At 62.1% G+C, this 57,671-nt stretch carries 50 protein-coding genes, 3 tRNA genes and 10 pseudogenes (2 of these 63 only partly in view); 28 read left to right on the top strand and 35 right to left on the bottom strand.

Annotated elements, in window-relative coordinates; all coding sequences use genetic code 11:
- The 9 genes from IPM60_02350 to IPM60_02310 form a co-directional block, all read left to right on the top strand.
- Positions 1–1,758: the 3' portion of a DNA primase gene (locus IPM60_02350; GenBank protein ID MBK8906763.1), read on the top strand. 111 nt of this gene lie to the left of the window's left edge; the window shows 1,758 of its 1,869 coding nt (coding positions 112–1,869); its start codon lies beyond the left edge, outside the window; the stop codon is at positions 1,756–1,758.
- Positions 1,759–1,852: 94 nt separating this feature from the next.
- Positions 1,853–3,880: an RNA polymerase sigma factor RpoD gene (rpoD, locus tag IPM60_02345; protein ID MBK8906762.1), complete on the top strand. Its 2,028-nt coding sequence runs from the start codon at positions 1,853–1,855 to the stop codon at positions 3,878–3,880.
- Between the two features lie 88 nt (positions 3,881–3,968).
- A tRNA-Ile gene (locus tag IPM60_02340) sits at positions 3,969–4,045 on the top strand.
- 253 nt (positions 4,046–4,298) lie between these two features.
- Positions 4,299–4,856, top strand: coding sequence for a polysaccharide biosynthesis/export family protein (locus IPM60_02335; GenBank protein MBK8906761.1), 558 nt, complete (start codon positions 4,299–4,301; stop codon positions 4,854–4,856).
- 29 nt (positions 4,857–4,885) lie between these two features.
- On the top strand, positions 4,886–6,082 hold the full coding sequence (locus IPM60_02330; protein ID MBK8906760.1) for an outer membrane beta-barrel protein: 1,197 nt from the start codon (positions 4,886–4,888) through the stop codon (positions 6,080–6,082).
- A 48-nt stretch (positions 6,083–6,130) separates the two neighbouring features.
- On the top strand, positions 6,131–7,882 hold the full coding sequence (locus IPM60_02325; protein ID MBK8906759.1) for a lipopolysaccharide biosynthesis protein: 1,752 nt from the start codon (positions 6,131–6,133) through the stop codon (positions 7,880–7,882).
- A gap of 41 nt (positions 7,883–7,923) precedes the next feature.
- Positions 7,924–8,748 (top strand): AAA family ATPase, encoded by an 825-nt coding sequence (locus IPM60_02320; GenBank protein ID MBK8906758.1) that lies wholly within the window; start codon positions 7,924–7,926, stop codon positions 8,746–8,748.
- A gap of 92 nt (positions 8,749–8,840) precedes the next feature.
- Positions 8,841–9,764 (top strand): AAA family ATPase, encoded by a 924-nt coding sequence (locus IPM60_02315; protein MBK8906757.1) that lies wholly within the window; start codon positions 8,841–8,843, stop codon positions 9,762–9,764.
- A 175-nt stretch (positions 9,765–9,939) separates the two neighbouring features.
- Positions 9,940–10,539 carry a transposase gene (locus IPM60_02310; protein MBK8906756.1) on the top strand — a complete coding sequence of 200 codons (600 nt, stop codon included), beginning with the start codon at positions 9,940–9,942 and terminating at the stop codon, positions 10,537–10,539.
- Here IPM60_02310 and IPM60_02305 read toward each other — a convergent pair.
- The 5 genes and pseudogenes from IPM60_02305 to IPM60_02285 all read right to left on the bottom strand — a co-directional run bounded on the left by IPM60_02305 (position 10,436) and on the right by IPM60_02285 (position 14,841).
- Positions 10,436–11,596 (bottom strand): annotated as a pseudogene (locus IPM60_02305) (IS256 family transposase). The gene IPM60_02310 and the pseudogene IPM60_02305 overlap by 104 nt on opposite strands.
- Before the next feature lie 139 nt (positions 11,597–11,735).
- Positions 11,736–11,989, bottom strand: a pseudogene (locus IPM60_02300) (hypothetical protein).
- The gene (locus IPM60_02295) at positions 11,931–12,362 is read right to left on the bottom strand and encodes a hypothetical protein (GenBank protein ID MBK8906755.1); all 432 of its coding nucleotides are present in this window, start codon (positions 12,360–12,362) and stop codon (positions 11,931–11,933) included. Before IPM60_02295 ends, IPM60_02300 begins: the two are co-directional and overlap by 59 nt.
- Positions 12,332–12,829 (bottom strand): helix-turn-helix domain-containing protein, encoded by a 498-nt coding sequence (locus IPM60_02290; protein ID MBK8906754.1) that lies wholly within the window; start codon positions 12,827–12,829, stop codon positions 12,332–12,334. Before IPM60_02290 ends, IPM60_02295 begins: the two co-directional genes overlap by 31 nt.
- Before the next feature lie 512 nt (positions 12,830–13,341).
- A complete protein-coding gene (locus tag IPM60_02285) occupies positions 13,342–14,841 on the bottom strand; it encodes an FAD-dependent oxidoreductase (GenBank protein MBK8906753.1) in 1,500 nt (499 codons plus the stop codon).
- A 556-nt stretch (positions 14,842–15,397) separates the two neighbouring features.
- On the opposite strand from IPM60_02285, the gene IPM60_02280 reads away from it, so the two are divergent.
- The gene (locus tag IPM60_02280; protein MBK8906752.1) at positions 15,398–16,492 is read left to right on the top strand and encodes an IS21 family transposase; all 1,095 of its coding nucleotides are present in this window, start codon (positions 15,398–15,400) and stop codon (positions 16,490–16,492) included.
- Between the two features lie 23 nt (positions 16,493–16,515).
- Here IPM60_02280 and IPM60_02275 read toward each other — a convergent pair.
- From IPM60_02275 to IPM60_02240, 8 genes and pseudogenes are all read right to left on the bottom strand, one after another.
- Positions 16,516–18,115: pseudogene (locus tag IPM60_02275) on the bottom strand (IS66 family transposase).
- Between the two features lie 45 nt (positions 18,116–18,160).
- On the bottom strand, positions 18,161–18,319 hold the full coding sequence (locus IPM60_02270; GenBank protein MBK8906751.1) for an IS66 family insertion sequence element accessory protein TnpB: 159 nt from the start codon (positions 18,317–18,319) through the stop codon (positions 18,161–18,163).
- 68 nt (positions 18,320–18,387) lie between these two features.
- Positions 18,388–20,477 (bottom strand): annotated as a pseudogene (locus tag IPM60_02265) (recombinase family protein).
- Positions 20,455–20,649 (bottom strand): hypothetical protein, encoded by a 195-nt coding sequence (locus IPM60_02260; GenBank protein MBK8906750.1) that lies wholly within the window; start codon positions 20,647–20,649, stop codon positions 20,455–20,457. Before IPM60_02260 ends, IPM60_02265 begins: the two are co-directional and overlap by 23 nt.
- A gap of 191 nt (positions 20,650–20,840) precedes the next feature.
- Positions 20,841–21,122: an IS66 family insertion sequence element accessory protein TnpB gene (tnpB, locus tag IPM60_02255; GenBank protein MBK8906749.1), complete on the bottom strand. Its 282-nt coding sequence runs from the start codon at positions 21,120–21,122 to the stop codon at positions 20,841–20,843.
- A 4-nt stretch (positions 21,123–21,126) separates the two neighbouring features.
- The gene (locus tag IPM60_02250; GenBank protein MBK8906748.1) at positions 21,127–21,327 is read right to left on the bottom strand and encodes a hypothetical protein; all 201 of its coding nucleotides are present in this window, start codon (positions 21,325–21,327) and stop codon (positions 21,127–21,129) included.
- Positions 21,317–21,508: a transposase gene (locus IPM60_02245; protein MBK8906747.1), complete on the bottom strand. Its 192-nt coding sequence runs from the start codon at positions 21,506–21,508 to the stop codon at positions 21,317–21,319. The genes IPM60_02250 and IPM60_02245 overlap by 11 nt, the downstream gene beginning before the upstream one ends.
- Before the next feature lie 56 nt (positions 21,509–21,564).
- Positions 21,565–21,750: a hypothetical protein gene (locus IPM60_02240; GenBank protein MBK8906746.1), complete on the bottom strand. Its 186-nt coding sequence runs from the start codon at positions 21,748–21,750 to the stop codon at positions 21,565–21,567.
- Between IPM60_02240 and IPM60_02235 the strand changes: the two genes are divergently transcribed.
- Together IPM60_02235 and IPM60_02230 are read left to right on the top strand one after the other, a co-directional pair.
- Positions 21,751–22,098, top strand: coding sequence for a hypothetical protein (locus IPM60_02235; GenBank protein ID MBK8906745.1), 348 nt, complete (start codon positions 21,751–21,753; stop codon positions 22,096–22,098).
- Positions 22,095–22,851, top strand: a pseudogene (locus tag IPM60_02230) (ATP-binding protein). The gene IPM60_02235 and the pseudogene IPM60_02230 overlap by 4 nt, the downstream one beginning before the upstream one ends.
- A gap of 166 nt (positions 22,852–23,017) precedes the next feature.
- On the opposite strand, the gene IPM60_02225 reads toward IPM60_02230, so the two are convergent.
- The 3 genes from IPM60_02225 to IPM60_02215 form a co-directional block, all read right to left on the bottom strand.
- Positions 23,018–23,224, bottom strand: coding sequence for a hypothetical protein (locus IPM60_02225; protein ID MBK8906744.1), 207 nt, complete (start codon positions 23,222–23,224; stop codon positions 23,018–23,020).
- A gap of 159 nt (positions 23,225–23,383) precedes the next feature.
- Complete coding sequence (locus IPM60_02220) at positions 23,384–24,196, bottom strand: VPLPA-CTERM sorting domain-containing protein (GenBank protein ID MBK8906743.1); 813 nt, start codon at positions 24,194–24,196, stop codon at positions 23,384–23,386.
- Positions 24,197–24,268: 72 nt separating this feature from the next.
- Entirely contained in the window at positions 24,269–24,904 is a 636-nt protein-coding gene (locus IPM60_02215; protein ID MBK8906742.1) for a hypothetical protein, read from the bottom strand.
- 326 nt (positions 24,905–25,230) lie between these two features.
- Here IPM60_02215 and IPM60_02210 point away from each other — a divergent pair, with 326 nt between their 5' ends.
- From IPM60_02210 to radC, 7 genes and pseudogenes are all read left to right on the top strand, one after another.
- Positions 25,231–25,635: a hypothetical protein gene (locus tag IPM60_02210; protein MBK8906741.1), complete on the top strand. Its 405-nt coding sequence runs from the start codon at positions 25,231–25,233 to the stop codon at positions 25,633–25,635.
- A gap of 335 nt (positions 25,636–25,970) precedes the next feature.
- Positions 25,971–26,453 (top strand): ATP-binding protein, encoded by a 483-nt coding sequence (locus IPM60_02205; protein MBK8906740.1) that lies wholly within the window; start codon positions 25,971–25,973, stop codon positions 26,451–26,453.
- Between the two features lie 234 nt (positions 26,454–26,687).
- Positions 26,688–27,002 (top strand): HPF/RaiA family ribosome-associated protein, encoded by a 315-nt coding sequence (locus IPM60_02200; protein ID MBK8906739.1) that lies wholly within the window; start codon positions 26,688–26,690, stop codon positions 27,000–27,002.
- A 181-nt stretch (positions 27,003–27,183) separates the two neighbouring features.
- Positions 27,184–27,321 carry a hypothetical protein gene (locus IPM60_02195; GenBank protein MBK8906738.1) on the top strand — a complete coding sequence of 46 codons (138 nt, stop codon included), beginning with the start codon at positions 27,184–27,186 and terminating at the stop codon, positions 27,319–27,321.
- Positions 27,321–28,252 (top strand): annotated as a pseudogene (locus tag IPM60_02190) (oxidoreductase). The gene IPM60_02195 and the pseudogene IPM60_02190 overlap by 1 nt, the downstream one beginning before the upstream one ends.
- A pseudogene (locus IPM60_02185) lies at positions 28,249–29,407 on the top strand (DEAD/DEAH box helicase). Before IPM60_02190 ends, IPM60_02185 begins: the two co-directional pseudogenes overlap by 4 nt.
- A 174-nt stretch (positions 29,408–29,581) precedes the next feature.
- Complete coding sequence (gene radC, locus IPM60_02180; GenBank protein ID MBK8906737.1) at positions 29,582–30,535, top strand: DNA repair protein RadC; 954 nt, start codon at positions 29,582–29,584, stop codon at positions 30,533–30,535.
- A gap of 135 nt (positions 30,536–30,670) precedes the next feature.
- Here radC and IPM60_02175 read toward each other — a convergent pair whose 3' ends face one another.
- From IPM60_02175 to IPM60_02145, 7 genes and pseudogenes are all read right to left on the bottom strand, one after another.
- Entirely contained in the window at positions 30,671–31,156 is a 486-nt protein-coding gene (locus tag IPM60_02175; protein MBK8906736.1) for a hypothetical protein, read from the bottom strand.
- Positions 31,153–32,742, bottom strand: coding sequence for an AAA family ATPase (locus IPM60_02170; protein ID MBK8906735.1), 1,590 nt, complete (start codon positions 32,740–32,742; stop codon positions 31,153–31,155). Before IPM60_02170 ends, IPM60_02175 begins: the two co-directional genes overlap by 4 nt.
- Before the next feature lie 190 nt (positions 32,743–32,932).
- Positions 32,933–33,661, bottom strand: a complete 729-nt coding sequence (locus tag IPM60_02165; GenBank protein MBK8906734.1) for a LuxR family transcriptional regulator — start codon at positions 33,659–33,661, stop codon at positions 32,933–32,935.
- Between the two features lie 875 nt (positions 33,662–34,536).
- Positions 34,537–34,986, bottom strand: a pseudogene (locus tag IPM60_02160) (hypothetical protein).
- 9 nt (positions 34,987–34,995) lie between these two features.
- Complete coding sequence (locus IPM60_02155; protein ID MBK8906733.1) at positions 34,996–35,151, bottom strand: pyridoxamine 5'-phosphate oxidase family protein; 156 nt, start codon at positions 35,149–35,151, stop codon at positions 34,996–34,998.
- Between the two features lie 161 nt (positions 35,152–35,312).
- Positions 35,313–36,092 (bottom strand): annotated as a pseudogene (locus IPM60_02150) (ATP-binding protein).
- On the bottom strand, positions 36,089–37,582 hold the full coding sequence (locus IPM60_02145) for an IS21 family transposase (protein ID MBK8906732.1): 1,494 nt from the start codon (positions 37,580–37,582) through the stop codon (positions 36,089–36,091). The pseudogene IPM60_02150 and the gene IPM60_02145 overlap by 4 nt, the downstream one beginning before the upstream one ends.
- A 148-nt stretch (positions 37,583–37,730) precedes the next feature.
- On the opposite strand from IPM60_02145, the pseudogene IPM60_02140 reads away from it, so the two are divergent.
- Both IPM60_02140 and IPM60_02135 read left to right on the top strand, forming a co-directional pair.
- Positions 37,731–39,190, top strand: a pseudogene (locus IPM60_02140) (transposase).
- A 462-nt stretch (positions 39,191–39,652) separates the two neighbouring features.
- Positions 39,653–39,862, top strand: a complete 210-nt coding sequence (locus tag IPM60_02135) for a hypothetical protein (GenBank protein ID MBK8906731.1) — start codon at positions 39,653–39,655, stop codon at positions 39,860–39,862.
- Positions 39,863–39,865: 3 nt separating this feature from the next.
- Here the strand turns inward: IPM60_02135 and IPM60_02130 are convergent, their stop codons facing one another.
- The 3 genes from IPM60_02130 to IPM60_02120 all read right to left on the bottom strand — a co-directional run bounded on the left by IPM60_02130 (position 39,866) and on the right by IPM60_02120 (position 41,737).
- Entirely contained in the window at positions 39,866–40,477 is a 612-nt protein-coding gene (locus IPM60_02130) for a C39 family peptidase (GenBank protein ID MBK8906730.1), read from the bottom strand.
- A gap of 158 nt (positions 40,478–40,635) precedes the next feature.
- Positions 40,636–41,013 carry a hypothetical protein gene (locus tag IPM60_02125; GenBank protein MBK8906729.1) on the bottom strand — a complete coding sequence of 126 codons (378 nt, stop codon included), beginning with the start codon at positions 41,011–41,013 and terminating at the stop codon, positions 40,636–40,638.
- 238 nt (positions 41,014–41,251) lie between these two features.
- Positions 41,252–41,737 (bottom strand): hypothetical protein, encoded by a 486-nt coding sequence (locus tag IPM60_02120; protein MBK8906728.1) that lies wholly within the window; start codon positions 41,735–41,737, stop codon positions 41,252–41,254.
- A gap of 534 nt (positions 41,738–42,271) precedes the next feature.
- On the opposite strand from IPM60_02120, the gene IPM60_02115 reads away from it, so the two are divergent.
- Both IPM60_02115 and IPM60_02110 read left to right on the top strand, forming a co-directional pair.
- Complete coding sequence (locus tag IPM60_02115) at positions 42,272–42,625, top strand: hypothetical protein (protein MBK8906727.1); 354 nt, start codon at positions 42,272–42,274, stop codon at positions 42,623–42,625.
- A gap of 132 nt (positions 42,626–42,757) precedes the next feature.
- Entirely contained in the window at positions 42,758–43,999 is a 1,242-nt protein-coding gene (locus IPM60_02110; GenBank protein MBK8906726.1) for a hypothetical protein, read from the top strand.
- Between the two features lie 38 nt (positions 44,000–44,037).
- On the opposite strand, the gene IPM60_02105 is transcribed toward IPM60_02110, so the two are convergent.
- Positions 44,038–44,880: a response regulator transcription factor gene (locus tag IPM60_02105; GenBank protein MBK8906725.1), complete on the bottom strand. Its 843-nt coding sequence runs from the start codon at positions 44,878–44,880 to the stop codon at positions 44,038–44,040.
- Between the two features lie 590 nt (positions 44,881–45,470).
- On the opposite strand from IPM60_02105, the gene IPM60_02100 reads away from it, so the two are divergent.
- Positions 45,471–47,156, top strand: coding sequence for a glutamine--tRNA ligase/YqeY domain fusion protein (locus tag IPM60_02100; GenBank protein MBK8906724.1), 1,686 nt, complete (start codon positions 45,471–45,473; stop codon positions 47,154–47,156).
- 54 nt (positions 47,157–47,210) lie between these two features.
- Here IPM60_02100 and IPM60_02095 read toward each other — a convergent pair whose 3' ends face one another.
- The 5 genes from IPM60_02095 to IPM60_02075 all read right to left on the bottom strand — a co-directional run bounded on the left by IPM60_02095 (position 47,211) and on the right by IPM60_02075 (position 51,471).
- Positions 47,211–48,020, bottom strand: a complete 810-nt coding sequence (locus tag IPM60_02095) for an alpha/beta hydrolase (GenBank protein ID MBK8906723.1) — start codon at positions 48,018–48,020, stop codon at positions 47,211–47,213.
- 118 nt (positions 48,021–48,138) lie between these two features.
- Positions 48,139–49,245: a class III poly(R)-hydroxyalkanoic acid synthase subunit PhaC gene (gene phaC, locus IPM60_02090; protein ID MBK8906722.1), complete on the bottom strand. Its 1,107-nt coding sequence runs from the start codon at positions 49,243–49,245 to the stop codon at positions 48,139–48,141.
- An 80-nt stretch (positions 49,246–49,325) separates the two neighbouring features.
- Entirely contained in the window at positions 49,326–50,189 is an 864-nt protein-coding gene (locus IPM60_02085) for a hypothetical protein (protein ID MBK8906721.1), read from the bottom strand.
- Positions 50,190–50,602: 413 nt separating this feature from the next.
- On the bottom strand, positions 50,603–51,019 hold the full coding sequence (locus IPM60_02080) for a MaoC family dehydratase (protein MBK8906720.1): 417 nt from the start codon (positions 51,017–51,019) through the stop codon (positions 50,603–50,605).
- Between the two features lie 11 nt (positions 51,020–51,030).
- Positions 51,031–51,471, bottom strand: a complete 441-nt coding sequence (locus tag IPM60_02075) for a MaoC family dehydratase N-terminal domain-containing protein (protein MBK8906719.1) — start codon at positions 51,469–51,471, stop codon at positions 51,031–51,033.
- A 410-nt stretch (positions 51,472–51,881) separates the two neighbouring features.
- Here IPM60_02075 and IPM60_02070 point away from each other — a divergent pair.
- From IPM60_02070 to pip, 3 genes are all read left to right on the top strand, one after another.
- A tRNA-Val gene (locus IPM60_02070) sits at positions 51,882–51,956 on the top strand.
- A 152-nt stretch (positions 51,957–52,108) separates the two neighbouring features.
- Positions 52,109–52,182, top strand: a tRNA-Gln gene (locus IPM60_02065).
- 125 nt (positions 52,183–52,307) lie between these two features.
- Positions 52,308–53,267: a prolyl aminopeptidase gene (pip, locus tag IPM60_02060; GenBank protein ID MBK8906718.1), complete on the top strand. Its 960-nt coding sequence runs from the start codon at positions 52,308–52,310 to the stop codon at positions 53,265–53,267.
- Positions 53,268–53,300: 33 nt separating this feature from the next.
- Here pip and IPM60_02055 read toward each other — a convergent pair whose 3' ends face one another.
- The 3 genes from IPM60_02055 to purD all read right to left on the bottom strand — a co-directional run bounded on the left by IPM60_02055 (position 53,301) and on the right by purD (position 56,908).
- On the bottom strand, positions 53,301–54,746 hold the full coding sequence (locus tag IPM60_02055) for a TrkH family potassium uptake protein (GenBank protein ID MBK8906717.1): 1,446 nt from the start codon (positions 54,744–54,746) through the stop codon (positions 53,301–53,303).
- 154 nt (positions 54,747–54,900) lie between these two features.
- Positions 54,901–55,590 carry a GTP cyclohydrolase I FolE gene (gene folE, locus IPM60_02050; protein MBK8906716.1) on the bottom strand — a complete coding sequence of 230 codons (690 nt, stop codon included), beginning with the start codon at positions 55,588–55,590 and terminating at the stop codon, positions 54,901–54,903.
- Between the two features lie 46 nt (positions 55,591–55,636).
- Positions 55,637–56,908, bottom strand: a complete 1,272-nt coding sequence (purD, locus tag IPM60_02045; GenBank protein MBK8906715.1) for a phosphoribosylamine--glycine ligase — start codon at positions 56,906–56,908, stop codon at positions 55,637–55,639.
- A 60-nt stretch (positions 56,909–56,968) separates the two neighbouring features.
- Between purD and IPM60_02040 the strand changes: the two genes are divergently transcribed.
- Positions 56,969–57,671 carry the 5' portion of an exodeoxyribonuclease VII large subunit gene (locus IPM60_02040; GenBank protein ID MBK8906714.1) on the top strand. The gene runs 722 nt beyond the window's last position, so only the first 703 of its 1,425 coding nucleotides appear in the window; the start codon lies at positions 56,969–56,971; the stop codon falls past the right edge of the window.

Raw genomic sequence — 57,671 nt, 5'->3', positions numbered from 1 at the left:
TGCCCGTTCCACAAAGAAAAGTCTCCTTCTTTCACGGTGTTCGACGATCACTACCACTGCTTCGGCTGTGGCGCTCATGGCACCGCCATCGACTTCACGATGGAGGTGGACCACCTCGGCTTTCGTGAGGCGGTGGAACGTCTTGCGGCTGACGTCGGCCTTGCTGTTCCCGTAGATGCTGTCGATCGTGGGCAGGCACGACAGCGACACCACCTTCATGTCGTTCTCGAAGCAGCAACGAAGTACTACGAGAGAATGCTGCGGATGCCGGAGGGGGCGGAAGCGTTGTCGTACTTGCAAGCGCGGGGGGTCAGCGACGACCATATCCAGCACTTCCGGCTCGGATACGCGCCTCCGTCGGCCGAGGGGTTGCGTGCCGCCTTGTCGCGGGACGGCCTATCCGAGGAGGTGATGGTCGAAGCCGGTCTGCTGGTGACCCCTGAGGGCGGGGATCGAAGACCATACAACCGGTTCCGCCGACGGGTAATGTTTCCGATCCACGATCGGGAGGGACGCCCCGTCGCGTTCGGCGGGCGTATCCTCGGGGCGGGAGAACCGAAATACCTTAATTCTCCGGAGACCCCCGTGTTCCGCAAGGGCCATCTGCTCTATGGCCTGCACCATGCACTGCGGCCAGCGCGGGAGCAGGGAACGGTGGTTGTCGTTGAAGGCTACATGGATGTCGTCGCTCTGCATGCCGCAGGGTTCAGGAACGCCGTGGCGCCCCTGGGTACGGCGCTGTCCGTGGAACAGATCGGCGAGCTGTGGCGCCTGGTGCCTGAACCGATCCTGCTGTTCGACCCCGACGAAGCCGGCCAGAGCGCCGCGGAACGCGCCGCAGAGCGCTCGCTGCCGATCCTGAGGCCGGGCCTCGGTCTACGCTTCGCGTTCCTTCACACCGATACGTTGGACGACCCGCAGGGGGTTCATCAACGATACGCGCCGCAATTTCTTCGGGAGGCGTTAACGCGCGCTTTATCGTTGTCGGACATGATTTACCGGATGGAGGTGGGGGGCCGACCGTTGCGGTCGCCGGAGGATCGAGCGGCACTTGAAGAGCGGGTGCGGAGACGCACCGCGGCCATATCGGATGCAGCGTTACGAAGGCATTTCCTCTCCGACTTCCGGGAGCGCTTGTGGTCTGCCATGCGGAAAGCGCGCCCGGCGCGCGCGTCCATTGGCGAGAAGCTGTCGAGTGTTCGCCAGGAGCGGTTCGCCGCCAGAGGCTCTTCGCCTGCTAAGTTTGATCGGGCTACCGAAGTGGCGGCGGCGAACGACGCCGTGACCGAGCTCGAACGCCGACGCGAAGCGATTTTGCTCGCCGTGCTCATCGCGCACCCGGACAGCATCGACCAGATCGGCGAACGGCTCGGATCGCTACCATTCCAGGATCAAGACCTTGACAGGCTTCGTCAGGAAGCTTTACACGCGCTAGCGTCGGTTCCGAACCTTGACTCGGCACATTTGGAGGACCACCTCAGGAAACAGGGCTTGGGAACAGCACTGGATTCCCATATCGGTCCTGAATTATTTAATCATGCTTTTTTCGCCCGGACCGGCGTCGCGTTGGAAACTGCGATTGAAGGGTGGGAAGAGACCTATTCTCTCTACCTCCGCCAACATCTTCGGTCCGAGTTGGAGGACCTGGCGGCAGGAGTTGTGGATCGGATGTCCGAGAGGTCGTTTGAATACTTTCGGGAACTGAAACGCCAGGAACAATCCACTACGTACGGCGAAGCGGGGGCAAAGCCGCGATGATATGAGTGCGTTTGCTGGTAATGGAGATCGCCCCGTCGCACGACACCTCCAGGGATCGTCGGCAAGCGACTTTCGATCGGGAGCAACAAGCTACATGTCGAAACAGACGACGACCGCTGTCGAAGCGACGGATAGCCAGGAGGACACGGCAGACAGCCCACTGCTCGACAGCCTCGGCACGAACATCAAGAAAATGGTGGGTCGCGGCAAAGAGCGTGGCTTCGTCACATACGACGAGCTAAACGAGGCGCTGCCGCCCGATCAGGTTTCGAGTGAGCAGATCGAGGATACGATGTCGCTCCTGTCGGAGATGGGCATCAATGTCGTCGACTCTGAGGAGCCTGATGAGGCCGCCGCACCTACGGAGGTTGTCGAAGCGGAGGTGCGTTCCGGCAACGTCGACGAGTCGGAAATGGGCCGCACCGACGACCCGGTCCGCATGTATCTTCGTGAAATGGGAAGCGTCGAGCTTCTGTCGCGCGAAGGCGAGATCGCCATCGCCAAGCGTATCGAAGCCGGGCGCGAGATGATGATCGGCGGCATCTGCGAAAGCCCACTGACGATCCGTGCGATCGTGCAGTGGCACGACGCGCTGCTCGAGGGGCGCATGCTTCTTCGGGACATCATCGACCTGGACGCGACCTATGGCGGCGTCACGGCTGGCGAGCACGGGGAAAAAAGTGGTGACGGTGCCGCGCCGGCTGACCCAACGCAGGCGGTCGCAGCACCGGATCGGCTCGCGGAAGCTGGAGAAGGCCTTGGCGCGGACGTCGCGGAGGCCGAAAAGGACGAGCCCGCCGTGCAGGATCTTCTCGTGGAGGACGAAGAAGAAGACGACGACGCCGAGGGCGGAGGGGTCTCCCTTTCGGTGATGGAAGCGCGTTTGAAGCCAACTGTCATCGATACGTTCGAGCAGATCGCGATCACCTACAACAAGCTTCATCGGGTCCAACTGACGCGCATCAACGCCTTGCAACGCGGCGAAGAGGTCAAGCCGACGGTCGAAAAGCGATACGTCAAGCTCCGCCGGGAGTTGATCGAGTTGATGGAGGTTGTGCACCTTAACGGAATGCGCATCGAGCAGTTGGTGGAGCAGCTTTATGAGCTCAACCGGCGTCTCATCAGCCTGGAAGGGCGGCTCATGCGGCGCGCCATCGAATGCCGCATATCCCGCTCCGACTTCCTCGCCAGCTACTTCGGGAATGAACTGGCGCCTGACTGGCTTGATCGCATGGCCGAGGCGTCCGGCTCCGGGTGGCGCCGCTTGACCGAGCGTCATCGCGATGAGATGGAAGCGCTGCGCGAGAAGGTAGGCGAGATCTCCCACGAGGCGGGGCTGCCGGTTTCCGAATTCCGCCGGATCGTGTCGACAGTGCAGAAAGGCGAACGCGAGGCGGGCAAGGCCAAAAAGGAAATGATCGAGGCCAACCTCCGCCTCGTCATCTCCATCGCCAAGAAATACACAAACCGGGGCCTGCAGTTTCTCGACCTCATCCAGGAAGGCAACATCGGGTTGATGAAGGCGGTCGATAAATTCGAGTATCGCCGCGGTTACAAGTTCTCGACCTATGCGACATGGTGGATTCGCCAGGCCATCACCCGCTCCATCGCCGACCAGGCGCGCACCATCCGCATTCCCGTGCATATGATCGAGACCATCAACAAGCTGGTCAGGACATCGCGGCAAATGCTGCATGAGATCGGGCGCGAGCCGACGCCGGAGGAGCTTGCCGAGAAGTTGTCGATGCCGTTGGAGAAGGTTCGCAAGGTTCTGAAGATCGCCAAGGAACCGATCAGCCTGGAGACGCCCATCGGCGATGAGGAAGACAGTCATCTCGGCGATTTCATCGAGGACAAGAACGCCGTTCAACCGCTCGACGCAGCGATACAGGGCAACCTGCGGGAGACGACAACCCGGGTCCTGTCGACGCTGACGCCGCGCGAAGAACGCGTGCTGCGCATGCGCTTCGGCATCGGGATGAATACCGACCATACTCTTGAAGAGGTTGGGCAACAATTTTCAGTGACGCGCGAACGGATTCGTCAGATCGAAGCCAAGGCGCTCCGAAAGCTGAAACACCCCAGCCGCTCGCGAAAGCTCAGAAGCTTCCTGGACTACTAGCGGATGGCCTCCAGGAGCCGGCGACGCAGTTTGCCGGCCGAAAGAGTCACTTTGGCCGAATGCGTTTCAGAACGCGGAGGTTCCGGCCGGGCCCGTAGCTCAATTGGTTAGAGCCGGCCGCTCATAACGGTCTGGTTGCAGGTTCGAGTCCTGCCGGGCCCACCAAGCTTCACTCCAGTTCCCGTAAATTGACGATAATGCGCGTCTTACGGCGTCGTCGACCACAGGAGCGCGTCAAATATGCGCAGAGTTTTTCGGTCAGCATCGTGTCAAACCGCGCCGCTTTCGACGGAAATGTTGCATATTGGCAACATGGGTGCGAGATCGTTGCCTTTACACTTGAACGCAACCGGGAATCAGTGGAAGATCGGCTTTCTTGGTGTTCGTATCCAACAGTTCAGACTGTCGCGGTAGGTCCATGATCAAGTTCATTTTTGCACTCTTCGTCGCCTCCATCCCGCTGACTGCCATCGCCGACCAAGTCTATACGCTCAATCCTGGAGACGTCCTGGCGATCTCCGTCTGGAAGGAGGAAGGGCTTCAGGGCGAAGTGCTGGTTCTTCCGGATGGCACGATTTCCTTTCCACTCGCAGGACAAATGAATGTGGCCGGCCGCACAGTGCAGGAGGTCGAGCAAGAACTGGCTCAGAAGCTGGACCGCTACATTCCCGGCCCAGTCGTTGCCGTCTCTGTTTTGAATGCGGCCGGCAACAGCATCTATGTGACCGGCGCAGTGCGGCAGCCGGGGCAGTACCAGGTCGTGCAGCCGACGGACGTGATGCAGGCGATAAGCTTGGCGGGCGGTCTGACCGAGTTCGCCAGCGAAAATCGTATTCAGATTCTCCGCCGCGAGAACGGTAACCAAGTCACAATCCCGTTTCGTTACTCGGACGTTTCGCGCGGGCGGGATCTCAAGAGTAATGTCGAGCTACAAAGCGGTGACACCGTTGTGGTCCCGGTTGCGTCCCTGTTCTGACGGCCGCCGCAATCAAGGTGCTCTGCAGTATGATGACCAGACGGGCCATCTCGTCGGAGGGTTCATCCGCGCGGACGATTTCACTGCCCGCGATGGCGGTCCTCGCCGTTGCCGCGATGCCGGCGGCGCTCGCGGCGCAGGAATGGACGGTCGATGGCACCGTTTCGCAGCGCTTTGAATACAATGATAACATCGGTCTCAACGCTCTCGAGATTGCGGATGCGAATTCCAGCACCCTCGGTCGCGTGAACTTCGCGCTGCAATCTCCCACAGCGTTCCTAAACTTGGGCGCCGAAGTCGATATCGTTCGCTTTTTCGAAGAATCGGATCTGGATTCCACTGATTCGTTCTTCAACCTGAACTCTGGAAAACAGGTGGGCGCACATCGCTTCGGTCTTGGCGCGGAAGCGGTTTTCGATACGACCCGGACCAGCGGGATTGACGATCTGGGTGTCGGCATTCTTGCCAACAAACCACGCCAGACCTACAGCGTAACCCCCACTTGGCAATACCAATGGTCCACGGTGGACGTGGTAGGGGTGTTCCTGAACGCGCGCTTGGAGCGATTCCCGAACGAATCCGGAGGAATCAATAACGACTCCTATTCGAGCAGCTTGACGTACGGGCGGCAGTTAACCGCCGCGACCGCCTTCGATTCGGCGCTGACTTACGGATTCTATGACAGCGAGTTTACTAGGACGCGCGGGTTCAGCTTGGTGGGAGGCGTGTCGACGAACATCTCGCCGCGATGGCGCGGCAACATGGTCGTCGGGCCGCGTTTCTCCAAGACGGAGGACAAGATAAACGACGAAACCACCGACAACGTCGGGGTAACGGTGTCGGCGGATAGCACCTTCGACATCAGCCCGCTGTCCAGCGTGACGGGCTCGCTGGAGCATGGTCTGGTACCGAGCAGTTCTGGAGAGGCGCAAAACTTTACCGCCGTGCGCGGCATCTACCGGCATCAGTTGCTCCGGGACGTGTACTTCGATGCGGTCGCATCGTTCGACATGCGGAAACGGCTGGAAAACGATGACTCAGCGGAAACTCGCGAATACGCGGATGTATCGCCGCGGATCCGCTGGGAGTTCGTCGAGGACTGGGAATTGACCGGCTTGTATCGCTTTCGGTGGAACTCGCCAACGCAGAGCGACGAGACGTTTACCTCCAATACCTTCTTCGTCGGTGTGACGTATCGCACACCAAGATCGTTTGTGTGGCGCTAGAAAAGGTGGTATAAGACAACCATCGGTATTAACAAGCGTCAGCCTCAAATGGATCCTCAAGATACGACTCTGCACGGGGCGGTCATCGTCCTGAAGCGGCGGAAGTGGTTTTTCGTCCTCCCGGTGATCGCGATCACCGTGATCGGCGCCATAATCGCCATGGTGCTGCCGTCCGTATACCGGTCGCAGGGCACCATTATGATCGAAAAGCCAGACATCCCGCCCGATCTGGTGGCGTCCACCATCACCGGCTATGCGGACGAGCGAATTCAGACGATCGAACGTCGCGTGATGGCTACGAGTACGCTTGTGGACATCATTCAGAAGTACAACCTCTATCTGGATGAGCGCCAGACAACGCCGTCTCATGAGTTGGCCAGCGAAATGCGGGACAACGTGGTTCTGGAACTGGTCAGCGCAGAATTGCAACAGCCGCGTGGCAACTCGACGGAGGCGACGATCGCCTTCAACATCGGCTTCGATAACGAAGACCCCGTCGTAGCACAGCGAGTCGCTAACGAACTCGTCTCTCTCTACTTGAGCGAGAATGTGCGCCTGCGTCAAAAGTCGGCGAGCGAAACGACGGAGTTCCTGGCCAGCGAGGCGGCAATCTTGGAGCGGCGCATCTCGGAGTTGGAGAGGAAGCTCGCCGACCTCAAGCAGAAGCACACCGGGCGCCTGCCGGAGCAGATGGATTACAACATGCAGCTGATCGAGCGAACGGAAGCAGAGCTTCGCTCGCTCGACATGCGTGAACAGGCGCTGGAAAGCCGCAGGATCTATTTGGAAGGGGAACTCATGCAGACGAGCCCCTACGGATCCTACGTTGTGGATGGCCAGCGCGTGATGGGGCCGCGCGACCAGCTGAAAGCGCTGCGCACTCAGCTTGCTACGCTTTCAGGGCGGTACGGCTCGAACCACCCCGATGTACAGCGGTTGCGTCGGGAGGTCGCCGCCCTCGAGCAGCAACAACCGGGCGGCGGAGCGAGTGCAAGCAGCTTGCGCCGTGAGGCTGAACGGGTGGAAACGGAGCTGCGTAGACTGCGCGAACGTTATGCGAGCGATCACCCGGATGTGCTGCGGCTGGAGCGCCAGTTGGCCTCACTGCAGGGCGAACTCGCCGACGCCCGCTCCCAGCCGACGACGACGCCGAGCGAGAGCCCTGACAATCCCTCGTATATTGCACTTCGTTCACAAATTCAGGCGGTCCAGTCAGAGTTGGGTTCGATTGCCGAACAGCGGGCAAGGCTCAAGGAAAAGCTGGAAGATTACGACAAACGGATCATAGAGACACCGCTCGTCGAGCGCGAGTATTTGCAGTTGTTGCGTGATCGAGAATCTGCCGAGCTGAGCTACCGCGAGATCAAAAACAAGCAAATGCAGGCGCATCTCGGACAGAGCTTGGAAACGGAACGAAAGAGTGAGCGGTTCACGCTGTTGGATCCGCCGGTTCTTCCAGAAAAGCCACAACGTCCAAACCGTCCGTTGATTGTCGTCGTCGCCTTCTTCGTCGCGGCGGGAGCAGGCGCGGGTATCGCGTTCCTTGCCGAGAAGTTGGACAGCGCCGTGTACGGAGCGCGACAAGTGGCGGAACTTGTTGGTGCGGCGCCGTTGGTGACTATACCCTATATCCGCACCCGTGCAGAACTCTGGCGAGCGACACGGCGAAGGGTGGGTGTTGCTGTGGCGTTCGTGTGTCTGTTGGTGGGCGCCATCACCTATGTGCACTTCAGCGTGACGCCGCTCGACGTACTGTGGGCTGGGGTTGATAACGAAGCGACGGACGCGAAGCAAGAATAGCGTCAACCGCGTTACGTATTCTAACACAGGGGAATCCTCCGTTGGAGAAGATCCAAAAAGCACTCGAGAAAGCGCGCGAACTCCGTGACAGTGGGGCTCGCCCCGCCACGCCGTCACGCCACCGTTCAACGGAGCGACGCGGCAGCATGCCGATCGTGACGGACGGGATCACTTACGATCAGACGCGGGTCGTCGGGACCACCGAATCGGAACTCCATGAGCGCCGCATCATCGCCGGTCTGACCCATCATGAACTCTCGGACACGTTTCGGGTTTTGAGAACTCAGGTTCTTAAGCACTTGAGCGCGTCGGGGTTTACCACCATCGGCATTACCAGCCCGAACCGTGGCGAAGGCAAGACATTGACATCAGTGAATTTGGCGATCAGCCTCGCCATGCACATCACCCGCACTGTGCTCCTTGTCGACATGGATCTACGGCGGCCGAGCATCCATAGCTGCTTTGATATCAAGCCGGAGTCCGGGCTTGCAGATTACCTGCTCGGCGACGTCGCCCTTTCCGACTGCCTCGTCAATCCTGGGGTAGAGAGGCTGGTTGTTCTGCCGGCCGGCGGTCCGCTGCGCGCTTCCTCAGAGTTGATCGCGTCGCCGAAGATGATCGGCCTCGCGAGGGAGGTCAAGTCGCGGTATCCTGACCGCGTCGTCATTTATGATCTACCGCCGGTCCTGGCCTCCGACGACACTTTGGCCTTTCTCCAGCACGTCGAATGTTGTCTGCTGGTTCTTGAAGAGGGATCGACTCGTAAGGGCGACGTCCAGCGAGCGCTGTCATTGCTGGAAGGATTCAACGTTATTGGAACGGTCCTCAACAAATCCGCAGAGGTACAACAGCCTTATTACTGCTGATCGCCGTTCTCAAGGCCGCTGTCTCGAATGATGAACCCATAGTGATGATCGCTACGTGAGGCCAGATTTGAGACCCTGTGTGAGCTGCACACATGTATGAAGCGTTCTACGGATTCCGCGAAAAACCGTTTTCGCTTATTCCCGACCCGGAGTTCTTGTACCTGAGCAAGAACCATCAGCTTGCGCTGAACTTGCTTGAGTACGGACTTACGGAGCAAACGGGATTTGTTGTAATCACTGGCGAGGTCGGATCTGGCAAGACGACGTTGGTTCGCGAGCTATTGAATAGCGTCTCCGACGAAGTGGTTATTGGACTCATCACCAATACCCACCAGTCCTTCGGAGAATTGCTGCAATGGATCGCGTTAGCATTCGATCTGGAGTGTCGCGACAAGGACAAGATTCAGCTCTATCAGGACTTCGTGAATTTTCTCATTGAGCAATATGCGTCCAGCCGGCGCACGGTTGTCATCATCGATGAAGCGCAAAATCTGTCACTGAGTGCGCTCGAAGAGCTGCGCATGTTGTCGAATATTAATGCAGACAAGGACTACCTCCTCCAACTCATTTTGGTTGGGCAGCCGGAACTGCTGCGGAAGCTGAAGCGACCGCAACTGCGGCAATTCGTCCAAAGGGTAGGCGTAGATTACCACCTGGGTCCGCTAACCCTTGAGGATACGGTCGGTTATATCCGCCACCGGATCCACGTCGGCGGGGGCGATCCGAATTTGTTCGACGAGTTCGCTTGTGCGGCCGTCCACCATTACACCCAGGGAGTTCCTCGCCTGACCAATATCCTGTGCGATCTCTCCTTGGTTTACGGGTACGCCGAAGAGAAACGGCAGATTGACATGGAAATCGTGATTGAAGTTGCATCGTCGCGCCTCAAGACTGGCCTCGGGATGTTCGAGACGCCGTCGAGCAAGCTCAGTCGCGAGGAGGTCAGGAAGCTCATTCGGCGAACCGTGATCACCGACATTGATAGCGCAGATCTGAAGACCGACTCTCGCGTGTGACATTCTCTCTCGCCATCGCCGCGGTGCAGGAGCTGCACTCCAGCGGAACACAGACTCCTGGAGGTCGAGGTCGTTGGTGCGCATCCAGCGTAATCGTCCGCTGTCGGTCGCCTTTTCCTGGCCCCGCTGAGGCTGCATGGTGTCCACTATCTGAGTAGTGGACACCATGCAGCCTATGGCAGGTACGAAGGGTCGCCGCCCTTTGCGGCGGACGTGGAGCTGGGCGGAGAAGCGCCGGATGGTGGCGGAGATGGAGGCGCCGGGCGCTTCGGCGTCTGCGGTTTCCCGGCAATACGACGTGAACACCAACCTGCTGTTCAAGTGGCGGCGCGAGATCGTGGCGATGGGCGGCATGCCGGGATCGGATTTGGTGGCAATCGGCGTGGTCCGGCACGATCAGGATGGCGGCCTGCGCCTGGCGCCTGATGCGACGACTGCGGTGGCCGATATCGAGGCTATGGAGCGGTCGGCGGTAGTGTCCAGAGTCTTTCGCACTTTTCCGTGGGTGATGGCCGTCCGGGTCATGCGGTTTATGCGGTCAGTTTTTGCTCGTGCAGCGGCTGCATGTTCAGGTAGCGGCGGGTGGACCAGTGGGTGCCGGCGATGTGCCTCGGTAGTGTCCAGAGTCTTTCGCACTTTTCCGTGGGTGATGGCCGTCCGGGTCATGCGGTTTATGCGGTCAGTTTTTGCTCGTGCAGCGGCTGCATGTTCAGGTAGCGGCGGGTGGACCAGTGGGTGCCGGCGATGTGCCTCAACCTGGCCGCGGCCAGGTTGAGGGCGCTTTCGCCGTCGGGGAATGCTCCCACCACCCGGGTTCGCCGGCGGATCTCGCGAATGATCCGCTCGAGCGGGTTGTTGGTCCGGATCCGCCGCCAGTGCTCTTCCGGGAAGTGGTAGTAGGTCAGTGTCTCTTCGACAGACTGTGCGACCAGGTCGGCGGCCTTGCCGAGCTTCTGCGCGCGCAACTTGCTGACGACCTCACCGGCCTTGGCCTTCGCCGTCGCCAGGTCCTCGCTGGCATGGATGGCCTTCAGCATCCGTGCCGCCTCGCACCTTCGGCGCCGGCACGTGGCTGAAGACATTGCGGTAGAAATGCACGACGCAGCGCCGCCAGCGGGCCTCCGGGTAGAACTCGCCAACGCTCTCGACGAGGCCGAGACAGGCATCGCTGGTGATCAGTTCGACCCCGTCAGCCCGCGCGCCTTCAGGTGGGCGAGAAAGCCGCTCCAGCCGGCCTTATCCTCCTTGGCGCCCTCGCAGATGCCAAGGGATCTCGCGGAAACCCTCGGCGTTGACGCCGATGGCGATGAGCACCGACACATTGCGCACCTCGCCGGCCCACCTCCGCTTCAGCACCACGCCGTCGAGGAAAACGTAAGGATGGCAACCCTCGATCGGCCGGTTGCGCCAAGCTTCAATGTGCTTGTAGATGCGCTGATTGAGCTTGGAAACCGTGCTCGGGCTCACCCGCGTGCCCCACAGCGCCTGGGTGATGTCCTCCACCCGGCGCACCGACACCCCAGCCAGATACATCTCGATCAGCGCTTCCTCCACCGACGTCTCTCGCCGCCGGTAGCGCTCGATGATCGCCGTCTCGAACGTCTGGCGGCGCAGCTTCGGAACCTGAGGCGAACCTCCCCGGCCCGCGTGTGCAGACCGCGCTCGTACGAGCCGGCGCGGGTGTCGCAGCGCGCCTCCGTCCGCTCATAGCGCGCCGCTTTGCACAGCCGGTCCGCCTCCGCATCCAACAGCGCGTTCAGCGCCTCCTCCACGCTGCCGCGCACGATCTTGCCCAAGTGATCGCGGATCTGTTCCTCGTCGATCCGAACCACGTGTCGATAACAAACTGAGTTGGCCGCTTTAGGTACCACATGAATTGACCGCTTCTGTTGTGGCTGATGGCCCTGTGGGGTTGTGGGGAAGGCGTAGCCTTGTCCACAAATCCACGGGGCTGGCGGGCGTCGAAGCAGGTCACGCCGCCTGTTGATCGGCGTCGTCGATCGGATTTCCGTCGGGCGCATAGCGCGCCGGCGCCGCGGCCCGTGGAACACGGCCAGCGTATCGTCGGGGTACTCGTGAACCCGGACACGCGCCTTGACGTAGTGGTGGCGGTGACGATCCGCCGGGATCTGCAGGATCCGGTTGCGGTAGCGCACCGTGTTATCATTACCGACGACGCGCTTTTCCTGGATGCAGAGGACGTCCTCGAGAATGCCGGCGGGCAGGCGGTGAACGCCGAGCCCGGTTCGGCCGGCGGCCGCCCGGAAGAGGGCGTTGTGCTCGGGGATGTAGACCTCCCGCGCGGTCCCGGTTGGCCTCCTCCATGGTGGTGATCCCGGCTTCCCGCAACGCCTGCGGCAGGCGGCCCTGCAGGGTCCCAAACATGCGCTCCGAGCGGCCGCGGGCTTCCGGCGAGTACGCCGCGATCAGCTCGATGCGGAGCGCGGCGAGTGCCCGGCCGACCTGGGTCGGGTTGTCCTTGTCGACCTTGCCGCCGGCTTCCGGGGTATGCCAGTAGTGCGACCCGCGATCCGCATAGAGCGCGCAGAACACTCCCCGCTCCGAGATCACCTCGGCGAGCGCCCGGAAGCTCGACATCGTCCCTCCTCGGCGACGAAGAACGCCGAGTAGATCTCCGACGTGGCGTCGTCCATGGTGACGATCAGATCCCAGCGCTCGCCCGGCACCCACTCGTGGCGGGAGCCGTCCTGGTGCAGCATCATTCCCGCCATCGGCCGCCGCGGCCGCTTTCGCCGGTGGGCCCCGCGACGTGGCGCCGGCGTGATCCGCCCGCATCGCTGCAGGGTCAGTCGCACCCAGTTGTAGCTCCGTCGGCAGCCGTGCTCCGAGACCAGCTTCTCGTGGAAGTGCTTCGGCGTGAAATCGAAGTACCGCGTGTCGAACAGCTCCAGAACCCGCGCCACCTCGTCCACCGCCGCCCGCCGCGCCGAGGCCCGGCCCAGACGCCGGTCGTAGAGACCCTCCGCGCCAGACTCCTCGTACCGGCCCCGCCAGCGCCGAAACGTCCGCTCCGGCATCCCCAACACCTCAGCCGCCTCCGACACGCTCCAGCCGACCCCGGCAGACCTTGCCGTAAACCTCCTCGAACTTCATCAGACGTAGCCCTTGCAAACACTCTGTCCGTCGCATCCCGCTCCCTCCGTCTGGAGCAGTTCTAATCCCGGACAGATCATGTGTTCCCTACGCCGGACATACCTCGTGTTAGCGACAGTCGATCCGAACCACGTTGCTCAACGACTTCGTCCCTGTCCTCGCTCATGGTGGCTCTCTCCGTCCGGCGTTGGATGCCCGCAACAGCCAACATATCCAGACCCGGGCGCCACCACCCAATCTTGTGCGAAAGATTCAATACGTCATCGCCGAACCCGGTCACCCTCGCGGATGCTCTCCACCAGATACAGGTAGCGATGCCCCCGGGCTGCCTTCTCAGGCACGAACATGCCGGATGATGTTCTCGAAAAGTTCGGGGATAGCAGTGTCACGAAGGAATCATATGATCTAATGCCTGTTATCGCGCCAACCCGCGGCGTCGCCAGTTCGTCCTTGCCCTTGCCACCTACCCTGTGACCTTCGAACCGAGCGGCCTGGTCGCCGGACCGTGGATAACCTCACCGCCGAGTTCGAACCGCGACCCATGGCAAGGGCAGTCCCAGGTGCGGTCGGTTTCGTTCCAGCCAACGACGCAGCCCATGTGACTGCAGACTGAGGAGACGGCATGGATGCGACCCTGCTCGTCCTTGAACGCGGCCACATTCTCCCCATTGATCTTCATGATCGCCGCGTCGCCAGGGGCGAGCTCGTCGAACGATTTCGGCTTGCGTGACAGATAGCCGCTCACGAGGTGCGCAGCGACATCGAGGTTTGCCTTCACGAACTGAGCCCCGCCGGCGACGGGCTTTACGCGCCTTGCGTCAAACATTTCAATCCAGCGGTTTTCCTTGCCCACCGCAAGGTCGGCCAGAATCATCCCTGCGGCCGTGCCGTTGCTGATGCCCCAGGCCTTGAAGCCGGTCGCAACCAGATATCCGTCCGTGGCTGACGACCAACCAATGAACGGCGCACTGTCCATGGACGTGTAGTCTTCGTTGACCCATCGATACTCGATCGGGCCGGCCCGGAAATTCTCGGTGAGCCAGCTTTCGAGCTCCGCAAAATGGCGCCGCTCCTCGTCGGTGTGGCCGGGCTTAAAGCTTGTTCCGGCGGCGATTGCATAGGCAACGCCATCCGCGCCCGTGTGAGTCCGGATCGAATGGCTCGGTTCTTCGACATTGATGTACATGCCGTCGGGCACGCGGCCGATCCTGGCGGCGATAACCGGCTCGGCATGGGGCGACGCCTCGGCATAGTAGCCGCCGACCTGCCCCAGCGGCAGATGAGTAGCCATGACGACGTGGCGCGCCGCCGCGCTTCCCTGGTCCGTGACGACGCGGGTCGGCTCCCAATCGACCACTCGGCTGTTCTCAAAGACATGGCACCCGTCTCCAGGGATGGTCTGCGCCAAGCCGGCTACATATTTTGTAGGGTGAAACTGGGCTTGATTGTCGAAGCGGATCGCCACGAGCACGTTAAACGGAAGATCCGTTGCACGGACGAGGGTGGCCGGAAGCCCGAGCTGCCGCGCGACTTCCACCTCCTTTTCGATCTGGCCGACGTGCTTCTCGTCACGCGTGTAGGCGTAGGCGAGCTTCCGTTCGATGTTACAGTCAATGCCGTACTGCGAGGCAAAGCTCCAGATTTTTTGGATCGCCGCTTCTTGCGCCTCCGCATACAGGCGGGCCCGGTCCTCACCGAATTTCTGCTTCAGCGTCTGGTAGACGACGCCGTGTTGCGACGTCATCTTGGCCGTCGACTTGCCGGTGACCTGCCGGCCGACCTTGCGCGCTTCGATCACCGCCACGGTCAGGCCAAGATCCTTGAGCGCCCGCGCCGTGGTGATACCGACGATTCCGCCGCCGATGATCGCAATGTCGACGTTGAGGGCTCCGGCGAGCTGCGGGAAGTCGGGCGCCGTGGCGGTAGCATTCCAGTATGTGTGGTCCGGAGCAAGATCAGACATGGTTACCTCCAGTGCTGAGGTATGAACTGCCGATTGCATGCATGGTTCCCGCTGTAACACCGGCTGAGGCAAGACCCGGCGATCGGATGCGCGGTTCCGGCTCGACCAGAATGCAGTGACCTTGGAACAACCCAAGGCATCGCCCAACCGCCTCGCCGGGCTTCGGTCTTGCCGATGACCGTACTCCTCCGTCGCTGGAAGCGCGTTGTTGCGTAAGTGGAGTGGCAGAAGCGGGCGTCGAGCATGATTCGGTCGCTGCTAGTGCACCGAATCTGTGACGGGGCGCGTCGCCGTCTCCAACGACCGCCAGAAAATCAAGTAGTTGTGGTCGACGTGGGCGAAGGCATATCGGGACGGCCCCGACTGTTGAGCGACAACCATCTTGTCGGGCGCCGTCAGCCAAGTTGGCCGCTGGCTCCAGTCGGAGGCCGGGCGTAGCCCGGCTGGAGTCTGGAGCCAGCGGCGCGATTGTCTTCCCCGGGGGATGAAGGCGTAGGTGCTGGCCGCTGCGGGCCGATACGAGCGGGATCTCTGTCACCGAAACGGAGGTCCCCTCGTGCCGGGCAAACCCGTCACCGACCAGCAAGTGAGAATCTACATGCGCGACCGTCATCGTCATAGCCAACGCGCCGCCGCTGCCCGGGCTGGGTTCAGCGAGCGCACCGGACGCCGGATCGAGACCGATCCGCGCCTTCCCTCCCAGCGCCAGCCCGAGCGCGGCCGCACCGTCCCCGATCCGCTCGAGGCGGTCTGGGAGCCGGTGTTGCTGCCGATCCTCGAGAACGATCCCGCCGTGCAGGCGGTCACGCTCCTGAGGCACCTGCAAATGACCGATCCGGACGCTTTTCCGGACGACCGTATCCGGCGCACGTTGGAGCGCCGCGTGCGCGCTGGCGCACGTTTGAGCGCCGCGTGCGCGACTGGCGCGCGCTTTTACGGTGAGGCCAGGGACGTGATCTTCCGTCAGACACCGGAGCCGGACCGCATGGCGCTCTCGGACTTTACCGACGCCAAAGAGCTTGGCGTCACCATCGCCGGCGAGCCCTTCGCTCACCGGCTCTACCACTTCGTGCTGGCCTACAGCGGCTGGGAACACGTCGGTGTCGTCCTCGGCGGCGAGAGCTTCACCGCGCTGGCCGAGAACCTCCAGAACGCCCTCTGGACCCTCGGCGGCGTGCCGCGTGAGCATCGCACCGACAGCCTCTCCGCCGCCTATCGCAACCTCGACCGCGAGGCCGCCGAGGATGTCACCAGGCGCTATGAAGGCTTCTGCGCTCACTACGGAATGTCAGCCAGCCGCAACAATTCCGGCGAAGCGCATGAGAACGGCGCGGTGGAATCCCACAACCGTCACCTCAAGACCGCTCCCGACCAGGCGCTGATCCTGCGCGGCTCCCGCGACTTCGCCGATGTCGCAGACTTGCGCCGCTTCGTCGATCAGCTCGTCTCACGCCGCAATCGGCGCCGAGACGTTGCCGTGCAAACGGAGGCCGCAACGCTGCGGCCGCTGCCGGCGCGGCGCACCACCGACTTCACCGAGATCGTCACCCGCGTCACCCGCACCGGCGGCTTCCTCGTGCACGGCGTCTTCTACAGCGCGCCCTCCCGTCTGATGTACGCATCCGGCGAGAGCCGCGGACGAGGGGCTTGACCGACGGCGTTAGCGTTGAGTGGTTATGCGGCGGCGTTGATGGGTTGTGGGCTCTGCCAATTCCAGGGCAGGAGTTCGCCGACGCGCTTGGCGGGGTGGCCAGGGAGGCGCTCAAGGACGTCGGCGAGGAAAGCGCGGGGGTCGATGCCGTTGAGTTTTGTCGTTTCGATCAGGGTGTACATGGCGGCGGCGCGATGTCCGCCGGTGTCGGAGCCGGCGAAGGTCCAATTGCGTCTTCCGACGGCGATGCCTCTTACGGCTCGTTCGGCGGCGTTGTTGCTGAGGCAGATCCGGCCGTCGTCGAGAAACCGGGTGAAGGCAACCCAGCGCTTGAGCAAGTAGTCGATGGCGTTTGCCGTCTTCGATTTTGCTGAGAGCCGGGTGCGCTGCCCGCGGAGCCATGTCTCGAGATCGTCGACGAACGGCCGCGCGCGCTCGGCCCGCACGGTGAGGCGCTGGTCAGCCGGCAGTCCGGTGATCTCGCGCTCGATGTCGAACAGGACGTCGATCCGCTTGACCGCTTCAATGGCGATCGGCGCCTTCTGCAGATCGGCAAGCTCGAAGAAGTTCCTCCGCGCATAGGCCCAGCATGCCGCCTCACTGATCGTCCCCGCTGGGCGACCGGGCTTGTACAGGCGGCCAAACCCGGAGAAGGCATCGGCCTGCATGATCCCGGCAAAGCCGTCGAGGACCCGTTCAGCGTGCACGCCGCGGCGGTCAGGAGAATAGAAGTAGACCGCGGCCGGCGGATCGGGGCCGCCGAAGGGGCGGTCATCACGCACAATGGTCCACAGTCGGCCGGTCCTGGTCTTGCCCTTTGCCAGGACCGGCACCGGCGTGTCGTCGGCGTGGATGCGCGCACCCGCACGGACATGGGCCTCGATGGCCTCGGTCAGCGGCCGCAACGACGCGGCCACCGCGCCAACCCAGTCGGCCAGCGTCGAGACGTCGATCGGCACGCCTTCGCGGGCAAAACGGACGCTCTGCCGGTTCAGCGGCAAATGCAGCCCGTACTTGCCGTAGATCACCTCGGCCAACAGGTTGGCGCCGGCGCGACCGCGGGCGATCGGGTGAAACGGCGCCGGCGCCTCGCTGATCGCCTCGCAGCAGCGGCAGGAAACCTTCTCGCGCACGTGCTGAATGACGAACCAGCGCGCCGGCAACCGCTCCAGGGTCTCGGTGATCTCCTCGCCCAGTTTGCGCACGACGCCGCCGCAGCCGGGACAGGCGGCCGGTGCCGGGTAAACGACACGAGTCCGCGGCAGATGCTCCGGGAAGCGGTCGGCGCGCCGGCCTGCGCGGCGTCGCGCCGTTGGCCTCGCCCGGTCGCCGTTCAGCCGTCCGCAACGCTTCGCCCGCATCTGCCTCGGCGGCGGTCTCTTCCAGTTCAGAGAGTGCCAGTTCCAGTTGCTCGAGCCGGGCGCTACGTTCGGACGACGGGCCGAACCGATGCCGCTTGAGCTTGGCGATCTCCAGCTTGAGCCGCTCGATCTCCAGGTCGAGCGCCCGCTTCGTCGCCTGCGCCGTCGCCACCTCGGCCTCGGCGGCCAGCCGGGCCGCGCGCTCGGCGAGGATCATCGCATGGGCGGCGGCAAGGTCGGTCGGCAGCGGCGCGATCGTCATGCCGCCTATGGAATCAGAGCCGGCGCCCCATGCAAAGGGCGATGTTCACCCGGCCGCCGTCGGCCGCCAGGTTCGTTGCGGCATGCGCCAGTCAATACCTTCAAGCAGATAGCCGAGTTGCGCCGGCGTGATCGTCACCGCACCGTCGGCGGGCGACGGCCAGAGGAACCGGCCACGCTCCAAACGCTTGGAAAACAGACACATGCCCTGGCCGTCGTGCCACAAAACCTTGATCAGATGACCACAGTGCCTTTCATAATGCCTCCTCTGGCTCACAGTCCGGGCAGCCGGACGACCTTATCATATTGATACTCTTCGTAGATCTTTGGGCGCCGGGCGATCACCTGCTGCACCCCTGCGCGCACCGGCTCGGAGGTCAGGGTTTCCACCGGAACCAGCCAGGGCGAGCCGGGGACGAGCTGCGTGGCCGGCAGGATGCCTCGGCGGACGAGGCTCATCGCCGATCCGACGCAGATGCCGAGCCGCTCCGCCGCCTTCATCAAGCTGATCGTCGCGCCATCCTGCCGCGTCGGATCATGATCGGGCAGGCCGAGCCGCGCGCGCAGTTCCTTGACCCGGACGGTCGTCCAGGTCTCGCCGTCGCCGGTCCTGCAGCGCATCCGGTTGAGCGACACCGCGATCTCCCGATCCGGCCAGTGCCCGGCGAGCTTGCGCAGGGCGTCGACGGCCGTCGGCACCCGATCCGCAGGGTAGCGGCCGGTCCTGACGCGGGGAACGCGTACCTCCGTGTGGCATCCACCCGTCCAGTGGATCAGCAGCACCGCCTCGTTCCTGGCGTCGTCGAGGTCGCAGACGATCTCGCGGACCAGGACATGAATGAGGCGCTGCCTGGTCCGGGTGTCGGCGGAAGCGGCGTTCCAGGCCGCCGGCAGGTCGTGCGCAAGCTGAAGCAGGCGCCCGCGGTCGATCTTCGGACGCGTCGCCGATTGCGCCTTCAACTCATCGAGCCGGCGTTCGAGTTGGGCCACACGCTCCAGCGCAGCGTTCCAGCGCGCTTCCAGCTCGCGGGCAACGTGGCGCTTGGCGGGATCGACCAGTTCGTACCGGCGTGCGGCGAGGGACGCCTCGTAGCGCGCCGCCTCGAGCTCGCGCCCGACCGCGGCGACGACCTCCTGCTGCGACCGCTCGGCCTGCTCGGAAGCGAGGATGGCAGCCTCCACGGCGCGGCCCGAGACCGCGTCCAGGATCTGCAGGGCGACCGCCCGATCGATGCGAACGCCGCCGATGCCGATGCACAGCCTGGCGCCGACATGCGCGTCGTCGCCCCGACACTGGTAACGGTGCGCGTTGCCTTTCCCCATACCGTAGAACACGCGCATCATCCGTCCGCAGCGCCCGCAGCGCATCAGCCCGGTGAGCAGGGCGCGTCCGCCGCGCGCCGATTTGCGTTCGCAGGTCTTCTTCATGTGCGCGTTCTCGAGCAGCAGTTGCTGATTGTCCTCGTACTCCTGCCAGCTGATGTAGCCCCTGTGGGCGTCGCGCAGCAGCACGTTCCATTCCTCTCTGGGCTTGCGCAGGCCGTCGGCCTTGCGGGCGCGGCCGTCGACGATCTTCGTGCGCTGCCCTTTCCGGCCGAAGGCATAGGCGCCGGCGTACAGCGGATTGTGCAGGATCTGCATGACGCTGTGATAGGCGGGCGGCTTCCAGGCCAGCTTCTGGATGTCGACGTTGCGCATCACGACCGGCATCTTAAGGCCGGCTTGGCGCAGCCAGAGGAAGACCTGCCGCGCGCTGCCCAGCTCGCGGAACTTGGCGAAGACCAGACGGATCGTCTCGACGACATGCTCGTCGGGATCGATCTCGATCTTCCCGCCTCGCTCCAGCAGAAGCCGGGCGGCAGCATGAACCGGAACTCGCCGCGTCCCGCCTTCCGGTCGCGCGCCGCAAGCCCGCGTTGCCGCATCAGGCTCAGCTCGTATTCCGACATTGTCCCCTTCAGCCCGAGCAGCAGGCGATCGTTGACCAGCCGCGGATCGTAGGCGCCGTCGGGATCAACGACCAGGCTGCCGGCAAGCGCGCACAACTCGATCAGATGATGCCAGTCCCGGCCGTTGCGGGCCAGACGCGACGCCTCGATGCAGTAGACGGCGCCGACGTCGCCGGAGCAGACCAGCGCCACCAGGCGCTCGAACCCCGGCCGCTGTGTCCGGCCCGATCCGGAGCGGCCGAGGTCGTCGTCGATCACCGTCACTGCGGCGAAGCCCTTGGCCGTCGCCGTTTCCGCCAGGTCGTACTGCCGGCGCTGGCTTTCCAGATTGCCGGTGACCTGCGCCATGGTCGATTGCCGAACGTAGACGACGGCGGTGCGGGCGAGATGATCAGCGGTGATCTTGCTGCTCATCGGCGCCCTCCCTGCTCGTCGACAGCGTTGGTTCCATCCCGAGCGCTGCCAGAAGGAGATCGGCCAGGGCCTCGAGCAGTCCCTGCGTGCCTTGCTCCACCGGCACCGGGCAGTCCCGACGCTCCAGTTCGAGGACGAGCTGCCCGCGACTTCGGTCCCGACTTCTCCGCACCGCTCTTCTCCTTCCCGGTTGAAGGAGGGGAGTGTGCGCCCCGCTTCCGATGCCCGCCGAGCGACTCAAGCACGGCGGCCAGTTCGTTGAGCCCCTCGATGCTGATCCCCGGCGGACCCAGCGTCATGCCGGCGCAATAGCCTGCGTCGAACATCCAGTTCGGTAGCTCGCGGCACAGATCCGGCCGCTCGTCAGTGTAGATGCAGGTCAGCGTCTTGCCGCGCCGGAAGGGCGAGATCTGCAGCGTGCGGCCGAACAACGGATGCCAGCGGTAGGCAACCGTCGCGAATCGAAAACCGTAGGCAGAATGTCGGTAGCTTTCCGCGCCGCCCGCGGAAGACGAACAGATGACCCGAGTGCGGATCTCGCCGCAGCGTCTCCTGCACCTGCAGCGCCAGCCCGTCAAATCCGCGGCGCATGTCCGTATGCCCCGTCGCCAGCCACACCCGAACCCCGCTCGGCACCGGAATCATCGAATCAGCGCCGCATCAGAGCGCACATCACCGCCGCCGCCAACTCCGGTGAGACCGACGCTGGAATGCGCACCCGGGTCCGACCGTCGACCACAACCTCAATCGCCGAGACCGGATCGGTAACCGCGCCTTGCGCCGATACCGGGTCGCCCCCCGGCCCGCTCCCGCCATCGCCCGTGGACGCGACGATCACCTCAGAAAACACGTGCCGGGCCGCGGCAAACTCCCGCCGCCACCGATAAAGCAGACTGGAACAAATATCCGCCTGACGCGCGACCTCGAAACGACGGCCCCGGCGCAAACGCCGCGGCAACAATTGCCCGTTTCTGCTCCTCACTCCACCGACGCCGCCGTTCAGGACCGCTGAGAACCTCAACCCGCGCCAAAACACCCTCTCTTGCACCACTGCAAACACCACTGCTTGCACCAGTGCAAAATCAGGTCACGTCACATCCCCGCCGAAAAGGCGGCGCTCGCCGGATGCGTACGTCTGATCGGCCAGCGCCTCCGCGTTCATGTCTACGACGACCGTATCGAGGCCTGGCTCGGAGGGACCCCTGTCGTCAGCCATCCCCGCCAGCGCCAGCGCGGCGATGGCCGGCGTGTCCACCGCATCGACTATCGCCACGTGATCCATTCCCTGCGCCGCAAACCGCAGGCGCTGGCCGGATCGGTCTACCGCGACGGGCTCTTTCCCCGCACCGAGTACAGTGCCGCCTGGGCCGCGCTCTCGGAGGCTTTGCCCCAGCGGGAGGCCTGCCGGCGCATGGTCGAGCTGCTCTGGCTCGCCCATGACGAAGGCTGCGAGGCCGAGCTCGCCGCGCTGATCGCGGATGACCTCGGTTCAGGGGGCCTTCCCGACGCCCGCGATCTCGCCAGACGCCTCGAACCACGACGCCGAACACTCCCGGCCGACGTGCCCGTGGCGCTCACCGAACTGACCAGCTTCGATGCCCTGCTTGAGCTCCGCGCATGACCGCCAGCACCAGGACCACGCGGGCGGTCGATGTTCATGCGCTGCCCGCCATGCTGACCGCGTTGCGCTTGCCCAGCTTCCATCGGCACTGGACGGCGCTCGCCGAGTGCGCCGACATCGAAGGGTGGCCCGCCGCCCGCTTCCTCGCGGCCCTGGCCGAGGTCGAGCTCGCCGAACGGGAGACCCGCCGCATCCAGCGCCATCTCGCAGAGTCGCGCCTGCCAGGCGGCAAGACCCTGGCGACATTCGACTTCAAGGCGTTGCCCGGCGTACCCCGGGCCCGCGTCGAGGCGCTCGCCGCCGGCGACTGGGTCGAGACCGGCGCCAACCTCATCGCAATCGGCAACTCGGGCGCCGGCAAGACCCATCTGCTCTGCGCCATCGGACACGCTCTCGTCGAGACCGGACGGCGCGTGCTCTATACCCGCACCACCGATCTCGTGCAGAGGCTCCAGGCCGCTCGCCGGGACCTCGCCCTGGAGGCCGCGCTCGGCAAGCTCGACAAGTACGACCTGATCATCCTTGATGACATCGGTTACGCACAGAAGGACCAGGCCGAGACTTCCGTTCTCTTCGAACTCATCGCCCCGGCGCTACGAAACCCGCAGCCTGGCCATCGCCGCCAACCAGCCCTTCAGCGCCTGGGACCGCGTCTTCCCGGACAAGGCCGTCACCGTCGCCGCGATCGACAGGCTCGTCCATCACGCGACCATCCTCGAGATGAACGTCGACAGCTACCGTCGCCGCGCCGCCGCCGACCGAACCACCGCCGAGATCAATAGCAGAGCGACAACCACCGACAACCTCGCCGACAAACAAAATCATCCCGTCGGCAACAACCCCGCCGAGGAGGACGTCATCATCTGAACCAACCTTCCCAGCAGCCAGGACCGGCCAACTTGGCTGTCGCCACCGCACATTAAGGTTGACGCTCTACAATCGACGGCTGAATGCCCAGCTCGCCGGCGATCTGCATCAGCGGCCGACCACTCGACCGCAAAAGAGCAACGGCTTCCCGCTTGAACTCGTCCGCAGAACTCGGACGCGAAGGCCGCACCAGTTCCGTCATCTCCCGGCGGCACTCCGCCACGCACGGCGACATCTTTCCCGGCTTCGTCTTCGACATTGCGGATCCCCTCTCCCCGAAAGGAGGGTGTCCAAAAAGCCTGCGCAACTTCACCCAGTGATGATGAAGCCGTCCTTGCGGACCGCCATCATTCAAACAAGGAGGGGCGGTCCTTGCGGACCGCCCCGGGCTTCGCAGACCGCCAGAGATGAAAACGGTCTACGCTTTGTTGCGACGGCGATAACCGAACGCGCCGAGGCCCCCGAGCGCTGACAGGAACAGCGGCAGGGCGGCTGGAACCGGGACCGGGGCGACACCGCCGCCGCCGTTGCCGCCACCAGCACTCCCGCCGTTGTCGGGGAGTTGGCTGAAGCTGATCATGAGGTCGGCCGTCTTGACACTATTTTCATAGAGAAGGAAGGTTTCCATTGGGCCGGCGGCGCCGGGCTTCATGAAGCCCGCGATGTCGACCTTGAACTTCTGTCCCGCGATGGTCACTACGTCGCTGGTCGATACCCCGGCCGTGGTGACGACGTCGCCGCATCCCCCGGACGCCGACCAAACGCTGGAGCAGCTTCCGCCGAGGGCCTTCGGCAAAAGAGTGTTCAGCGTCTCGTTGACGTTGAAGGTCCAAGAAAGATTCGTGCGGTAGGTGTTGCCGCCGTCGCCGCCAACGATACCGACGTTCAGCGTCGTCTGCCGGATGGCTCCGTTCTCGATGGTCTGGTTGCGGAACCATACGGTGCCGATGGATGCGGTCAAACCGTCATGGACATCCACGCCGGAGAGCGAGACGCCGCGATAGACAATGCCGCTCTGCTGGCTCGGGTTGGAACGGGCGGTGGTTCCCCAGTTGAGGAAGGCGGCGCCGCTACCATAGCCGGCGACGACCGACCGGTTCACATCGGTGCCGCCCACGGTGCCACCAAAGCTGGCGCTCATGGTGTCGATGGTGGCGGCGTCGACGGAGGACGGCAGTAGCATCGGCAGAGCGATGGCGGCGGATGCGGTCAGAGTGGCGAGGGCTTTCATTTCAGGACTCCTTGTATGGAACATTACTAAAACCGAGGATCGGCGGATCGCAACGGACAGCCCTGGCGCAGGTCAGCGACCACCTCCACCACCGCCGGCGCCGTCACCACCGCCGTCGCCGCCAGAGCCGGAGCCGCCAGCGCCGCCGTCGCCAAAGGCTGCGCCTCCGAGAACCTCTTCGGCCGGCGCAATCCGGTCGAACATCGCCTCGACCTCGGCAAGGGTAGTCGGGTGGGCTCGGCGAGCGGCGATCGCCGCCGTCAATGCGGCCCGCGCCGCCCTGCGGGTATTCACGTCAAGGCACGGGTCAGCGGCCGCCGTTGCTGCAACCGCGGGACTGGCGGAGGCCTGCGCGCCATAGGAGCGCAGTGCGGCGGCGGCGTAAGGCCGGGACGACTTGATCTCGGCAAGCTTGGTGAACCATGCCCGGCACAGCTCATTGCGATCCAGAACGGCGTCGAGGTCCACATCGTAGTTTCCGAGCCAGGCCAGTGCCTGCGGCAACCCGCTGGTCCGGGTCGGTTCCAGGGGAAGATCGGCGTCATACCAGCGAGCAGTAGGCAGGGTGCCGATGACATCTGCATAGCGCTCAACGCCGCCATTGCTGTCGGCGAGCAGCAGGTTTGAGTTACGGACACCGCCGGCCGGCTCCAGAGAGGCGCAGGCAACGAGCGAGAGACAAAGGGAAAATAGTGCTGTCTTTTTCATTGAGACCTCCTAAGCGGGCGTGGCGCGAAAAGAGTGGACCCAGGAAACCGCCGAGGTGGTCGCGGTGTCGATTGGATCCGCAACGGGTGCCGTGCGCGTTTGAGGAGCCATGGAAGCTGTCTCCGGGAAGCGCATGATCTGGCTAATCTCCCTAGCGTGTTCATGCAATCTCTACTAGAAATTGATACTACTTTTGCTAGAAGTTTTCGTCAAGCGTGAATTTTCGCCGCTGCCCGCCGGCACGGTGAGTCCGAGCATAAAAGCCGCACCTAAAAGCGTTTTCGCGGTGGGGGTTATCATCGTCATTACGGTGCGGACACCGCACGATGGTGTCGGGCTCCGGTCGCCACGCCAGCACGTGTCGGCAAAGCTCGCGTGGTCCCGGCGCCGATGATCTGACCCTAGATTACGCCTACAAGGCGATGACCTGGCTCGGCGAAAAGATCGGCCAGGGCCAGTCAATGAAGGATGCCATCGAAGAGGCCCTGTACCACCACCGCCAGCCGCTGCTTGGGGAGGTTTCGCTCGCCTTCTTCGACACCACCAGCCTGTGGTTCGAGGGCAAAGGCGGCGCCACTCTCGGACAGCGGGGCCATTCGAAGGACTACCGGCCGCACCTGAACCAGGTGGTGCTGGGCATCGTGCTCGACGGCGAGGACCGGCCGATCCCGCCCGATGCCCCGCAATACCGCCGACTTCACGACCCTGGTGCCGGTGGTCGGACGCCTTAAGGAGGGGTTCGGCATCAATCGGGCGTGCATCGTAGCCGACCGCGGCACGATCGCGGGGCGACCATCGCCGATCTCGAGGCATGCGGCGTCGATTACATCCGGCGCGTGCGCAAACGCTCCGTTCGGGAGGTTCGCGAGGACGTCATCGACGACGGGGGCGTGGCAGTGCCGCTCGTCATCCCCGCCAGAAGGGCGAGACCCGGCTCGCGTCAAGAACATCACCGTCGGCGGCCGGCGCTACTTGCTGTGCCACAACGAAGAGGAGGCAAAGAAGGATGCCGAGGCCAGGGCCGCCATCCTCGCCGCCCTGGAGCACAAGCTCACCCAAGGCGAGAATGCGTTGGTCGGCAACGCCGGCTTCCGGCGCTTCCTTGGCTCACCCAAGGGCGATGGCTTTACCATCGATCCGGCCAAGATCGAGGCGGACGCCCCTTTTCGACGGCCTGTTGACGACCCTGGCCAGAGCCCATGCCGAAGGGCGGCTGGAAGACCGCCTGGCCTTCTACGGCAAGCCCAAGCTGTTGATCGTCGACGAACTGGGCTACCCGCCGTTCGAGGCCAATGCTGCGCACCTTTTCTTCCAGCTGGTGTCGCGACGCTACGAGCGCGGCAGACTGTTGATCACGTCCAACCGCTCCGTCGGCGAATGGGGGACGGTCTTCGGCGATCCCGTGGTCGCGACAGCCATCCTCGACCGTCTCTTGCACCACAGCCACGACGTCACCATTCGCGGCGACAGCAACCGGCTGCGCGAAAAACGGCACCCCGGTCTGATCAAAGCGCCGCCGCTCGAACAGGATCCGGCTAAGGAGGGGTGAGAGCCCAATGTCGGTGCAGATGCTTGCCCAGGTGGGTCCACAGGCCGCTCCCGTGGACTACCTGGACAAGCCCCACCAACCCAGGGGGGCATTATACAATGTCGCCAGGGGGTCACGTCTTGGTGTCGCTTGACAGAGGCGGCTGATTTTGCCGATCGTGCACGTGGCGGCTTGCGCACGATCAGGCATTTGCATGGCCTCTCACGGCAGATAATCGAACACAGGAGGACCGACGTGCAATTTCAACTCAACTCGGATGCCAATATTCAGGGCGACGAACGCTTGGCCGAAGTGGCCGAAAAGGCCATTGCATCGGCGCTGGGGCATCTGACGAGCCGCCTGTCCCGAATCGAGGTGCACCTGGCAGATGTCAACGCCGCCAAGGGTGGCAGTGACGATATTCGCTGCACCATCGAAGCGCGCCCCGAGGGCATGCAGCCGCAAACTGTCACCCACTCTGACGCGAACGTCGAAGCCGCCTTGCGAGGCGGAGCGAGGAAAATTCGCGCTCTGCTGGACAGCGAATTCGGCAAGCTTGGACGACGCTGAGGCCCGTCCCCCTCTACCCGGTTAGCCACAGGCAGAGCGATGTGCGCTCGATCAAGGCGCAGATGGCCACCGCCGATCTCGACCGCCAGCGCTCCGCGGTGCCGCCGATCCGCGGTGGTTCCATCGCGCCCGGACGGCCTTGCAGCACAAGCAGCGGCAGATCGGAGAGCCGCAGGCCCACATGGCGGCGCTGAAACCGCCCAAAGGCGGGCTCAAGGACTGCCTGATCGAGGTGCTGCCGCCCGACTACGACGACGACGCGTGGCGGTTCGCCGTCGATCGCGCCCGGCGGCTTCACGAGCAACGGGAAGCCGGTTGATGGCGCCGCCGCCACCGGCGCCGACGCTGGACGCCATCTACACCGCCTATGAAGCAGAGGGTGACGACGGCTTCCGCGACCACCTCGGCGCCTCTATCATCAGCAAGGAGTGCGAGCGGGCGCTTTGGTACGACTTCCGCTGGGTCACCCGCAGCGCCTTCTCGGGACGGATGCTGCGCCTGTTCGAGACCGGGAGGCTGGAGGAGGACCGCCTCGTCCGAGATCTCCGCCGCACCGGGGCGACGGTGCTGGACTGCGATCCCGACACCGGCCGCCAGTGGCGGGTGGAGGCCCACGGCGGCCACTTCGGCGGATCCATGGACGCCGTCGCCATCGGCCTCCGCGAGGCGCCGGCGACCCGGCACGTCGTCGAGTTCAAGACTCACAACCAGAGTTCGTTGACGGCGCTGAGGAAGGACGGGGTGCAGCGATCCAAGCCGCTGCATTGGGCGCAGATGCAGGTGTACGTGCATCTCGCCGGCCTCAACCGCGCCATGTACGTGACCGTCTGCAGGGATACCGACGAGATCCACATCGAGCGGGTCCACGCCGATCCCGGCGAGGGCGAGCGCTTGCTGGCCAGGGCCCGGCGTGTGATCGATGCGCCGAGGCCGCCCGCCCGCATCTCCGAGGATGCCACATGGTGGCAGTGCCGGCTGTGCGATCACCACGACCACTGCACGGCGAGCGGCCGGCCGAGACCAACTGCCGCACCTGCCTGCATTCGACCCCGGTCGACGGCGGCTGGCACTGCGCCCGCTGGAATCGGCCGCTCGCTTCCCGGGAGCAGCGCCGCGGCTGTCCCGCCCATCTGTTCGTCCCCGACCTTGTCCCCGGCGAGCCGGTCGATGCCGGCGACGACTGGGTCGAGTACCGCATGGCCGATGGCAGCCGCTGGACCAACCGGGCCTGCTGCGAGGCGCCGGCATGATCGAGTTGCGACCCTATCAGACCGACGCCATCAACGCGATCTACCACTACTTCGAGGAGAACAGCGGCAACCCGCTGATCGTGCTCCCGACCGGGACCGGCAAGTCGATCTGTCTCGCCGCCTTCACCGCCGGCGCCATCGCCGACTGGCCGGACGCCCGTGTCCTCGTCATCACCCACGTCAAGGTACTGATCGCCCAGAACCATGCCGAGATGCTCAGGCTGTGGCCGGAGGCGCCGGCCGGCATCTACTCCGCCGGGCTGAACAAGCGCGACCTGCATGCGCAGATCCTGTTCGCCGGCACCCAGTCCGTGCACAAGCGCGCCTACGACATCCAGCGCTGCGACCTGGCGCTGATCGATGAGGCGCAGCTTATTCCCCGCATCGTCCAGCACCATGTACCGGCGGTTCCTGAACGATCTCGCCGTCATCAACCCGCACCTCAAGGTCATCGTCTTCACCGCGACGCCGTACCGGCTCGACAGCGGCCTCTTGCACGAGGGCGACGGCGCCCTGTTCGACGCCATCGCCCATGAGGCCCGTATCGCCGACATGATCGCCAAGAGGTACCTGTGCGAGTTCGTGCCGAAGCGGACCGAGACGCAGCTGGACGTGACCGGCGTCGGCAGCCGCGGCGGCGAGTTCATCGCCGGGCAACTGGAGGCCTCCGTCGACGAGGCCGCGGTGACCGGGCCGGCCGCGGACGAGATCATGCGCCACGGCGGCGACCGCGGCTCGTGGCTGGTGTTCTGCGCCGGCGTCGACCACGCCCATTACGTCCGCGATGCCTTGCGCGAGCGCGGCATCTCCTGCGAGGCGATCCTCGGCGAGATGCCGGCCACGGAGCGCGACCGGATCATCGCCGCCTACAAGCAGAGCCACATCCGCTGCCTCACCAACGCCAACGTGCTAAACACCGGCTTCAACGCGCCGGGCGTCGATCTCATCGCCATGCTGCAGCCGACCAAGTCGGTCGGCCTCTACGTGCAGATGATCGGCCTCGGCACCCGCCTCGCCGACGGAAAGGACGACTGCCTGGTTCTCGACTTCGGCGGCAACATCGAGCGTCACGGACCGATCGACCGCATCGACGGGCGGCGAAAGCAGGGGAGCGAGGATGCGCCAGGCGTGTCTGAAAAGGGGCGTCATGAATAAGCGGGTTAGTGCCCCGGTACACCTGATCAAGTGTATGGAGCCGCTGCGGGGCTGAGGGTACTCTCTGGAAAGTAGACACGCAGAGGTTGATTGATGCGAAGGCACACTCGCCGAGCATCCGAGCCAAGAACGCTCCAATAGTACGCCGTGAACCCAGACAAGGGAGTACCAACAATGTCCGCAACAGCAATCGCCGCAGATATTCCGATTGAGATCTCCTCATTCGGATCGCTGCCGGACGTTGTCTCCAGCACGCTCGGCGGATTGTTCGATCAGGCGAGGGATTGGGTCGGACGAGAGGAATCACCATCCGGTCCGAAGGATGAGACGCAGTGGGCCGACGTCGCCGAGAACGCGCGGTGCTCCGCCGTCAAGAGGCAGATAGTAGATCAAGATAGTGCCCTAGAACAATCGGAACACCCTGAGGATACTTCGGAAAATATAGAGGTTCAAGACTGGAAAAGCTTGTGCTCGAGATTGCTCTCCATAAGCGAGGACTCGATTTCAGACATCGACTTGTTGACGCTGATGCTCTCCTATCATGAGACTGAGAAAAACGCGCGGAAAATGGCTGCGCAACTGATTCGCCGCTTCGAGACGTTCGGAAACGTCGTCAGCGCTCGGTGCACTCAGATCACCGGTGCGGCCGAAGTCCGACCGGAACTCATCGATTTCTTCCGCCTGGTGCGGGCCGCCGGTACGCGCCTCGCCCGCGAAGAGATCAGCGACCGTCCAGTCATCGATGCCTGGGACAAGCTCTTGAAGTACCTCCGCTCAAGCATGGCGCACCAGACAGAGGAGCAGTTCCGCGTCCTGTTCCTCGACCGCCGCAACGTCCTCATTGCGGACGAAGTGCAGCATCGTGGCACCATTGACCATACTCCGGTCTACCCACGTGAAGTGGCGAAACGCGCTCTTGAACTGGATGCATCCGCGATCATCATGGCTCACAACCATCCCAGTAACCATCCCGCCCCTTCAAGAGGAGATATCGAGATGACCCGGGTCGTCAGCGATGCTCTGGAACGTCTGGGCATCGTCCTCCACGATCACGTCATCGTCTCACGTCGCGGCCACAGCAGTTTTCGCAGCATGGGTCTCCTTGGCAAGAAAGCAGTCCACTGCTGACCGCGGTACTTCGCCACCCTGTCCGGGCGGCTGGACGAGAAGCAGCGACCACTCTCAACGACACCGCCAGATCGAGGTGCGGCATCGACACATGCCACGCCTTCAACCGAACGGGTGATACGGTCCGGAGGTTCGCTACGGCACGACGTTGAAACTCACACTGTCCGCTAGCTCGACGTCGTCCGCAGTAAGAGTAGCTCGGAGAATGTAAGTGCCCGGTTCCGCCCCCTTCGGAACCTTGACTTCGGTATCGACAATCGACTTTCCGGTTTCCAGCGGGTAGCCATCGTCATAGCGCGTGCTCAGCTTCTCATCCTTGTAGAAGATGGCAGTCTGGAACCGTCCGAGAATGTAGCCGGGCTGTGGCGGTACGCAGGCAGTGTAGGAGAAGCGGTAGCGGATCGTGTTCCCGCTATTGATGGTCTTCGGCTCGATTCCCGAAGCATCGAGACGCAGATAGGGCAGTGGCCGAGTACTGCATTGTTCCTCTTGCCAAACTTCAGCCGGAAGCGCGACCAGTTTTTTCCCCGGCGGAGGCGGTTTCTCCGACAGTATTCCCGCCAATTGCTGACACCCAGCCACAATGATGCTGCTCAATACTACTGCGACTGCAATCTTCACCGAGTTTGAATCCACTTCTCGCCGTCGGGACGTTGTTCCGGGATCTTAGGCGCCTTGGCGCGGCGCGGTCTGGATGCGCCTGCTCCCTTATCGGCTTGCGCCGGGCTGGCTGACGTTGCGGAAGGGGCGACCTCGGGCCCGGCCGGACCAGAGGCACTGATTGCCGGGGTAGCCGATTCGGAGGGAAACAACGGCCACGGGCCGTACTGTTCCGCTACCGGACTGTCGGCGGTCCCGTCCGCTGTGGCACCCGGTATCTGCAGTGCATCCGGCGGCGCTCCTTCCGCTTTTCCCGCAGTGTCGGTGCTCTCCGGAGATAAAGCCGGCGGCTGCTGCTCTAACGGCTGTCTCTGGCCCGCTTCCACAGACGTATCAAGCGTCTCCGCTGCGCTCGAGGGCTGTGGGGCGCGCGTGTCTGCCGCGGGCGTCAGGAGCGGTTCATCACGTACCGTAGGTTCATTCATAAACATGGCGACAGTCGCGATGAGGAAAAGCGAAAGGCCGGCGAACGGCACCATGCGCTCCGCCAGCCGACGCTGAGGGGGGCCAAGCTGCGGGGCAGCGGGCTGCGGGCGGCGACGCTCCCGTCGCTGCAGATCCTCGCCGGCGTGAGATTTGTCAGTCGCGTCCAGATCCGGAACGCGAGCGGTCGATTCGGAGGGACCGATATGGGCGCCTTGACCTCCAACATCAGGTGTAGCAGAGCCAGGATGTACGGCTTCGGCAGAAGCGGAAGGCTTGCCAGACAGGCTTTCGGGCGTCCAGATGTCGAGCAGGGCGGTGTGGATGAACTCTGCGGTTACCTCCCGCTTTCCCTCGGTTTCGGCAAGGGCTCGGGCGGCGTCGGCCAAGATTGCGGCCCAGTGCAAATTTGCTTTGGCGTAGGCGGTAATTCGTTCCAGGGCTCCGGCCGTCAGTTTCGGGCCGCCGGACTGGGAGCTGTCTTCGTATGCCAGCAGTGCGGCCATCTCGTCGGCGCTCGGAGAAGACACGCGGATCTCCACCAGCCGCTGTTCGAACCGTAAGCGGCGCAGCACCGCATCGATGCGGGATGCCAACGTCATCGATCCTGCAAAGACCAGCAATAGAACATCTGGAGACACACCGAGGTACTGCGGAACTTGGGCAAGATCCGCAATAACATCGTCAGTAAGATGGTCCGCCTGATCGACAACGAGCAATAGAGGCTGGTCGCCACTGCTCAACGAATTCACGGCAGCCGACAAGAAGGCCAGTGCTTCCGGCCTTGTGCGTGCTGAATGAGGAGCGCCGAGGCGTTGGCAGCAGACCTCCAAGAGGTCGTCGAAGTCTGGGAGCCTCGTAAAATCTCCGCCTGTTGGAGAGAGACGCAGCACCCGATGTTCGTCGGCCGACCCAACCCCGAACAGACTGTCGAGCAGGGTTGTCTTGCCGCACCCCTCCTCACCGAACAGCAGGATGAGCGGTTCTTTGTGCGACAAGGCCCGGCGCAGATCCTGAGCGGCAATTTTCTGGCCGGCGGTCGCATGTTGAATGGTCCACGTCTCGGCACCGGCTGCATGAGACGGCGGATGTTCCTGAGTGGACGCGAGCATCATCAACTCCAAGAAAGCTCGGCTTCGCAGAACCAACGCGATCGACGGTCGCTTGTGCGCGAGACGGAATTCGGCTTGGAGCGTAGACCGTTCATGCCAATTTCCCGATACACCCGATCAGGTGTATTGCCCGGCAAGAAGTAATGCGCGAATGCGGAACGCCATGCTTACCCGCGCCGGAAACAGGCGTTCGCGATGCGGGTCATGGCTTTATCAGCCCTGAGCGAACGGCCGAAACCACAGCCACCATCCGGTTAGTCGTGCCCAATTTTTTCATGGCGTTCTTGACGTAGAAGTTCACGGTGTTCTCCGACAGCCCGAGAATGACGCTGATTGATGAGGCGCTTTTACCCCGCGCCGTCCAAAGGAGGCACTCCTGTTCGCGTTTCGCCAGAATGGAGGTGTGAGAAAGCGCGGACTGAGGATTGTCCTGCAGACCGCGGTTCGATATGGAGCGCTCCGCGGGCGGCCCCCAGTGCTTTGCGAAGGCGTAGTAGAAATGGATCGCGATGACTTGAAGCACCCCGAGATGCGCCGGGTCGCACGATCCGGGCTGGCCCCGGGCCAAGCGAAGGGCGAAAGCCTGTCCGTCCGGGGCATGAACCGGGCAGATGATTTCGTCGAAGATACCAGCCTCTGTACGTTCCCTGCACAACAGTTGCTGCACCGGGGATAACTTCATTCGCCCCACAACCTCCCCCCAGATGAAAGGCGTAAGGCTTCCTGATGTCGCTCTCAGCAGCGGATCCACCACGTAGCGCCGCTCCTGTTCGTAATGCCGGCGGAACTCATCCGGGTAGTTGCACACGATGATCGGGCTCGGTTCATCTTCTAAGGCCGTCTCAGCTTCCGAGGCTGGGCGCTTGAGACAAAACAGCCCAAGCTTCTCATATCCTGCGGAACCAGCGGCCTCGACGAGCAAGTCAAACACGTGCTGAGCACTCGTAGACGAGCTGCATGTTTCGATGAAGCCAGAAAATTCCATGCTTGCGAGCCACGAAGTGGGAGGGTTTCCCCACCTTCACGAGTGGCGCCTAATCCAGCCCCAACAGCCGTTTCGCGCCCCACGCAAGGTGTCTCCAGCCCAGGGCGGCAACGGGCGGAACGCACCGCTCGCTAAATCCGCGAGCGTATGCAAGTTATCCAGCGGAACGACTGACATAACCCTTTAAGGGTATTTCACGCAACAATTTCAGCGGGGTCGCGTCGGAGCTGATGTGTTTGAGCGACGGAGTGCCGAAGGCAAGATCGTCGGCCTGAGGGGGTGGACGCAGCGAGCAAGATCACCGTCTTCGAACTACGATGTCCGTCCATTCCATTGGGAGGCCGCGGCGGGGCGGCTGGGCGCCGCGCCCTGTGCACGGACACAAAGGAATGATTAAAAGGATGGCTTGGATATGGAAAACCATGGGCAAGGATTAGAATGTCTGTGTAATTGCTGCAGCCGAGGACCGCGCGATTGGCAGCGGTTGTCGGCGAGAGCAGCCGGCCGCTGAAGCACGAGCAGCGCGCCCGGATTGTTCTTCTCTCCGCCAAACGCCTGCCGGTTCTCGCGGTGGCGCGCCGGGCTGGCGTGAGCCGTCCGACGCCGATAAACTTGGAGATCTGCGGCTCTCCAGCGTGGCCACGCCATCGGGATCAGCCTGATGGCCGGCATGATCGCGGCATACGACTCTGGAACCTGTTCGTCCGCTGATCAGCTCATGATAGGCGGCAAAGGTAAGAACCGAGATCGCCTTGTCGAAGAGCTGACCCGTTATACCTGCCACGGTCTTTTTCTTTAGTCCTTACCGATCCAGCTGCGATGAGCATGGCGCCGCCGGCAAGGCCCAACGCCAGGGCGCCGTAGGTTGCCAGGAGGGAGCGCTTCGACAGCACCAACTCCCAGCCCGGCGTGAACCGCTTGGGGGTCGCTCCATAATCCACGGCCGCGGCGATCGCCGACATCGCGCAAGCGTCGCGCAGCAGCTCGAAAGGAGAGCGCGGCGGTCGCGCAGCAAGCCACACCTCGAAGGGCAGCGCCCAGAACAGGGCCGAAGCCTTGTGCGTTCCGAAGCCGATGGCCGTATGCTCCACGTCCAGCTCGCCGTGCTTGGCCCCATCGTCGCCATGGAGCCAGTGGCTCGTCGCGTTGATGGGCTGGAGGACGCCCTTGCCATCGCCCTTCGCCAGCAAGCCTAAGGCAGCCGTCGAGGCGAGGCTCGCCACGGTGCCGGTGACACGGGCCGAGAGGCCGATCCGCAGCCACGGGTCCACACCGTTTGCCTACAGATCGGTCTTGGCGTGCTCGCCCACCGCCGGGCGGCTATTCGAGACAGCGGCGGTTAACATCTTGATGTAGCTCACCGCCGTGCCGAGGCTGTCCCAATACTGCGCGTCCTTCGGCGTAATCTTAAGCACCCGGATCGCGGGATCGTCGATTGTAGAGCGTCAACCTTAATGTGCGGTGGCGACAGCCAAGTTGGCCGGTCCTGGCTGCTGGGAAGGTTGGTTCAGATGATGACGTCCTCCTCGGCGGGGTTGTTGCCGACGGGATGATTTTGTTTGTCGGCGAGGTTGTCGGTGGTTGTCGCTCTGCTATTGATCTCGGCGGTGGTTCGGTCGGCGGCGGCGCGGCGACGGTAGCTGTCGACGTTCATCTCGAGGATGGTCGCGTGATGGACGAGCCTGTCGATCGCGGCGACGGTGACGGCCTTGTCCGGGAAGACGCGGTCCCAGGCGCTGAAGGGCTGGTTGGCGGCGATGGCCAGGCTGCGGGTTTCGTAGCGCCGGGCGATGAGTTCGAAGAGAACGGAAGTCTCGGCCTGGTCCTTCTGTGCGTAACCGATGTCATCAAGGATGATCAGGTCGTACTTGTCGAGCTTGCCGAGCGCGGCCTCCAGGGCGAGGTCCCGGCGAGCGGCCTGGAGCCTCTGCACGAGATCGGTTGTGCGGGTATAGAGCACGCGCCGTCCGGTCTCGACGAGAGCGTGTCCGATGGCGCAGAGCAGATGGGTCTTGCCGGCGCCGGAGTTGCCGATTGCGATGAGGTTGGCGCCGGTCTCGACCCAGTCGCCGGCGGCGAGCGCCTCGACGCGGGCCCGGGGTACGCCGGGCAACGCCTTGAAGTCGAATGTCGCCAGGGTCTTGCCGCCTGGCAGGCGCGACTCTGCGAGATGGCGCTGGATGCGGCGGGTCTCCCGTTCGGCGAGCTCGACCTCGGCCAGGGCCGCGAGGAAGCGGGCCGCGGGCCACCCTTCGGTGTCGGCGCACTCGGCGAGCGCCGTCCAGTGCCGATGGAAGCTGGGCAAGCGCAACGCGGTCAGCATGGCGGGCAGCGCATGAACATCGACCGCCCGCGTGGTCCTGGTGCTGGCGGTCATGCGCAGACCTCAAGCAGGGCATCGAAGCTGGTCAGTTCGGTGAGCGCCACGGGCACGTCGGCCGGGAGTGTTCGGCGTCGTGGTTCGAGGCGTCTGGCGAGATCGCGGGCGTCGGGAAGGCCCCCTGAACCGAGGTCATCCGCGATCAGCGCGGCGAGCTCGGCCTCGCAGCCTTCGTCATGGGCGAGCCAGAGCAGCTCGACCATGCGCCGGCAGGCCTCCCGCTGGGGCAAAGCCTCCGAGAGCGCGGCCCAGGCGGCACTGTACTCGGTGCGGGGAAAGAGCCCGTCGCGGTAGACCGATCCGGCCAGCGCCTGCGGTTTGCGGCGCAGGGAATGGATCACGTGGCGATAGTCGATGCGGTGGACACGCCGGCCATCGCCGCGCTGGCGCTGGCGGGGATGGCTGACGACAGGGGTCCCTCCGAGCCAGGCCTCGATACGGTCGTCGTAGACATGAACGCGGAGGCGCTGGCCGATCAGACGGGAGGGCGCGCTGTAGAAGACGCCGTGCACGAGGAAGCCGCCGGTGCGGGTGACGCGGGTGACGATCTCGGTGAAGTCGGTGGTGCGCCGCGCCGGCAGCGGCCGCAGCGTTGCGGCCTCCGTTTGCACGGCAACGTCTCGGCGCCGATTGCGGCGTGAGACGAGCTGATCGACGAAGCGGCGCAAGTCTGCGACATCGGCGAAGTCGCGGGAGCCGCGCAGGATCAGCGCCTGGTCGGGAGCGGTCTTGAGGTGACGGTTGTGGGATCCCACCGCGCCGTTCTCATGCGCTTCGCCGGAATTGTTGCGGCTGGCTGACATTCCGTAGTGAGCGCAGAAGCCTTCATAGCGCCTGGTGACATCCTCGGCGGCCTCGCGGTCGAGGTTGCGATAGGCGGCCGAGAGGCTGTCGGTGCGATGCTCACGCGGCACGCCGCCGAGGGTCCAGAGGGCGTTCTGGAGGTTCTCGGCCAGCGCGGTGAAGCTCTCGCCGCCGAGGACGACACCGACGTGTTCCCAGCCGCTGTAGGCCAGCACGAAGTGGTAGAGCCGGTGAGCGAAGGGCTCGCCGGCGATGGTGACGCCAAGCTCTTTGGCGTCGGTAAAGTCCGAGAGCGCCATGCGGTCCGGCTCCGGCGTCTGACGGAAGATCACGTCCCTGGCCTCACCGTAAAGCGCGCGCCAGTCGCGCACGCGGCGCTCAAACGTGCGCCAGTCGCGCACGCGGCGCTCCAACGTGCGCCGGATACGGTCGTCCGGAAAAGCGTCCGGATCGGTCATTTGCAGGTGCCTCAGGAGCGTGACCGCCTGCACGGCGGGATCGTTCTCGAGGATCGGCAGCAACACCGGCTCCCAGACCGCCTCGAGCGGATCGGGGACGGTGCGGCCGCGCTCGGGCTGGCGCTGGGAGGGAAGGCGCGGATCGGTCTCGATCCGGCGTCCGGTGCGCTCGCTGAACCCAGCCCGGGCAGCGGCGGCGCGTTGGCTATGACTGAACTTGAACAGTGGTGTGGGAACGGGGCGGGAACATTGTATTGCAAGCCATTGATTTCCCGTCTTTGGACTTCGAAACGCCCAAGCCTGTAGTGGAACATTTTCGACGATATGGCGTTTTCAGTTGATGTTTTCAGGATTTTCGAGAACAACATCCGGCATGTTCGTGCGTGAGAAGACAGCCCGGGGTCATCGCTACCTGTATCTGGTGGAGAGCATCCGCGAGGGCGACCGGGTTCGGCAGCAGATCGTCCGCGCGTTGGGGCGCAAGGATGCGTTGGCGGCGAGCGGTGAGCTGGACCGGCTGATCGCCTCGCTGGCCAGGCATTCCGAGCGGGCGATGATCCTCTCCGACATGGAAGCCGGGCGGATCGCCTGCACCCGGATCGGCGGGCCGTTGTTGTTTGGCCGGCTGTGGGATCGACTGGCCATTCCTGAGGTTCTGGCCGATCTCCTGGATGGCCGCGGCTTCGGCTTCGACGTCGAGCGCGCGGTGTTCGTCGCCGTTCTGCACCGCCTGTTCGTCTCCGGCTCGGATCGGTCTTGCGAGACATGGATGGCGGACTACGCCATCCCCGGCGCAGCCGAGTTGCAGCTGCACCATTTCTACCGCGCGATGGCGTGGCTGGGCGAGGAGAGCGAACCGGCGGCCGAGGGCGCGCTTGCACCCCGGTGCGTCAAGGACCGGATCGAGGAGCAGTTGTTCGAGCGCCGGCGGAATCTGTTCAGCGAGCTGTCGCTGGTGTTCATGGACACCACCACCCTGTCGTTCCACGGCGCCGGCGGCGAGACCCTCGGCGCCCATGGCCATTAGCGGCGACGATCGAAGCTCTGGAGGAGCGCAAGCTGGAGTACGTCCTCGGAGCGCGCGAGCGCTCGAGCCGGCTGATCCGCGAGGTCGTGCTCAAGGACGAGGCTCCCTTCACCCCACTGGTGATCGAGCGGGTCCGTGGCGAAACCCAACTCTTCGTCAAGGAGGTCAGGGCCGAGGGCGTCCGCTATATCGTCTGCCGCAACGAGGCCGAGGCGGAGAAGGAAAGGAGCGACCGCCAGGCCATCGTCGCCGGGCTGGAGAAGCAACTGAAGAAGGGTGACAAGGCGCTGATCGGCAACTCCGCCTATCGGCGCTATCTGCGCCGGGTGCAAAGCGAGGGCGGCCGGAGCGAGCCCGCCTTCGAGATCGACCCTGGCAAGCTCGCCGACGAGGCCCGCTACGACGGCATTTCCGTCCTGCGCACCAATGCCCGCATCACCCCGCTGCAGGCGGTGCTGCGCTACCGAGACCTCATCCAGGTCGAGGACCTGTTTCGCCGGGCCAAGGCGATCCTTCGCACCCGGCCCATCTATCATTCCTCCGATGCCGCCATCCGCGGCCACGTGTTCTGCTCGTTCCTCGCCCTCGTACTCCAGAAGGAGCTGGCCGACCGCTGCCGCGCCGCCGGGTTGGCCGTCGAATGGGAGAGGCTCCTGCGCGACCTCGATCGGCTGCAGGAAGCCACCATCGACAAGGACGGAAAGCGCATCACCACTCGCACCGCCGTCACCGGACAAGTCGGACGTGTCTTCCAGGCCGCCGGCGTCGCCCTGCCGCCCAACCTGCGCGAATACACCCCCGCCTGACCCCTTCCGTCCCCTCACACAACCCCGAAATGTAGTGCAAACACCCGACGCCGCCGACGTAACTCGCTGACGTGAAACAATCTTTCCAAAGCCACTGTTCAACTTGGGTATGACGATGACGGTCTTGCATGTAGATTCTCACTTGCTGGTCGGTGACGGGTTTGCCCGGCACGAGGGGACCTCCGTTTCGGTGACAGAGATCCCGCTCGTATCGGCCCGCAGCGGCCAGCACCTACGCCTTCATCCCCGGGGAAGACAATCGCGCCGCTGGCTCCAGACTCCAGCCGGGCTACGCCCGGCCTCCGACTGGAGCCAGCGGCCAACTTGGCTGACGGCGCCCGACAAGATGGTTGTCGCTCAACAGTCGATGCTGCGGAGCTGGCGGAACGCGGTCGCCGGGGTGCCTGCGGGGGGATCGCAACGCCCCAATACGCGGGCGGCCCCCGCAGGCTGGCATACTCGGTGATCAGGGCCGTCGAGATCGCTCGGCTCCGCCGGGAGGTCGAGCTACGCCGCGCGGAGCGGGACCTGTTTTCCTACGTCGAGGGATATTACAACCGACAGCGGATCCACTCCGCCCCCGGGGTATCTGTCCTCGGCGCTTTCCACCGGCGGATTATCGGCTGGTCGATGTCGACGACGCTGCACAAGCAGGTCGTAACTCCGCGCTGAGCTCTATTGGAGAGCCGGATAGTCCTCCGGCTTGGGAGCGAGATTGTTGGGATGAGGCGGATGCCCCCCTTCTTCGACTACAAATCCCACCTTTCCGACCTGAGGATATTCGAGCCATGCTTGCAAAAATCTCTCCGAACGCATGGTTCGGTTGCCCCAGGCCGGGTCGGCCAGCAAAACGCGATCCCGCAGTAATCCTCGAAAGACGACGAAGTGATTGTAGCCGTTTAAACGTACCGGCACGATGACCGGCGCCTTGCGGACCAAGTCGTCAAGCTCGAGTTTGCCAAAACCGACACCTCGGTATCCGCGCCCGTCTACGAAGCGCTTCAGGTCCAGGAGTGAAAACCCCTGGCGGGCGCCGACGAGCGCCGGATTGGCCATGTACTCCTTTCGGCTGAACAAACCTTTTGCGATGTCCTTCTCGGAGATCGGATCGCCATGCTGATACTTCAAAACGGTAGCGAGTGCCGCGGATCCGCAACTGAGATCCCATTCCTGAACCACAACGCGCTCCCTGCGGAGTTCGAGCAGCGACTTGACCGGCTCACGTTGATCGGACTGGGCAGCGGCGGGTTGCGGAAACGCGAGCGCCATCTTCAAAGAAAGCAGCATACAAACAGCAACGATGTGAGCTCCATGCCGAGGCATGGAGCTCACACTGTTGGGAAGCGAACCAAACATATGAAGAGTGATGCTCGTGCGCCGCGTGCTCGCGCTACATGTTGCAGGGCGCCATGACGCCCAAGCGACCCGCGGCGCGTGTTCCTTACCTACCGCTTCTTGTAGACGTAGTGGGCAGGCGCCGCCGCCGCGGTGCTCAGCGATGACGCGACTGAGCCAAAACCTTGAAACACCTGAGAATCGGTGAACGTCTTAGTGTCCGTGTTGTGCCCCGAAGCGTATGCGCCAGCCAGAGCTTCGCTGTTGTTACCCCGGCCGTAGACATCCCACAACACCCGCTCGTAAACATCCGCCCTGATGAACTTGTGGGCATTGAAATTGAAGTACACGTCGGTGCGTGAGTATTGACCCGCGGCAGTCATGGCGTCCATCTGGGCGTCACCTAAAGTGACTGGATCGCCAGCCTGTGCCGAGCCCATCAGACCAACCATGAACACGCCGGTCAAAGCAGACAGCAACCTGTTCATTACAACCTCCTTCATATACGTTGCCTAAGTCGGTGTTCGCGAATATCCACGACATCCGACAAGCTTACTGTTGGCGAATCCAGTGGACGATGCAATACGGAAAACATCTCAAAACCCAAATGAGTACTAAACCCGCAAAAAAGGAGTACGCTCCCTGGCGCGAAAAAACTGTCTTGCAATGCGCTCTTAGTGCGCCGCTACTGGCTCTTTCGGGCATAGGTTCGCTTTGGGAGATATTTCATGGCCGGAGCGGAAGCGCGAAGCCTATAAACCCGCCAGCCGTCGCATCTCTCTCGCTGCGGCTTCCGCCGAACGCGATCGCAGATCCAGTCTCGCGCGCTGAAGAGGCCGCATGTGTATTGGTCTGGAAGTAATTGCCGGACCCGACGCGGTTTAAAAAGACGTTGTCACCACTACCGTAGACGTTGACCGTTGCGATTGTCGCCGTGAGCGGCGTGCAGCATGCGAACGCTCTCGCACTGCCGCGCGCAATGTCATTAATGCGGTTTGTACTTACGAAGGCATCGGTGCCAACTGATGCTCTCCCCGGAGTACCAAAAACGAAGGCATTCGCAAAAGCGCCCACTCCGGCGTCTCCTGCCGTAATGGTGTCCATTTGCTCTATTGTCAGCGCCACCGGGACTTCCTGTATGCGTGCACCTGCGTTAACGGACAGGGAAGCAGATCCTGCAACGGTCAGGGCCGCGATGAACACCATGCGCATCTTTATTCCCCCTGTCATGGTTCCCCGGGCGCGGTTGGCCGGGTGGTAGCCGCATCACCGCCGCGCATCAAGCCTAGCGAACGACGCTGTTTCAAGTGACACGATTTGTCGATCGTAGCCCCGTCGAAAGAGTCTCAAGCAACCACCTCACGTCAGCAAGATGACAAATAGGCGTAGAATGTGCGCGGAACCCACATCACGCCGGTTTACGATCGAAGCTGTACACATCGTCATTGATTCTACAATTGCTCCAGATTGTCCTGCAGCTTTGCCCGCCTGAGTGCTTACTGCGCTTGTATACTGCCTCTTTCCTGATAGGGCATGATCATCCCGGGGGTGGGCGACCGGTACTCGCCCATTCTACGCGTTTCGCAGCAGGGGAGCACGCTTGTAAGTCAAAAGTATATCAAACCTTTTGGTTGTTGCGGGTTTAGCACCCACTGTGGCATTGTTTATCAGTCTCTTGAGGAGGGAACTTCACTTATTAGCTCAAAGCGGGTCAGCTTTGCTGGTATCAGAACTGGGTACACCGCAATGAAAATATCGGCATTCGTGCTCACTGCGACCGCGATGTTTTCTATCTGGGGACAAGCAGTACGTGCAGCCGGCCCCATGGTGCTGAGTGAGACGGGACTGGATCAAGTGACCGCTGGAGCGGCGGTGCCCGATTGGCGCGTGGAGAGCAGACCGCTTCCGGAAGTGAGTTTCACCATCATCATTCCACTCGTGGTGACGATCAATTCGAACACGCTTGCGATCAGTAACTCCAACTCATCGGCCAATGCGGTAAGCGCGCCCGCAAGCATGGAGTCCATGAACTGGTTCGTTCCCTACACCTGGGATATGCGGAGCGGCCTCCAGTTCGGAACTCTGTTGAGCGACCGGTAACAAGAGGATGACCGCTTCCCCGGCATCTCTAGATTTGCCGCCGCAGCCTCTTTGTTGGACGCCGTCGTAATGACACCGTTAGCCGGCGCCCTGCAGGCGCCTCTCCGGCGCGGTGTATTGCTCGCAGGTCTGTTGACCATCGCCGCATCCATCGGAGCGGTGAAAGCACTCATGCCGGACAGGGGGGCGGGCCAGGCAACAGGTTCGAACGATGTTCGCGAAGCCGTAGATTATCGAGACGCCAAAATCGATCGGCTGGCCGCTCGACTTGCCGTCCTCGAACAGCTGGTGGCGGGCCAGGAATCCGGCTCGGCTCAGTCACGGTCGATCAATCAAGCACCGGGCCCGGCGTGGGCGCGGTCATCCGCGGGCGCATCGAGCTACTGGACGGCGTCTGCCGCGCCAGGCGCATTGGTCTCTGAGGCAGCCGTCGCCGAGCCGCAGTCCGATACACGAGCCCCACCGGCTGCCCCGGGGCAGGTGGAGATCGTCGACGAAGACGAGATTGAGCGGGCGCTGGAACGAACGCTGGTGAGCGCCGGCGTTTTGTTGCTGCCCGCAGGAACTGCTGAAATCCAGCCGACCATTTCTTACGCACATAGCGCCAGACGCAATGGCACTCTCGTAAACATCAACGGGGGCACGATGGCGGTTGCCGCAGATGAGGTGCGCCGCAATGAAGTCGTGGCCGAGTTCTCATTTCGGCTCGGGTTGCCGTTGGATGCCCAATTGGAGCTGGGTCTTCCAGTAAGCTACGTCGACCAATCGACGGTTGTTTCGCTTGCCGGCACACCGCTCGGCGAGTTCAGCGACAGCGCCCTAGCCGTTGGAGACGTCGGCGTCGCGCTGGCCAAAACCCTGTTGAGGGAAAGCGGCTGGCGTCCAGATGTCGTCGGGCGCATCGCCTGGAACAGCAACTCGGGGCAAAAAAGCCGCAACCGCGTGCTCCTTGGCAGCGGTTTCCACGAAGTCAGCGGATCGCTCAGCTTTTTGAAACGACAGGATCCGCTGGCCTTTGTCGCCGATGTTGGCTACGAGACGAGCCTGGAGAGCAACGGTTATGATCCTGGTGACCAGTTCACAATGTCGGTCGGCGCCGTACTTGCCGCGAGTCCGGAGACGTCTCTCCGCTTTGTCTTCGACCAATCGTTCGTCAGTGACGTGCGCCTGAACGGCGTTGCACTAACGGGCTCGGATGGGGTCGTGGCCATGTTGACGGTTGGAGCATCCTCCGTTCTGGGCGACGGCGTGTTGTTGGATTTATCCGCGGGAATGGGCTTGACTGCCGACAGTCCCGATTATTTCATCCGGGCGGCGTTGCCGGTCCGGCTTGACACGCCACTCCGTCAGATATTGAACAAGTGGAACATGTGAATTTGCGGCGGTGCAAGCTGTTAGACCGCTGCCGCGCATCAGCCGCCGGTACCGTCTGACGGTGTCGACGAACCCTTGTTTATGAGCTTGTTGGCAAAGAACGCGGCCTGTGTCCGATTGGTCGCTTTGAGCTTCCTCATGATGTGTCGAACATGTACCTTGACCGTGCTCTCGTGCATCTCGAGGTCATACGCGATCGTTTTGTTTGATCTCCCTTGCCGCAGCAACGCCAGAACTTCGAGCTCCCGCGGCGTGAGCCCCGCCGTGAGGTCGCGTTGCTGGCCGATGTCGTCGTTCTCGTCCTTTTGCGCTTCGTTCTTCAGCGCAGCGTCGAGGGCGCTCGCCGGAATGAACGTACCGCCAGCCTGCACCAGTCTGAGAGCCTCTACAGCGACATGTGGATGGATGGTGGTGGGGATGTAACCGCGCACACCGCAGCGCAACGCTTCCACCACATGGCGGGGGTCATCATGATCCGACATCACGACGAAGGGAATATCCGGAAAAACGCTCTTAAGTGCCTGGATGTCACCCTGGAGATCACTGTCCCCGATCTCCGTCGCGGCGATGTAGAAAACTATGAGCGCAATGGCGGTGTTCGAATCGGTTTTTTGGCGAAGGAAGTCCTGTAGACTCGATACAGCGATGATCTTCAGGCCGCGCACGTTGGTGTCAAAGAATTGACCAAGCAACGCGCGCGTAAGAAGGCGTGGATCTATGAGAACGAGGTGCGGCACGCTCTTGATGCGACCGGTTTCGGCGCCGGCCTTGCCAGGATTCGCCGGTACAGACGCGTCTCGACCTACCCCATGATCATCAGCACTGCTGGTAGATGATCCGGTGCCAGCGGCTCCCGTTGAGCCTTGAAGCGACACGCTCACCAATATACTCCCGAAGCGCCAGATGTAGTGTAAACCATGGGTGCGTAGCCCTCGCCTCGCGAGAAAACAGCACCATGAGTGTCAGATTATACCTGCACCTTGCCCCATCTTGAAAAACATGATATCGTATGTATGCAGACTGCTGAGTACGACATACCGATATGGTAGCAGTTGTTTCGAGCATCTACAAATTATTTATTGCTCCCATTCTATTGTTGTTGAAGGATTCTGCCAAAGAGCAATAAAACTTCAGACGATCAACGGTGTCCCGGGTAAAGATCTTGGCAAAACGCACGAGCGAACACACAATCGGTATCGGCCAAAGGTGTGTCCTTTGACCGCACCGGAACTGACAGGACAAGACTTTCGGTCAATGCGTTTGATACCATTCAGATCTACGAAACTAGCGCTCTCTGTTTGCCCGATGTGGGGCATGTGCGTACTCCGCATGGATCTGTCGCATGGCTGAGGGTGCATAGTCATTCCGACCGATTCGGCCAGCGGCAGCGCTTTGCAAAAACCCTGGTTTCGATGCTATCAGGAGCGCACAGCGAACTCAGTCCCTGGGAACCGCAACCGGAGCAGTGGGTATGGATCAGCTACAGGAAAAAGCCGACATGCGGCGGGACTTCATTCGCGACATCGTCCGCGCAGATCTTGCGGCTGGTCGCTGCAACACCGTCGTCACTCGCTTTCCACCGGAGCCCAACGGCTACCTCCACATTGGTCACGCCAAGTCCATCTGTTTGAACTTCGGCATCGCCGGCGAGTTCGACGGCCGCTGCCACCTCCGGTTCGACGACACGAACCCTCTCAAAGAGGAGATGGAGTTCATCGACGCCATCGAACACGACGTGCGGTGGCTTGGCTTCGACTGGGGCAAACACCTCTATTTCGCTTCAGACTATTTCGAGACTCTTTATGCTTACGCGGAGCACCTCATCCGAAACGGAAAGGCGTACGTCGACGATCTGTCCGCCGAAGAGATCCGCGCCCATCGCGGAACGCTCACAGAGCCTGGCCGCAACAGCCCCTATCGCGATCGACCGCCAGAAGAGAATCTCGATCTCTTCCGCCGCATGCGCGCCGGTGAGTATCCGGACGGGGCGCGGGTTTTGCGCGCCAGAATCGACATGGCGGCGGGCAATATCAATTTGCGTGACCCGGTGGTGTACCGCATTCTACATGCTCACCATCCGCGAAGCGGCAATGCGTGGTGTATCTATCCGACCTATGACTTTGCGCATGGGCAGTCCGACGCGATAGAAGGCATCACCCATTCCATTTGCACGCTCGAGTTCGAAGATCATCGGCCCCTTTACGACTGGTTCATCGACAATCTGCCGGTTTCTTCGCGGCCGCGCCAGTATGAGTTCTCGCGGCTGAACCTCACTTACACCGTGCTGTCCAAGCGCGTGCTGACACGGTTGGTGCGCGATCGCGTCGTCGATGGATGGGACGACCCGCGCATGCCGACGCTCGCCGGCCTCCGTCGGCGCGGGGTTCCTGCTGCCGCACTGAGGAATTTCGCTGAGCGTATCGGTGTCGCGAAAGCCAACAGCACCGTCGACGTCGCCCTCTTCGACCACTGCGTTCGCGAATTGCTTAACAGGCAGGCCCTCCGTCGCATGGCGGTGCTGCGCCCGCTCAAGGTTGTGATCGAGACCTACCCGCCCGGCCAGAACGAAACCGTACGAGCACTGAATAATCCGGAGGACCCAGCCGCCGGCACCCGGGAGGTCCTGTTCTCGAGGGAACTGTTCATCGAACAGGACGACTTCATGGAGGAACCTCCGAAGAAGTTTTTCCGGCTTGCTCCCGGCCGTGAGGTCCGTTTGCGCTACGCCTATTTCATTCGCTGTCGGGAGGTGGTGAAGAACGAGGCTGGAGATGTCACGGAGTTACGCTGCACACATGATCCGGAAACTCGCGGTGGTGATGCGCCGGACGGTCGCAAAGTAAAGGCGACTCTGCATTGGGTCTCGGCTGTTGACGCCGCAGAGGCGTGCGTGCGGCTCTATGACCACTTGTTCGACAGGCCCGATCCGGGGGTGGAGGGCGACGTCATCGACGACATCAGTCCGCGGTCATTGGTAACACTCGATGGATGCCGGATCGAACCGGCCGCCGCAAGGCTTCCGGTCGGCGTGCCGGTGCAGTTCGAACGTCAGGGTTATTTCTGCCTCGATTCAAGCTCAACAACGATGCGCCCCGTATTCAACCGCACCATTGGCTTACGCGACACATGGGCCAAAATCAGAAGCCAGAGGACATGACGCTTTTTCGGCGCCAAATTGGATTGGATGCCGGGGGCACGCTGTTGCCCAGCCTCACGTGCGTCGCTGATCCACCAGCCGCCGCACGAAGTTCGTGATCGCAGTAAGGGTGATAACCGTCTGCTCGCGATGCGGCGAGTGGCCGCAGTCGTCCACCACCAGAACATCGACCTTTCCCCCGCACTGCGCTTCGATCGCCCGGTATTGCGCGGCTGTTCCGTATTGATCGTCCAGTCCCTGGATTATCAAGACAGGCACCGACACGCCGGGTAGATACTCCTCGATGTTCCAGGCGAGGAAGCGCGGATGTAGCCACGCTTCGTTCCATCCCCAAAAGGCGCAATCCACGTTATCGCCGTGAAGTCGTTTCAGCTTGTCCCGCAAGTCGCCGTCACGGTAGGCACAGGCTGCTTCACGAATGCTGGCGACGCTGACGTCTTCGTTGAAGACGTGAGGCGCCAACGCCACAATTCCGCTGACGCGCGAAGCCGCGTTGCCCCGGTAGCCGCCAGCATGGATGAGCGCGATCGACGCGCCGTCGCTGTGGCCGATAAGTATGACGCTTTCAAACTGCAGTTTATCCAGAAGTCGTGGCAAAACATCAAGTCCCTCGTCATGCATGTAATGGAGCGGACGAGGAAGCGAAACCGACGAGGAGGTGCCGTACCCGGCGCGGCTGTACACAAAGGCGCTGTGTCCCGTTTGCTGGACAACTTGGATGGGGAAGTGGCGCCAGCTCGCGGTACATCCGAGCCCCTCGTGCAGGAAAACCAGGACTGGGTGGTTTGGATTGGCGTGTGCCGCTGGTACCCAGCGGTACTCCAACTGTCTGTCGTCCAGGTCGAGCCTGCCCGGACCGGGCATAATCCGCATTGACGCCTGACACCCTATGAGCCCGGCAGCCGCAGCGGGCCCTATGCGCACCAAGTGGCGGCGACCCCCTGTCGCCGCCACCAGGTCTGCAGTCTCGAAATCCTGAGGCTCAGTTGTGTTCCTTGATCCACTTCGCGGCGGTTGGCGCCAAGATTTTTTGCGATGCACCGCCGGTGTAGATGCCGATGTGCCCGGTCTTGATGCAGAGCTCCTCGTAACCGTCCTTGTTGCCGACATGCTCGCCCAGCGCCGTCGTACACGGTGGCGGCACCAGGTGATCCCTCTCGGCGTAGATGTTGAGGATCGGCATGGTAATGTTCTTCAGATCAACCTTTTGTCCATCCAGCTCAAGTTCGCCGTTGACCAGGGCATTGCCTTGCAAGAACGTCCGGACCAGTTGCCTGTAAGCTTCACCCGACACGCCGGGGCCGCCGAACAGCCATTTCTCCATTCTCAAAAAGTTCAGCAGTGCTTCTCGATTGTCCAGGATGTCGACCATGTCGGCGTATTTCCCGAACATCAACGTGAACGGCGACGCCATCAAAAATGACACATTCAAGACATCGGCGGGGATCAAACCGAATGCGTCGCGCATCAAGTCAACATCGGCATTTCGGCCCATTTCGAAGAGCAGCCCGACATGAGGCTTGCCTTCGACCTTGCCGCGAGAGAAATCGATCGGTGTGACCGTCAGCGTCAAAGATTTGATCTTTTCGGGGAACAGCGCGCAATAGCACACCGACATCGTGCCGCCCTGACAGATACCGAACAAGTTGATCGATTCCAAACCGCGGTCTTTGCGGATGAAGTCGACCGCGTCGTCAATGAAATCACAAACGTAGTCGTCCCAACTCAGGTACATGTCACAACGCTTGGGGTACCCCCAGTTGAGCAGGTACACGTCAATCCCCTCAGCAAGGAAATTTCTCACGAGAGAACGGTCCGGCTGTAAGTCTGCGACTTCGTATCCGTTGATCAGAGGCGGAATGATGAGCATCGGGATTGGATGAACGTCCTTTTCCGCAACTGTCGGGTGATAGTGATAAAGCTTCCAAGTCTCCCGCTCGTATACGACGTCCTTCGGCGTGCTGCCTATGTCGACGTCTTCATCTTTAAGCTTGGAGAGTTCCTGCATACCCGACAGCACCTTACGCTCGATCGACGCCATCTCCCGGGCTGCGTCATCCTGTCGGATTTGTATGGGGAAGTTTTTCATCGGTCCTCAATCCCTTCAAAAATTTCAGGGGTTCATGCTGAAGCTATGGTGCGTCCCTTCACATCGGGCCTTCAGGAGCGTCAAGAGGGCGCATCCTCTTTGCGGGCTTTCTTCGCCGGCGTCTTCCGCGCTTGAGCTTCTTCGCCGCCGGATGCGCCGTCGACTTGTTTCTTCAGTCTCCGCACTTCCCTCTTCAGTTGTGCGATGTCCTTGTATGCTTCATCGAGCGCGGACCGCGTTGGCAGATCCATAGCCTCGTAAATAAGTTCAAGCGCATCTCTTTGCTTGACCTTATATGTCATCAAGTCGTTGGTCATCTTGTCTTGCGTTGCGAGGAATTCCGGACTGGTAAACGCCTCGTTGAGCGTCTTGTCGGCGATGGTGAACCACGTCCGCATCAGATCACGCACGGTATCGATCGACTCGCCCTTCTCCGCTAACTTAGCCATGTGCTCGATGGTTCGCTCGATCGCCTTGCCCATGGCTTCGGACATGGCTTTCTGGAACTCTCCTTGGGACTTGCGCAGATCGCCCATGGCGTCCACTGCAGCAAGGATTTTCCCCATCTTCTCCCGCGCAACGGTTCCCCTCGGCATCTGGCTGACGCCACTCAGCGACGGGAACATGGCCTGTTCGAGACCCATCAACTTGTTCAGACCGGAGGTGCCGCCCATGAAAGCTTCACCGGGATGTCCGGATGCAGTAGCTTGCCCAACCATTGCTAGCCACGGACCGGTCATCGGCGACCACTGCTCGAACAACGTCTTGGTCAACTCGCTAAATTCGTTGACCGTCGCGGCTTGTCGACCAGGCAAACCCGACAGTTCCTGTGTCCACTGACCGATAAGACCTTGCAGATCGCCTTTCCACGGCTGCCCGCTGCCGATCTGCGGCGCCACGGTCTGCCACGCTTTGAGCAGCAGGTTGACGCTCTGCGACATCATGTCCGGCGCGCCGAAGATGTTGCCGGCAACCCGGCCAGGTGTTCCGGTCTGAGTTGAAGACCATGTCGACCATGCTCCTCATCCACTGGCTTGGATCCAGGCCGGGCATACCAGCGCTGGCGCCTGCCATACCCGGCATCGCGCCCATCCATCCGGACCAGAGTTGCTTCTGGGCATCGGTCCACGTCTTCATCAGGTCATTACTCTGTTGCGTCCAATCCATACCTTCAATCTCCCTAAGAGCTACCGCCTCGTTTCAATTTCGCAGACGCCCGCCGCGACGGCGCCTACGGCTCATCACGCAGCGCGAAAACTACATCGATACGGGCCGCAGTCTCGCCCGCCGACCAGTCGGCGGCGGTCCTGCGGACCGATGGTAGCTTGGCCTCTCGTGTTGGCGTTGCCGCCGATCGTCACAGGGCGACGACGGCCTCTCCCGCAGCTTTGGATTCCCCGCTTTCATTCGTCGCGCTGAGATCCAGCCGGACACGTTTTTCGCCGCCTTCTTCCTGCATGTCGACGATCTTGCCCTTGCAAATGATCTTTTCACCAACGCGCGTGATCGCCGTAAAGCGCGTGCTGAAGGAGCGGAGGGCTGATTGCGGCACCCAATCCGTAACAGACTTAGCTAAGTAAGCCATGATCAACATCCCGTGGGCAAAAACGTCCTTCTCCCCCGCTTGCCGGGCGTAGTCGATATCGATGTGCATGGGGTTGTGATCTCCCGAAGCTCCCGCGTAGAGCGCCAAGGTCTTCCGTGAGATGGGCTCCATTTCCAGGTGAATGGGTTCGTCACCGATCTTCAGACCTGCGTAGTCGACCTTGGTCATATTTCCAATCCTCAATTACGAACAACAATAACGCGCTCAAGCTCAATAACGACGGTTCCGTCCTCGTTCTTGCCGGTTGAATTCTCCGTTATGAATTCCAGGGCACCGCCCTTCTTGTCGAAGATATTCGACACTTTTGTTTCGAACGTGATCCGGTCACCTGCGCATATGGGTTTATGGTACTTGAATGTTTGCGAGCCGTGCAGGATTTTTCCGACTGGCACTCCCATTGTCTCAATGTTGTCCCAAAGTGAGTTTGTTTCCATCTCCAGACAGAAACCGAACGTGGGTGGTGCCGGGATTGCCCCATAGCCAGCCCTTTCCGCGGCCGCCTCGTCGACGTATACGGGATCAGTCTGCCCTGTCGCTTTGGCGAAAAACCGCAGCCGGCCCTTCTCGACATCGAACGTCATGGGCGGCGTGGTCAGACCTATGTGCTTCTTGTCGATCATGATTCAACACCCTTCATCTCATCGCCCCTTCAGCAACTTAAGCTCACCACGGCGCCGGAGAACCTTCGGTCCAAAAATTGAACGCCATGGGCAAAAGATGTATGCACTTGACGAGCCGCCAAGAATGTCATCCGCTTGTGACTTCGCCTCATGCTCACGAGAGGCACGGTTACTCGCAAAGCTTTGTAGAGGGGCGGCGGACGTCTCCCACATCACTTATTCTAGCGTTTCGCCAGAGTTCCGCGCGAAAGCTCATGAGCGGAATTGCTTCCGACAAGCACGCACGATTGCGGCTCTGCACCCAAATGTCAAGGTGGTGTCGCTTCGGTGCCCGGAAGCTATGGCTCCACAGGTTGGTTCCTTGACAACGCTTGCGCGGGCAGCATAAAAGCGTGGTTCTCGGGATCTCCGGGCGCGTAGCTCAGCGGGAGAGCACCGTCTTCACACGGCGGGGGTCACTGGTTCAAATCCAGTCGCGCCCACCAGTTGAAAGGCCAGACCCCAAGGCACTGGTCGCACAAGATTGCTCGCGGGGAAGTAAATTCTTGCCTTTTGTTTGGAGAGGTCCGGCCGCGGTGCAGCGAAACGATCCTCGTCACCAGACGCCGCTGGACGTCCTGGTGGTAGCGCTGTCACTTGGGGCGTGGCCAAGCGGTAAGGCAACGGGTTTTGGTCCCGTGATCCCAGGTTCGAATCCTGGCGCCCCAGCCATTCGAGATGGACACGCTCTCCTAAGATCTATCCTGCCACAACATCTTGTTTCTGAGCGCGCTTCATGAAGCTGAAGATGCATAACAAGATTGTTTCTTCCTTACGATCAAAATAGATTGCCTCTGATGGACGCAACTTATTGTCGTGACAGGCTGTTCCCCAGCATTCAGCCGAACGAGACAGGGATGCTGCCGGTTGGCGGCCAGCACGTTTTGTACTGGGAGCAATGCGGAAATCCGAAAGGAGCACCCATCGTGTTCCTGCATGGAGGTCCGGGCGCGGGAGCGTCTCCTACGCACCGGAGGTTTTTCGATCCCGACCACTATCGCATCATCATATTCGACCAAAGGGGCTGTGGGCGTTCGAGACCCTATGCCGAGATTCGCGAAAACACGACCGACCATCTTGTTTCCGATCTTGAAGCATTGCGACGGGTGTTGGGAATTGATCGATGGATCCTGTTCGGGGGATCATGGGGATCGACGCTTGCTCTCGCCTACGGCGCTAGATGGCCGGAACGCTGCGCAGGCTTCATTCTGCGCGGCGTGTTCTTCGGGACACGCCGCGAAGTGGATTGGTTCCTGTTCGGAATGAGCATGTTTTTTCCAGAGGCGCACCGGGAATTCGTGGACTTTCTTCCGGAGGCCGAACGACACGACGTGCTCGCCAACTACCACAGGCGCCTCATCGATCCGGATCCCGGCGTCCACGGGCCGGCAGCACTGAACTGGGCACGTTATGAAAGCGCCTGCTCCAATCTGTTGCCCCGGCCTTCCGCGTCCCCGGTTCGCGGCGGAGATGTTTCGGCGCTCGCACTGGCGCGTATCGAAGCCCATTACTTCAAGCACGACCTTTTTTTGCCGGAAAGCTACATTGCGCAGGCGGTGGCAAGCATCACCAATGTTCCGGCAACGATCATACAAGGCCGCTATGACATGATTTGTCCGGCGACAACTGCGTACGCTCTGGCCCGACATTGGTCACACGCCCATTATGTCGTCGTTCCAGCGGCCGGACACTCCGCGTTGGAACCCGGTATTCTTGCGGCCTTGGTGCAAGCGACTGAGGGCATGAAAAGTCTGTAGAACCGAGCCGATGCGCAGTCCATACAGAGAATGTTACCCGCGCCAGAACGTCGGGCTGAACAGCATCAACACCGTAAACAACTCCAACCGTCCCAACAACATCCCGGCAGAGAGCAGCCACTTTGCGGCATCGGGCAGGGACTGAAAATTCCCCGCCGGGCCGACTACTGGTCCGAGCCCCGGCCCGACGTTGCAGATCGCCGTTGCGGCACTTGAGACCGCCGTTACGAAATCCAGTCCCAGTGCACCGAGCGCCATCGCCAACATGGCGAAGCACACGCCAAACATGAAGAAAAAACTCATCACAGACGTTATGACTTCTTCAGGAATTGGCCTGCCATTGTAGTATGGTATGAAAACTCCATGCGGCCTGAGTAGGTAGTGAAACTGCGTGTTGGTCGCCGACCATAAAACCTGGAAGCGGAATATTTTGATTCCACATGTAGTTGACCCCGCACATCCGCCTACAAACATAATATAGAAAAAGATTGGGCCGGCGAAGCCCCCCCACAGCCAATAATCAGATGTTGCAAATCCTGTACCTGTGATGACAGAAGTTATATTGAAGGCTGAAACTCTTATGGCGGACAACATGGACAGGTCAGAATTTAAGTAGAGAAAAACGGTAGCGGTGGAAATAGCCGACAGCAATACGACGATAAACCACCTGACCTGAGAATCGCGCAGCAACGATCGGGCATCGCCCTGAATGATCCCAAGGTAGCGAACGAATGGAAGGCTGCCCATGATCATCCCCAAAGTAACGATGGCGTCGATCGCGGAGTTGTTGAAGTGACCTATGGAACCGTCGCTGGTCGAGTAGCCGCCCGTTGCCAAGGTGGTCATAGCGTGTACGACCGCTTCCAGCTCGGTCATTCCGGCCAGCCAGAGCGCCACGGCGCAGAGGCTTGTAAGAGCAAGATATATGAGGCTCAGCGCCGCCGAGATCTGCGCCGCTCGCGGAAGCATTTTCTCCCCGGTGTCGAACGCTTCGATGCGGAAAAGCTGCATGCCGCCCACGCCGAGGAACGGCATGATCGCGATCGCCATGACGATGATACCGAGGCCACCGAGCCATTGCAGCAGCGCCCGCCACAGCAGAATTCCTGGCGGCACCGTGTCGAGGCCGACAATTACGGTTGAGCCAGTGGTCGTGATCCCAGACATCGCTTCGAAAAACGAGTCTGCGAAGCTCAACTTCAACTCTGAAAACATGAATGGCAGCGACGCAAAGAACGTCAAGAAAACCCAGCTCAGCGTCGCCATTACAAAGGCTTGTCGGACAGTTAACCTGAAGCGCTTGACCCGACAGGTGAGGGCCATGGCCACTCCAACGAACAGCGTTACACTCGCTGACAGCGCAAACACCTGCCAATCGTCGTTGCCGGCGAACGCATCGACTGCGGCGGGAACGCCCATGCCTGCAGCGAGGGTGGTAACAAGTATTCCGACCACCAGAAAAACCGGGCGCAGGTCCATCAACGGCTAGAGATCTCCGGAACAAGAACCGGCCGGTGTCCGCAGCAGCAGGAGGGTGCGATGAAGCCCAAGGCTTTCGCACGAAAGCGAAAGATTTTGTCCGTCATGCCGGGACTCGGAATACCTTCACATTGAGCGGCAATACTGACTGGATTCAGCTCAGCGCGACGCCCCCGCCCGTGGGCTGGCCGATCATTGCGAGGAACTCCCGTCGCGTGGCGGCGTCTTCTCTGAACGCCCCCAACATCCGGCTGGTCACCATGACCACTCCCGGCTTGTGTACGCCCCGAGTCGTCATGCATTGGTGGGCAGCCTCGATAACGACGGCTACGCCTTTGGGCTCGAGGATGTCCTCAATATTGTTGGCGATTTGCGCTGTCATCTTCTCCTGGATCTGCAGTCGCCGTGCATAGACTTCAACCAGCCGCGCGAGCTTGCTGATGCCCACGACGCGAAGGTGAGGCAGATAGGCGACGTGCGCTTGTCCAATGATGGGCGCCATATGATGCTCGCAGTGGGATTCGAAACGGATCCCACGAAGCAGAATCATCTCGTCGTAGCCGTCAGTCTCTTCAAACGTCCGCCGGAGGATTTCTTCCGGGTCTGCATCGTATCCACTGAAAAACTCCCGATATGAGTCGACCACGCGCCGCGGCGTTTCGATCAGGCCTTCCCGATCCGGATCGTCTCCCGCCCACCGAACCAGCGTTCGGACCGCCTCTTCCGCTTGCTCGCGGGAAACGGCAGCGGACGCTGACCTCTGGGGCTCCGCTTCTGGAACATAAGCCTCCTCCCTTGCGGCCGTCTCACCTCCTGCTACGAAATTCGCCGGTCCCGTTTCCACCACGCTTCTCTCCTGCAGATGTCTTGGTGCCGCGTCTGACTGGCGTTTACCTGACGATGGCGCGCCAGCCGATGTCGCGTCGGCAGTATCCGTCGTGCCACTCGATCTCCGCCACAGCTTCGTAAGCGCGTCGCTGCGCCGCTGCCACAGTGCGTCCCCGCGCCGTCACACAAAGCACCCGGCCGCCGTTGGCAAGGATCCGTCCATCGCGCTTCTCCGTGCCGGCATGGAATACCATGACGTCCTCAAGCCCCGCGAGCTTCTTTAGCCCCTTGATTTCGGAGCCCCTGCCATAGTAGCCGGGGTAACCGTTGGCGGCCATGACCACCGACAGCGCGGCATCTTCACGCCATTCGAGGACGAGGCCACCAAGACGACCCTCGCTGCACGCCAGCAGCGCATCCAACACATCGGACCGCATGCGCATGAGCAGCGGCTGGCACTCCGGATCCCCGAAACGGCAGTTGAACTCCAGCAACTTGGGCCCGTCATGCGTGAACATGAGGCCGGCATACAGGACTCCGCTGAACGAACAACCGATGTCGTGCAGCTCCTTAACAGCCGGACGCATGATGCGATCCATGACGACCTGCGTCATTTCGGCGGTGACAACGGGAGCCGGTGAATAGGCTCCCATCCCGCCGGTGTTCGGCCCGAGGTCGCCGTCGCAGGCTGCTTTGTGATCCTGGGAAGAAGCCAACGGAACGATGTCCGTTCCATCGACGAGCGCAAGAAAGCTCGCTTCCTCACCTTCCAAATATTGTTCAATCACCAGATTTGCACCGGCGGCGCCGAAAGCGCCCTCGACCAGTATGTGATCAATCGCCGCATAGGCCTCATTCTCCGTTCGACAAATCACGACTCCTTTGCCGGATGCCAAACCATCAGCCTTGGCGACGACCGGAACCCCGTGGGAGCGGACATACTCTTTCGCCGCTTCCGGCTCATCGAACTGACGATAGTCCGCCGTCGGAATGCCGGTGCGGGCACACAGATCCTTCATGAAGATCTTCGACCCTTCTATCTGCGCGGCGCCGCGACGGGGGCCGAAAGCCTTTATGCCTGCGCCCTCGAGCCGATCGATGAGCCCACTACACAGCGGGCCTTCGGGCCCGACGACGACGAAGTCCATCGCCTGCTTCACCGAAAAAGCCACAATCGCATCACGATCATCCGCCGCGATGTTGATGCATGTTGCGACATCGGCTATGCCCGCATTACCGGGTGCGCAGAATACGGCAGGCTGCATTGGCGAGCGGGAGATCGCCCAGCACAGTGCATGTTCGCGTCCTCCCCCTCCAACGACCAGGACGTTCATAGGCGCTTCCTGTCAGTCTCGAATTTTGGCGTAATCGGGACGTTGGTTCATACTGCAGCAATGGTCGATCATCCTAGCACCGCCAACGACGAGCACAACGTGCCGGTCTTTACCGTGGGGCAGATCTCGTCTGCGATAAGGCGCCAGATCGAAACCTCGTTCGAGCGGGTGCGCGTAAAAGGGGAAGTCAGCGGTCTGCGCAAAATGGCGTCCGGCCATCTTTATTTCTCGCTGAAGGACGAGAGCGCCGTCCTCAAGGGCGTGTGCTGGCGTCAGGCCGCTATGCGGCTCCGGATCGAGCCGGAAGATGGGCTTGAAGTAATCGTTGATGGACGCTTGACCACCTACGGGGGCAGGTCCGAGTACCAGATTATCGCGGACTCCATGCAGTTCGCGGGCGCGGGCGCACTTCTTCAGCTGCTTGAAGACCGTAAGCGGAAATGGGCAGCCGAGGGCTTGTTCGCTCCCGAGCGTAAGCAGCTTGTTCCGTTTCTGCCCGACGTTGTTGGCATCGTCACGTCTCCCACCGGCGCAGCGCTCCGGGATATTCTGCATCGCCTTGGTGCGCGCTCTCCATGTCGTGTTCTGGTATGGCCCGCTGCGGTGCAGGGCGATGGCGCTGCGGCACAGGTGGCCGCAGGAATTGCGGGGTTAAACACACTTTCGCGCGGCGGAGCGATCCCGCGCCCGGATGTCGTAATTGTCGCGAGGGGTGGCGGTAGCGTCGAAGATCTCTGGCCATTCAATGAAGAAGCCGTCGTAA

It is taken from the genome of Rhodospirillales bacterium, assembly GCA_016710335.1.
Classification (GTDB): domain Bacteria; phylum Pseudomonadota; class Alphaproteobacteria; order Rhodospirillales; family Defluviicoccaceae; genus JADJXQ01.
The sequence above is the reverse complement of the archived record's forward strand: the minus strand, read 5'-3'. Positions and strand labels throughout refer to the sequence as shown.

What these genes read in the sequence shown, in the direction of transcription:
- IPM60_02210 (MBK8906741.1), top strand. Translation starts at nt 25,231, where the DNA reads ATGGTGTCGGGCTCCGGTCGCCACGCCAGCACGTGTCGGCAAAGCTCG.
- tnpB (MBK8906749.1), bottom strand. Translation starts at nt 21,122, where the DNA reads ATGATTCCGGTGCCGAGCGGGGTTCGGGTGTGGCTGGCGACGGGGCAT.
- IPM60_02295 (MBK8906755.1), bottom strand. Translation starts at nt 12,362, where the DNA reads ATGTCGAGCTTCCGGGCGCTCGCCGAGGTGATCTCGGAGCGGGGAGTG.
- IPM60_02120 (MBK8906728.1), bottom strand. Translation starts at nt 41,737, where the DNA reads ATGCGCATGGTGTTCATCGCGGCCCTGACCGTTGCAGGATCTGCTTCC.
- IPM60_02285 (MBK8906753.1), bottom strand. Translation starts at nt 14,841, where the DNA reads ATGTCTGATCTTGCTCCGGACCACACATACTGGAATGCTACCGCCACG.
- IPM60_02215 (MBK8906742.1), bottom strand. Translation starts at nt 24,904, where the DNA reads ATGAAAAAGACAGCACTATTTTCCCTTTGTCTCTCGCTCGTTGCCTGC.
- IPM60_02220 (MBK8906743.1), bottom strand. Translation starts at nt 24,196, where the DNA reads ATGAAAGCCCTCGCCACTCTGACCGCATCCGCCGCCATCGCTCTGCCG.
- IPM60_02335 (MBK8906761.1), top strand. Translation starts at nt 4,299, where the DNA reads ATGATCAAGTTCATTTTTGCACTCTTCGTCGCCTCCATCCCGCTGACT.
- IPM60_02130 (MBK8906730.1), bottom strand. Translation starts at nt 40,477, where the DNA reads ATGCTGCTTTCTTTGAAGATGGCGCTCGCGTTTCCGCAACCCGCCGCT.
- IPM60_02125 (MBK8906729.1), bottom strand. Translation starts at nt 41,013, where the DNA reads ATGAACAGGTTGCTGTCTGCTTTGACCGGCGTGTTCATGGTTGGTCTG.
- IPM60_02080 (MBK8906720.1), bottom strand. Translation starts at nt 51,019, where the DNA reads ATGACCAAGGTCGACTACGCAGGTCTGAAGATCGGTGACGAACCCATT.
- IPM60_02095 (MBK8906723.1), bottom strand. Translation starts at nt 48,020, where the DNA reads ATGCCCGGTCCGGGCAGGCTCGACCTGGACGACAGACAGTTGGAGTAC.
- IPM60_02225 (MBK8906744.1), bottom strand. Translation starts at nt 23,224, where the DNA reads ATGTCGAAGACGAAGCCGGGAAAGATGTCGCCGTGCGTGGCGGAGTGC.
- IPM60_02075 (MBK8906719.1), bottom strand. Translation starts at nt 51,471, where the DNA reads ATGATCGACAAGAAGCACATAGGTCTGACCACGCCGCCCATGACGTTC.
- phaC (MBK8906722.1), bottom strand. Translation starts at nt 49,245, where the DNA reads ATGAAAAACTTCCCCATACAAATCCGACAGGATGACGCAGCCCGGGAG.
- radC (MBK8906737.1), top strand. Translation starts at nt 29,582, where the DNA reads ATGTCCGCAACAGCAATCGCCGCAGATATTCCGATTGAGATCTCCTCA.
- rpoD (MBK8906762.1), top strand. Translation starts at nt 1,853, where the DNA reads ATGTCGAAACAGACGACGACCGCTGTCGAAGCGACGGATAGCCAGGAG.
- pip (MBK8906718.1), top strand. Translation starts at nt 52,308, where the DNA reads ATGGACGCAACTTATTGTCGTGACAGGCTGTTCCCCAGCATTCAGCCG.
- IPM60_02195 (MBK8906738.1), top strand. Translation starts at nt 27,184, where the DNA reads ATGGCGGCGCTGAAACCGCCCAAAGGCGGGCTCAAGGACTGCCTGATC.
- purD (MBK8906715.1), bottom strand. Translation starts at nt 56,908, where the DNA reads ATGAACGTCCTGGTCGTTGGAGGGGGAGGACGCGAACATGCACTGTGC.
- IPM60_02325 (MBK8906759.1), top strand. Translation starts at nt 6,131, where the DNA reads ATGGATCCTCAAGATACGACTCTGCACGGGGCGGTCATCGTCCTGAAG.
- IPM60_02115 (MBK8906727.1), top strand. Translation starts at nt 42,272, where the DNA reads ATGAAAATATCGGCATTCGTGCTCACTGCGACCGCGATGTTTTCTATC.
- IPM60_02270 (MBK8906751.1), bottom strand. Translation starts at nt 18,319, where the DNA reads ATGTGTCTGTTTTCCAAGCGTTTGGAGCGTGGCCGGTTCCTCTGGCCG.
- IPM60_02315 (MBK8906757.1), top strand. Translation starts at nt 8,841, where the DNA reads ATGTATGAAGCGTTCTACGGATTCCGCGAAAAACCGTTTTCGCTTATT.
- IPM60_02330 (MBK8906760.1), top strand. Translation starts at nt 4,886, where the DNA reads ATGATGACCAGACGGGCCATCTCGTCGGAGGGTTCATCCGCGCGGACG.
- IPM60_02205 (MBK8906740.1), top strand. Translation starts at nt 25,971, where the DNA reads ATGCGTTGGTCGGCAACGCCGGCTTCCGGCGCTTCCTTGGCTCACCCA.
- IPM60_02085 (MBK8906721.1), bottom strand. Translation starts at nt 50,189, where the DNA reads ATGATGTCGCAGAGCGTCAACCTGCTGCTCAAAGCGTGGCAGACCGTG.
- IPM60_02055 (MBK8906717.1), bottom strand. Translation starts at nt 54,746, where the DNA reads ATGGACCTGCGCCCGGTTTTTCTGGTGGTCGGAATACTTGTTACCACC.
- IPM60_02310 (MBK8906756.1), top strand. Translation starts at nt 9,940, where the DNA reads ATGGCAGGTACGAAGGGTCGCCGCCCTTTGCGGCGGACGTGGAGCTGG.
- IPM60_02100 (MBK8906724.1), top strand. Translation starts at nt 45,471, where the DNA reads ATGGATCAGCTACAGGAAAAAGCCGACATGCGGCGGGACTTCATTCGC.